This is a genomic window from Schaalia radingae, from assembly GCF_900106055.1.
In the GTDB taxonomy this organism is placed as follows: Bacteria; Actinomycetota; Actinomycetes; order Actinomycetales; family Actinomycetaceae; genus Pauljensenia; species Pauljensenia radingae_A.
The window spans coordinates 1,845,489-1,903,159 of record NZ_LT629792.1; the positions used below are offsets into that span (position 1 = coordinate 1,845,489).

A 57,671-nucleotide genomic window follows, 5' to 3' on the forward strand; every position below is an offset into this window, starting at 1 on the left:
ATACCCCACACGGGTGCGAAACCGACCAGGATCAGTCCGGGACATGCGGCGATCAGCATGCCACGCAATAAAACATCAGGTGGCCAGTGCCGACGCAGCCACGCCGCGCTGAGCCTGACGATCACCACCGTGGCGAGGAAACCGGACAGTACCGCAGAGCCTTGCGCCGCCGTCATGTCGTATCCATCAACCATCGCCAGTGCAAGCCAATTATTTGCTGACCCCTCCAGCAATCCCGAGGACAACACCATCAGGCCGATCAACAGCGTGCGTTTTTCGCCCCACGCCTTTCGCGTACGGGCCGTTGATCCGCCGCTTCCAAATATCCGGCGACGCTTGGGAGCGCCGTCGCTCACAGATTGGGCGAGCACATCGTCCTCGGTGAGCAGGAACGCGGTTGCGACTGCGACGCAGGTCAGGCCAAAGACGATCACTCCCAGCAGATGATGGGTGACATGGACGGCCGCCCTCGCCATTGCGGCGCCTGAAAGGGCGCCGGTGACCGTGCCGATCGAGAACATCGCGTGGAATCGGTCCAGGACTGGGTGGCCGAGGGCGACTTCGATTAGTCCGCCTGCAGTGTTAATTGTTGACCCTGTCAACGACATCCCCATCGACACGAAGATGAGGCTCAGTGACAACAAATCGAGCGACCCCACGTGGATAGATGCCACCACGCAGCCCATACCCACAGCCCACAGCACACCCGCGAGGCGGCCGCTCATACGCGGCCCAATCGCCCCGACTACCGGGCCTGAGGAGGGAAGCGCCACCAGTGACCCGATAGAGCCGATGAGGAGCATTGCGCCGATCTGAGTCGGGCTGAGGTTCAGAGAATCACGCACTGCCGGCAAGCGAGACACCCACGAGGAACTGGCAAAGCCCATGAAAAAGAACATAGCGGCGTCAGCAATGACGGCACGACGTATCCGCGATTGGGGCAGATCTCTGCGTGACAGGCTCATGACAGCCTTCCCTGTGGCCATATTGTGCCGATCGAATAAGTGCCGTGCGTGGCTATCTAGTGCGCCGGGGCGGCGGAAACGCAGCGTGCATAAACCCCCGGGCTGTTGAACAGCTCCGGGGGCATGACAGTTGCGAGGCGTCGCTGGAACGTCACCGAGTTTCGCGGTGCGTCGTCGACTTGCGGCAACGCGGGCAATACTTGGCCAGCTCGAGGCGGTCAGGCGTATTGCGACGATTCTTCCTGGTGATGTAGTTACGTTCCTTGCACTCCGAGCACGCCAGAGTGATCTTGGGGCGAACGTCCTGAGACTTGCTTGCCACGATCTTTCCTTCACTTGAGGTTCTGAGATTATCGCCGGAGACCGGGAGGTCACGGTAGCGGGGGCGGGACTCGAACCCGCGACCTCACGATTATGAGTCGTGCGCTCTAACCAGCTGAGCTACCCCGCCGTGGTAGGTCGCGACTGCGAGGCCGCAAACCAGAGCCCCGAAAGGGAATCGAACCCTTGACCTTCTCCTTACCATGGAGACGCTCTGCCGACTGAGCTATCGGGGCAACGAGAGAAACTCTAGCCTGACACTCATGCTCGAAGCAATCTCCAGGCTTGAGAGCATCCTCACGTCGCAGAACTGAGCACCTCGAGAGCGAAGCACTTGTGGCATTCAGTCCAGTGGCGGGGGAGGGATTCGAACCCCCGAAGCATTCCGCGGCTGATTTACAGTCAGCTCCCTTTGGCCGCTCGGGCACCCCGCCATTGACACCAATCATCGGTGCCGTGAAAGAATAACAAAAATACAAGCGTGAGCGCCAATCGGATCACCGGTTTTGACCCGCTCAAATGCGAGATATCGAGCACACTCATAGCCAGACGCTGATAGGAAGGGATTCCCATGTCTGATTCATCATTCGACATTGTCTCCAAACTCGACCGCCAGGAAGTGGATAACGCTGTCAATCAGGCGGCGAGGGAGGTGTCCCAACGCTACGACTTCCGTAACGTGGACGCATCGATCGAGCTGTCGGGCGATACCGTGGTGATGGAAGCGAACTCCCCCGAACGCGTGATAGCCATTGTGGACGTGCTGCGCTCCAAGCTCACCAAACGCAAGGTTTCACTTAAGGCACTGGATCTGAAGGATCGTGAGCCTCAGCCGTCCGGGAAAATCTATCGAATGGTCGTTCCCCTGCGCGAAGGTATCAGCCAGGACAATGCCAGGAAGATTACGAAGCTGATTCGCGACGAAGGCCCGAAGGGCGTGAAGGCACAGATCCAGGGAGATGAGGTTCGCGTTTCGTCAAAGTCGCGCGATTCCCTGCAGGAAGTCATCGCACTGCTCAGAGGTGAAGCGGGCCAGAAGATCGACTGCGCGTTGCAGTTCGTGAACTATCGGTAGGATCACCGCCGTCAGATAGCGGCCTTCACCCCCTCTGCCTTGTCCCCAACTGTCGATCTGGAGGCAGTGCGGGCGTCCTCGCCCATATCTGAAGCACCCCACTCTCCTGTCCCCAACTGTCAACCTGGAGGCAGCTTCACCTATGCGAGCACTGATTGCTTCCCTCACTGCAAGGTAAAACTGCAGGAAAATAGGGATTTCCCACGTATCAGCCTGACAAGGCTGGCAGGGAAGGTGCAGCCTGGCGTCTTCTGATCGACAGTTGGGAAAATCAGAGAGTGCGTGCGCAGGGAGCTCGCATTCGCGTCCTAATCGACAGATGGGAAAATGAGAGAGGAGCCGATGTTCGGCCTAATAGCCGGCCAGTTCCTCCAAGCGGCGGATCCGCTCTTCCATCGGCGGGTGCGTGGACATGAGCGAGCGCACCGATTCCCCACTGAACGGATTCGCAATCATCATCTGGGCTGCTCCCTGGTGCTCCGGTGTACGCTCAAGTGGCACGCGGCTGGTGCCCACCTCAAGCTTCTTCAACGCCGACGCTAAAGCAAGGGGATCGTGCGACAAAATCGCGCCGTCGTGATCCGCCTCGTACTCACGCGTGCGTGAAATCGCCAGCTGGATGAGCATGCCGATCAGCGGCGCAACAATCGCGGCGACCAGTGACAGTATCAGTCCGGCCGCTCCCCCACCGTCACGGTTACGACGGCTGTAGCCTCCCATCCACAGCAGAGAGCGCCCAGCGATTGCCATGATGCCCGCCAGGGACGAGGCGATCGCAGTAATCAGAATGTCACGGTTGTACACATGAGACAGTTCATGCCCGATTACACCGCGCAGCTCACGCTCATTGAGCAGATCGAGGATACCGGCGGTCACGCACACCGCAGCATTTTTCGGATTACGTCCCGTTGCAAACGCGTTAGGCGCCATCGTCGGCGCAATCCACAGTGTCGGCATTGGCTGATCGGCCTGCCGGCTCAGATCCTCGACAATGCGGTAAACCTCCGGATACAGACTTTGATCCATAGGCTCGGCATTCATCTGGCGCAGCGCCAAGGACGCCGAGTTCCAGTAGGTGAAGAACGTACCGATCAGCGATACGCCGCCCATCACCCACAGCCACACCATCGACCCGGTTGTATGCGCCAAAATCGCACCAATACCGAGGAGCACCGCCCACAGGACGGCAAACAGAAGGATTGTGCGCACTGTGTTGGACGCGACACGCGAACGCGATTTCATATCTCTAGTGTCTCATTTGCCGCGCGGACCGGTGTAGTGATCACCAAATCGCTCAATAGCCGTGGGCACGCCCATCTCACCGGGCTGACCAATCAGGTCCTCATCGTCGTGCGAATGCTCTTCACCGCGAGAAATCGCCGTCATCGCATTGCGGGAGACAACCTTGATGCGCTCACGGATGCCGCGACCACCAGAAAGCTCACCATACCGTGAGCCCAGTTCGCGTTCGTACGCATCCAGCAGCTCCCAGCCTTCCCATGTCGTGTAGGCGACGCCACGCTCGTCAAGCAGTTTGATCATCGCATCGTGCCCCACCGCTTCACTGGTGGCATGCAGAGCGCCAGCCTCGGCATCTTCAACCAGGTGCGCAATGGTTTGCTGTGCGTCCGACTTGGTGGAGCCAATCAGGCCCACGGGGCCACGCTTCACCCATCCGGTCGCGTACACGCCTGAAACAATTTCCGTTGACCCCGGCTCGGTGACAACGCGTCCCTCGTTATTCGGGATCACGCCACGAACCTCGTCAAACGGCACGCCGGGGATGGGCGACGAAAAGTATCCGACGGCCCGGTACACGGCCTGCACCGGCCAGTCAGTCATCACTCCGGTGCCGCGCACGCTGCCGTCACCGACCAGTTCAGTGCGTTCGGTGCGCAGTGCGCGCACGTTACCTTTGCTGTCCGCCAGAATCTCCGAAGGTGACTGGAACAGGTGGATATGGATACGGCGAGAAGCGTGGCGCTCGTCTGGATCCACCGAGGCGTAGTTCGTCAGTGTCTTGACGACCTGGCGCTGCTGGTTGGATGAGCGCATCGTCTGTTCGGAGCCTTCATCAAAATCAAAGTCTTCCTCATCGACAATCACGTCAACGTCGGGCACTTTGCCCAGTTCACGCAGCTCGAGTGGCGTGAACTTGACCTGCGCGGGACCTCGGCGGCCAAAAACATGTACATCGGTGATGGGATTGTCTTCGAGAATTTTCGCCACGTTGTCCGGCACTTCAGTCACCATCAGGTCATGCACATGCTTAGAGAGGATGCGGGACACATCCAGCGCCACATTGCCCACACCGATGACGGCAACCTCGCGCGCGTCAAGCGGCCAGGTGCGCGGGTAGTCCGGATGCCCGTCGTACCACGAGACAAAGTCGGCTGCACCATATGACTGCGGCAGGTCGACACCTGGGATGTTTAGCGGAGCATCACGGTCAGCTCCGGTTGCCAAGATGACGGCGTCGTAGTGTTCGCGCAGATCGTCGATCGTCACGTCGCGACCGATCTCCACGTTGCCGAGCAGGCGGATGTCGCCTCGCTGCAGGATCTTGTAGAGGGCAACGATGATTTGTTTGATGCGCGGATGATCAGGAGCCACGCCGTAGCGAACGAGTCCGTAGGGAGCAGGCAGGCGTTCGAACAGGTCGATATTCACATCGAGATCTGATTTCGACAAGATGTCCGAAGCATAAATACCAGCCGGGCCGGCCCCGACAACGGCAACGTTCGTTGCTGTCACAGTCATTCGTCCCTTCTCAGGCTCACCACGCACGAATGAGCGTGGCTCGAGCCGCGTTTTCGATACAACACACCATCCTAGCGCGCTTCACAGGAACGGCACTATGGCGCCGCCCACGCACGATCAGGACAAGCGGTTGACCATAAGATGAGCGAAAGCAGTCAGCGCCTGTTTGGGTTCAGAATCGTCGAGGGCGTCCAGCACTGCCACTGCATCGTCGCACCACTTTTCAGCTAGGTCGCGAGTCTCCTGCAGCACTTGGTGATGGCGCAGCTTGTCAACAACGTCAGCCAGGACGCCATCGGAACTCAGATCCCCGTCGATTGCGTCCAGGATTTCCTGACCTGCCGCATCGTCACCGTTGTGTGCCACGTGGCGGCGCAACAGCAAGACGGGCAGTGTATCCACGCCTTCACGCAGGTCAGTTCCCGGGGTCTTCCCTGAGGTCTCACCTGTGGAGGCAAGATCCAGAACATCATCAGCGATCTGGAAAGCGACGCCGACCTTCTCACCGTAGGTGGCAACAAGGTCAGCGACCTCTCTGCCGGCTCCGCCGTGGAAGGCTCCAAAGAAAGCTGATGCTGAAAGGAGCGATCCTGTCTTGTCTGCCAAAACCTGCAGATAGAACTCGACCGGGTCGGCGTCTTCGGGTGGTCCGAAGGTTTCGTTGAGCTGCCCCATGCACAGACGCTCAAAGGTGTCTGAGTGATGCGCCACCGATTCAGGTCCCAGGGAAGCTATCAGGCGTGATGCCCTGGCAAAGAGCACATCGCCAGCGAGGATGGCGCGGTTGTTACCCCACATGTGCTGTGCGGAGGTAACCCCGCGCCGAGTGGGTGCGCTGTCCATGACGTCGTCGTGATAGAGCGATGCCAGGTGCGTCAGCTCCATTGCGGTTGCTGCGCTGATGACACGCTCGCTCGTTGCGCGCTCGGGGTCACCGAGCTGCGCACACACAAGCGTCAAAGCCGGGCGGATCCGTTTGCCTCCCGCCACGCTCAGATGACGTGTGAGTTCTTCGACCAGGTCACGCCCGCCTCGAACTGCGTCGTTCAGCAGCTCCTCCACGCTTTCCAGCGCAGGAGTGATACGCGCTTCGAGAGCAGGGACGTCAAGGTCAAGTACGGAATAAGAATTCACAGCTGTCACGGCAAGAAGATAGCGACATTTGAGAGCATTGACAAGACGGGCCCAGGAACGATGCCCAGCAGGATCGTCCCAAGCGCGCACACAGCAATAGCGATCGCAGTGAGGCCTTCGCTCTTAATGACCACGGTGTTCTCACTTGGTTCCGTGAAGAACATCAGGCGAACAACACGGAAGTAGTAGAACGCTGTTGCCACGGAGCACAGCAGGCCGATCGCAACCAACCATCCGAGTTGGCCAGCGAAGGCATCTGAAAATACAACGAACTTTCCAATGAAGCCGCTGGTCAATGGAATGCCGGCGAATGACATCAGGAACACCAGGACGCTGCCTGCCAGCAGCGGGCTGCGTTTGCCCAGTCCGGCCCAGCGATCCAAAGCCGTTGCCTCTCCGCCTACCTCCAGCGAATCACCAGAGCGGGTGCCGGAGCGAACCAGCGTAACTGCAGCGAAGGAGCCGATGGTGGCCAGTGCGTATGCCAGGACGTAGAACAGGACGTGGCCTGCCGATCCCTTGACCAGGGACATGACCGCCAGCAGGATGAAGCCCGCATGCGCGATTGACGAGTACGCCAGCATGCGTTTGATGTCTGTTTGGACCAGACCTGCGACGGTGCCAACCACCATCGTCAGGACAGCGATAATACTCATCGGGATCAGCAGATCCCATGTGAAGTGTCCGGCGAGGACCTGGTAGAAACGCAGGATCGCGGCAAAGGCAGCCATTTTCACTGCAGCTGCCATGAAACCGGTGATCGGGCTGGGTGCGCCGGTGTAAACGTCAGGCGTCCATGCGTGGAACGGGGCAGCACCAACCTTGAAGAGCAGGCCCACCAGCACCATGACGATGCCGGCCAGCAGCAGCCAGTCCATCTCGCCCGTGCTCTGGGTCATGACCTTGTACACTCCGGAGAACTTCAGTCCACCTGAGTACCCGTACAGCAGTGCCATGCCCATCAGGAAGAAGGCCGAGGCGAATGCGCCGAGGATGAAGTACTTCAGCGCGGCTTCCTGTGACAGTTGGCGGCGACGGCGCGCTGTTGCACACAGGATGTACAGCGGTAGCGACATCACCTCGAGTGCCACGAACAGCATGATCATTGAGTCCGCTGCAGGGAACACCATCATGCCACCCAGCGAGAACAGGACGAGGGCAAACATTTCCGAACGTTGGTAGCGCTTCTTTTCTGTCAGCTCCTCATCGACGGAACCGGGACGGTCCGAGGGCTGTCCAGCGAAGGCTCCATCACGAATCTGCGTACGATCCGCGATGACGAGCAACGCCAGGAAGGTGATGACGGCAAGAATCAGTTGCGCACCCACTGTCAGCGGGTCCTCAATGTATTCATCGAAACCCTGCGGCGTGTCAGCTACGACAACCCAGCGCCATGAGAGCACGACGATAGCTGCAGCGGTCACGACGAGGGAGACCCCAATTCCCAGCGGGCGACGAAGGCGTGCGGGGGCAAATGATTCAACCAGGACTGCCAGTACTGCTCCACCGAGCACAATCAGCACTGGTGTCAGGCTCGCCCACGGAACACTGGTCGTAGTTGTAGCGACGTTCATGGGAATCACTTGGAGCTCCCTTCAGTTGACGTATCGGCAGGTGCGTCAGAGGTTTGCCCATCTGTCTGCGCTGGCGCACTCGCCGCGCTTCCTGCGTTCAAGACCTGGTCTGATACCGGGGTCAGTGCTCCGACAATCGGAGCAGACCACAAGCCGATGACTGCCATCGCGATGATCAGCGGCGTCACGACGGCCTTTTCGCGACCGTTCATGTCAGTGAGGTGGCGCATTGGTTCGTTTGGCGGGCCGGTGAAGACCTTCTGATACGGCAGCAGCACGTACAGGGCGGCGATGATGACACCCAGCACAGCGAACAGCGCGATCGGAACTGACACGGAGAAGGACCCCATCAGCACCATGTATTCAGGGACGAACCCTGACAAGCCAGGCAGGGCGATTGAAGCCAAACCGGACACCAACCACGTGCCGGCGATCACCGGAGTCACACGCTGCATTCCGCGGTATGCAGGAATCTCGCGTGTCCCGCCTCGGCGGGTCAGGAAGCCGGAGATCAGGAACATGGCGGCGATCGAGACACCGTGAGCGACCATGTAGATCATCGCGCCGGTCAACGCCAGCTGCGAGCCGATGAAGATGCCCAGCACCATGAAGCCGAAGTGTGACACCGAGGTGTAGGACACCAGTCGCATAATGTCGTTTTGTCCGATGGCGGCCAGACCGCCCCACAGGATTGAGACGATGGCGGCAACGCACATGGCGACGGCGCACTTGGCCGCTGCCTGCGGGAAAAGGCTCACGCACAGCGTGATCATTCCGAATGTGCCGATCTTGTCGAGCACGCCGACCAGCAGGACGGATGTACCTGGGCGGGCAACTGCCGCCGTGTCAGGCAGCCATGTGTGGACCGGAACCATCGGCGCCTTGATGATGAAGGCGACCATGAAGGCCCAGAAGATCCCCATTGCCCACGAGGACGGCAGCATCGGGGTGAATTGAGAGAGAGTGTCCAGGCGGAAGAACGTCTCGGACTTTTGCGGGACAACTGCCCACAGTGCCACCAGACCGCCCAACATGGCCAGGCCACCGGCAAGCGAGTACAGCAGGAACTTGATGGCAGCCTTGCGGCGTGCCACGGCCTCGCCCACTCCGTAGGTGCCGATCATAAAGAACAGCGGCACCAGCATCGCTTCAAATGCGATGTAGAAGACGATTACGTCGAAGGCTGCGAAGATCACGACCATGAACATTTCAAGGACGAGGATCAGCGCGCTATAGGCGCCCTCACGCGACTCACGTTCGTCAGCGTCAGCGTCGCGCGCGTCGCCCTCGTGCGTGGAACCGGCGAGGCGAGCAGGCGCAGCAAGCAGAACGAGCGGCACCAGTGCGACGGCCAGCAAGATCATCACAAGGCCGAGGGCATTTACGCCGAGCGCCCATGACACGCCCATCTGCGGGATCCACGAATATGATTCACCGAGCTGGTGTGTGGCAGGTGTGGTCCAGTCGAATTGCGTGGCAACGATGATACCGAGCACCAATTCGATGAGCGAGGCGCCCAACGCCACAAGGCGTCCGCGCGCACGCAACCCCGGGATGAGGCCGACCAGTGCGCCGGCCACGAGCGGCCAGGCAACCATGATCGTCAGCCACGGGATTGAACTGGACTGGATGAGATCAGTAGTAGTCATTGATTCTCCTCCTCACCCTCACAGCCTGAAGCCGAGGACGATTGCCAAGACGACAAGAACGCCGCCAAGGATGTAAGACGCATAGGTTCGCACCAAACCGTTCTGTGTGATGGCGACGAGGCGACCCGCACCAACGGTGAGCCAGCTCAAGCCGCCCACTGCACCGTCGACCACCTTTCGATCGCCCTCTGTTGCCACGGTGACCAACGCCTGTCCGGGCATCATGAAGAGTTTCTCGTTGATGTGGTCCTGGTACAGATCCTGGCGTGCAGCCTGCGTGAGCGCGTTGCCTGCCGGGACGCCAATCGGGACCGGCTTCTTCACGTACATGAACCACGCAACGGCGACGCCGATCACGACAAGCAGCAGGGTGGCGACCTGGATCAGCCACACCGGCAGGACCGGCTCAACGTGAGGGGTCTCCCCCACTGCGGGAACCAGCCATGAGGTGAATGCTCCGCCGATGCTGAGCAGTCCACCGATGAGTACCGAGCAAACCGCCAGAATGATCATCGGGATGGTCATCAGAGGGGACGACTCGTGCGGGTGGACTTCCTGCTCGGGTGTCGAATCTGTCCAGCGTGCTTCTCCGTGGAAGATCATGAAGAACAGGCGCGACATGTAGAACGCGGTGATTCCGGCACCGAACATGGTGACCAGGCCGAATACCCACGGAGCCCAGGGTGTTGACATTCCGGAGAACGAGGACGCTGCAAATGCCGCCTCGATGAGCTTGTCCTTTGAGAAGAATCCGGAGAATGGCGGCACGCCGAGGATGGCGAGCCAGCCGCATGCGAACGTAATCCAGGTGACTTTCATCGCGGTGCGCAGGGCACCGAAGCGACGCATGTTGACCTGATCGTTCATGCCGTGCATGACGGAGCCTGCTCCCAAGAACATCAATGCCTTGAAGAAACCGTGCGTGAACAGGTGGAAGATGGCGAACGCCCAGCCGATGGGGCCAAGGCCCGCACCCAGAAGCATGTAGCCGATCTGCGACATCGTTGATGCTGCCAGCACCTTCTTCATGTCGTCCTTGGCCGAACCGACGATCGCGCCGAACAGCAACGTGATCGCACCGATGATCGCCACTGTCAGTGATGCGGCAGGGGCTGCCAGGAAGATCGCGCCGGAGCGGACAATCAGGTACACACCTGCGGTCACCATCGTGGCCGCGTGGATCAGCGCGGACACCGGCGTCGGGCCGGCCATTGCGTCACCGAGCCATGCCTGCAGTGGGAACTGCGCGGACTTACCACAGGCAGCGACCAGCAGGAAGATACCGATGAGTGTCGCCTGTGCAGTGGACAGTCCCGCAGCTGCAGTGCTGACGTCATTCATGGAGACGGAGCCGACATAGGCAACCATCCCCATCATGGCGATCAGCATGCCCATGTCACCGACACGGTTCATGACAAACGCCTTCTTCGCGGCGGTCGCATTGTCGGGCACCTGGTTCCAGAAGCCGATCAGCAGGTATGAGGCAAGGCCTACGCCTTCCCATCCCATGAAGAGCACTGCGTAAGAATTCGCGATGACCAGTGTCAGCATGGAGGCGATGAAGAAGTTCAAGTAGGCAAAGAAGCGGCGGCGATCCCGGTCGTGTTCCATGTAGGCGATGGCGTATACGTGGATGAGCGAGCCCACGAAGGTCACGAGCATCACGAAGGTCATCGACAGCGGGTCGATCAGGGTTCCAAAGTTGATGGACAGGTCGCCGGCCGGAATCCACGAGAACAGATCGATGGACAGTCGTCGCTCACCTGCTGGAAGTCCAAGCATCTGCACCAGGATAACGACGCCGACAACGAATGACGCCCACGCGGCGATCACACCGAGGATGTGGCCCCATTTGTCTGCGCGCCGCCCAAGGACGAGCAACAGGATTGCGGACGCCAGTGGGATCGCGACCATAAGCCACGCAAGTGCTGCCGGCCCTGTTGCGGCCGTCAAAGCGGGGAGGGTAGTGGTCATTGAAATGGTCCTCCCTTAGTTCTTTAGCAGGTTGTTGTCGTCCACGCCGGTTGTCGCGCGTGCACGGAAGATGGATACGATGATGGCCAGTCCGACGACCACTTCAGCTGCGGCGACAACCATGACAAAGAACGCCATGATCTGTCCGGCAACATCTGCGTGGATACGTGCGAAGGTCACGAGGGCGAGGTTCGCGGAGTTCAGCATGAGCTCCACACCCATCAGTGAGATCACCGCGGAACGCCTCACGAGGACTACGACCGCTCCGATGGAGAAGATCACGCCCGCGAGGATCAGGTACCATGCCATACTCATTTGGCAGCTCCTTCACCAGGTGTGTGCGGCTGAGCATTGTTATTGCTTCCGCCCTGCGTAGGGCCGGCGTTCGCGCCCGGTCCCTGTACATGATCAGTATTGGCTTGTCCGGCATCCGGTGCGGTCTGCACCTCGCCCATGCCCTTCGGATCAGCTTCGTTGGCCGAGGTCTCGGCCTGCGCGTTGCGGTCAGCCGCGGACGCTTCAGGCTGGTTGAGGCCGGTGGGCGCGGAAGGCCCCGGCATGCCCCAGGCTCCGGATCGAGGAACCGACACGTTTTTTCCTGCCTTGAATGGTGAATCGTCCAGCAACCCGGCGCGCGTCAGCTGCAAAGACTCTGCAATGTCAGGGGCAACCTGGTTCAGTGAACGGCCCAATCCTCGCACGCGGAAGACACGCGGCACGGAATCTTCCACCGGGGCGAGTGTGTCGCCGCCGATTGCCGGAACGTCCGTTGCGTTCGAATGAGCGAACACGCCAGGCGCCGGAAGCTGTCCAATGTGACGGCCGCTTTCCTTGAAGGCCTTCATCTTGGCTTCAGCCGTAGTGCGCTGGTTGAACGAGGGTCCCAGGCGGTCCGTGTGAGTCAGCAGCATCGCGCCGATCGCGGCAGTGATGAGCAGAGTGCCCGCTAGTTCCATTGACATCCAGTGGTCTGCGAACAGTGAGGATGCCAGCGAGGTGACCGGCTCATTGGAGTACGGGTCAACGCTCGAGGCTTTGCTCGCGGACAACACTGTTTTCGCGCCGATACCGGCAAAAATGGCGATCATGCCGAGCCCGCCGATGCATGCGGCAGTGATTGCACCGCGTGACTGGAATTGGTATCCGTCGGTGGCTCCCAGGCCGATCATCATGATGACGAACAAGAACAGCATCATGATGGCGCCGGTGTAGACGACGACTTGGACAGCACCCAAGAACGGTGCTCCCAGAGCGATGAACAATACTGCCAGTCCAATCATCACCGCGACCATACAGATCGCGGAGTACGCAGCTTTCTTGAAGAAGAGCACACCGAGGGCGCCCAGCACCATGACGACGGCGACGCAACTGAAAAGGATCGCCTCGCCTGTGCTGCCCATCAGTGGCCATGCTGTTTCTGTCACCGCGCAGCCTCCTGTTCAACTGGTTGTGCAACCGCCTGCTGAGCGGACTGCAGTGAAGAATCTTCGGGTCGACGCTCGCGTACCCAGTCGATCTGGCGTTGCGTCGGTCCAGTCACCTCACCCTTGTAGTAGTCGTCGTCGGACATGCCTTCGACCATCGGGTGCGGTGGTGCCAGCATGCCGTCGGCAAGGGGAACAAGGAGCTGGTGCTTTTCGTAGATTTCCGCTTCGCGGCGGTACTCCGACAGTTCGAAGTTGTGTCCCATGGTGAGCGCACGCGTGGGGCAAGCTTCGATGCAGAATCCGCAGAAGATGCAACGCAGGTAGTTGATCTGGTAGACCGCGCCGTAACGTTCCCCTGGCGAGTACTGTGCGTCAGGCGTGTTTGAGTGGGCTTCGACGAGGATGGCGTCGGCCGGGCAGGCCCACGCGCACAGCTCGCAGCCGATGCACTTTTCCAGGCCGTCAGCGTAACGGTTGAGCTGGTGACGCCCGTGGAAACGCGGCTGCACGAACGGCCCCTCGAAGGGGTACTGTTCGGTGACAGTAGGGCGGAAGAATGACGTGATCGTCACGCCATACCCTGCCACGGGGGCAAAGAACTCACTGACCGGGCCGCGATGATCGTGCTCGTAGAGCAGCTCCTCATCGGGTCCCAATGGCGGAAGATGCTTGTCTGACTTACTCATCGGTTTCCTCCTGAGCATCAGTCGCGACAGTCGTGTTGGCTGCAACCCCAACTGGCTGGGCTCTGCCGGCTCGCGGTGACGGCGGCAGCTGCTGGCCGGGCTTGGGCGGGACAGGGAATCCGTCGGCTAACGGATCGAACGTTTCGGTCACGTCGTCTCCCTCGCCGGTGGTTTCGCCCTCACCGGAATCCAGGAACCACATGACTGCAAGGGCGATGACGAAGATCGCGAGGATCACGCCAAGGATCACCGGCATTGAGGTGTCAACCCAGGCGGTCACTCCACGCAGCACTGCTACGGCAACGACCCATGCCAGGGCAACCGGGATGAGACGCTTCCAGCCAAACTGCATGAACTGGTCGTATCGGATACGCAGCAGCGTGCCTCGCGTCCAGATCATCAGGAACATGAAGAACCACATCTTCAGGAAGAACCACACGATTCCGAACCATCCGTCGTTGATGACGGGCACGTGCGACAACGGCCACGGTGCGTGCCATCCACCAAAGAACATGGTGGTTGCCACGGCTGACACGTTCAGCATGTTGACGTATTCGGACAGGTAGTACCAGCCGAATTTCATGGAGGAGTACTCCGTCATGTGTCCGGCGACAAGTTCGCCTTCAGCTTCGGGCAGATCAAAAGGCAGGCGGTTGACCTCGCCGACTGCCGAGATGCAGTAGATAACAAAGGCGGGTGCCAGCGTCACTGCCCACCAGAACGGAGTCTGTGCGGCAACGATCTGGGAGGTGGACATTGATCCCGACATGATGAACACGGAGACCAGGGCCAGGCCCATCGACAGTTCATAGGAGATCACCTGCGCGGATGAACGCACGGCGCCGTACAGCGGCAGCGTTGAACGCGTCGACCAGCCACCGAGGACGATGCCGTACAGGCCCAGCGAGGTGATCGCCAGGATATACAGCGCAGCAACCGGCATGTCGGCCAGCTGCAGTGGCGTTGAGTGGCCGAACATGTTGACGTTCGGGCCAAGCGGGATCACTGCGAACACGCTGAATGCGCAGAACGCTGCGATGGCCGGGGCCATGAAGTAGAGGAACTTATCGGAGCGCCTGGTCCACATGTCCTCTTTGAACAGCAGTTTCAACGCGTCAGCGAAAGCCTGGAACAGGCCGAACGGGCCGGCAACGTTCGGGCCGGGCCTGGTCTGCATGCGTCCCAGTCCGCGTCGTTCCACCCACAGGGCGAGCAACACGTTGAAAATCAGGAACAAGATGATGAAGACCGCTTTGATGAGGGTCAGCCACCACGTTTCCTGGGAGAAGTCCGCCACTGTGTAGTCGGGAATCGCCAGCGGAAGCGTTGTCATCATCGGGTCACCTCCACTGCGTGTGAGAGCGTCACAACGGAACCGGCTGTTCCCAGTGACTCATGTACAAGTGATCCTTGGGAGCACTCAGGCAGCCAGACCACACGATCGGGCAGATCGGTGACCTCCACCGGCAGCGTGAGCGATCCGCGTTCGGAGCTAACAGTCAGGGCGTCGCCTTGCGACATTCCCAAAGCCGACAGCGTTGCCTGCGAGATGAAGGCAACGGGGCGGCGCGCTGTTCCAGCCAGCTGCGGTGCGCCGTCCTGAAGGCGTCCGGCGTCGAGCATCGGTTTGTGAGTGGCCAGAACAGCCTGTCCCTCGCTCACCGATTCGACGGGCGGGGCGGTTGTGGTAGCCACATCCATGACGCAGCGTTCACCGGACCAGTCCATCACGGGGTTGACCTCGTCATACAGATCCTTCAGCGTGGCTCCACCCAGATCGACATCAAATTCGCGCGCCAGTCGCACGAGCACATCGCGATCAGTCAGCGAGCGTGACGAGATCGCCTGGCCGAAGGGGCGCAGTCGGCCTTCCCAGTTGATGAAGGTACCGTTCTTTTCCAGTGGCGGGGCAACGGGCAGCACCACGTCAGCAAGCTCAGTGACATCGGACGCGCGCACTTCCATCGACACGAGGAAGTCCACTGCGTCGAGCGCATTGCGTGCCGCTTTCGGATCGGGCAGGTCACGCAGGTCAACACCTCCCACGATCAGGGCGCTGACAGAGCCGGTGCGCACACCGTCCAGAATGTCCTGAATGTCCATGCCGGTTGTGGTCGGCATGCCTGCCGTATCCCAGCCCATGCTTTCGCGGGCACCGGCATCGGCAAGTGAGCGACCAAATGGCAGCAGGCCGGGAAGAAGTCCGGCTTCAACCGCTGCGCGGTCACCGCTTCGGCGTGGAACCCACTGGAGTCGAGCTCCAGTTGCCTGAGCGAGCTTGGCGGTTGCAGTCAGCAGCCCGGGGGTGCGCGCTGCGCGTTCTCCGACCAGGATGATCCCGCCGTCGGACAGAGACTCGACGAGGGCGGTGCCTTCGGCCGCTGCTCCGCTGGTGAGCGACGCGAGAACTTCGGTTTCAGTTCCGGGTGCGGCGTGCACCACCTGTGCGTTGAGCTTGAGTGATCCACTTGTCGTCATCGGCGCAATGGTCGTGACGTGAGTGGTTCCCTTCAGGACGCCTTTACGCAAGCGCAGGAAAATGGATCCGCATTCGTCTTCGGGCTCGAGTGCGACCAGCAGGACGCTCCCGGCCTTTTCCAGATCCGCATACGTCACACCCAGGCCTGTTCCTGCTACGTGTGCTGCGAGGAATTGGCGTTCTTCCTCGCTGGTTTCGCGAACGCGTGCATCGATGGAATCGGTCCCCACAACAGTGCGAGCAAACTTGGACCATGCCCAGGCATCCTCGAAGGTCAGACGGCCGCCAGGAAGCATGCCAACTGTTCCCTTGTCACGCGCCACCTTCAGTCCTTCAGCCACGCGGTGCAGCGCGTCGGCCCAGGAGGTCGGCACCATCTGACCGTTTTCTCGAACCAGCGGTGTGGTCAGGCGGGATTCACGATCCCATTCAAAGGCGAAGCGATCCTTATCGGTGATCCACTCTTCGTTCACGTCCGGATCGTTGCCGGCCATGCGGCGCACGACCTGGCCGCGACGCACGTCGATACGGATCGCTGATCCGGATGCGTCGTGTTCTGACACCGACGGTGTGGAAACCAGGTCGAAGGGGCGTGCACGGAAGCGGTAGGACGACGCGGTGAGCGCGCCGACCGGGCAGATCTGAATAACGTTGCCGGAGAAGTACGAGGCGAATGCGCGTCCCGACTGGTCGTATCCTGATGGTGGAAGCTCTCCCCCGTTGATGGATCCAATGACGCCAGCCTCGCCGTATGGACCAGACAGCGGCACAGTTCTCGCGTCGTGGGCACCTTCGTCGTGGAACCCGATGACCTGGGTGTCGAAGGAGCCGATCTGTTCGCCCATGAAGTAATGGTCGTCTGTCGGTGAGGTACCGCCGCCGCGACCTTGCAGGTCGATGAACGCGTCGCCTGCAATCTCCTTACCGAAACGCACGCAGCGCTGGCACAGGATGCAGCGGTCACGGTCCAGCATGATGTGGCTGGTCAGCTTCAGAGGCTTGGGGAAAGTGCGCTTGGCGTCAGCGAATCGTGACTTTGCGCGTCCTTCTGTCATGGCCTGGTTCTGCAGGGGACATTCGCCGCCCTTGTCGCAGATAGGGCAGTCCAGCGGGTGGTTGATCAGCAGGAACTCCATAACGCCGCGCTGTGCTTTGTCGGCAATCTCGGAGGTGAACTGGGTCTTGACGACCATTCCCGGGCTGACTGTCTGTGCGCATGAGGGCTGCGGCTTGGGCATGAAGCGCAGCTCGCCGGTCTTGCGGTCAGGCATTCCGACTTCGACAAGGCACTGGCGGCATGCAGCTGCAGGTGCGAGCAGTGGGTGATCGCAGAATCGTGGAATACGAATTCCAGCCTGTTCCGCAGCGCGAATGACCAGCGTTCCCTTGGGAACGGACATCTGGATGTCATCGATCGTAATATCGACCATTTCTGGCGCGTCGCTCATCGGGCACCTCCTCTAGTGAAGTTAGCGGACGCTTCGTACGGGAACAGCTCCTGTGCGGGCGTCGTCAAACCGGCTTCGAATTCTTCTCGGAACTTGCTGATGCCGGACCTGATTGGTGTGGCTGCAGCGTCACCGAGTGCGCAGAAGCTGCGACCGGCGATGTTCCCGGCGATCTCTTCGAGCAGATCGACGTCTCCGGGAAGTCCCTTGCCCTGTTCCAGGCGCAGCATGATCTGCTTGAGCCAGTACGTTCCTTCGCGGCACGGCGTGCATTTGCCGCACGATTCGTGCTGGTAGAACTCGGTCCAGCGGGTAATGACGCGCACGACCGATGTGGTCTCGTCGAACACCTGCAGTGCACGCGTTGCCAGCATCGATCCGGCCTGTCCCACGGATTCGTAGTCGAGGGACACATCAAGTTCAGCTTCGGTAAACAGCGGGGTGGATGATCCGCCTGGTGTCCAGAACTTGAGGGTGTGGCCTTCGCGGATGCCTCCGGCCATTTCGATCAGTTCGCGCATCGTGATGCCGAATGGTGCTTCAAACTGGCCTGGGTTCTTGACGTGGCCTGAGACGGAGAAAATACCGTGGCCCTTGGATTTTTCCGTGCCCATCGAGGCGTACCAGTCATCTCCGTTGCGGAAAATCCCTGGCACCTGCGAAATGGATTCGGCATTGTTAATAACAGTCGGGCGCGCGTACAGGCCTTCAGCTGCCGGGAACGGGGGCTTCAGGCGCGGATGTCCGCGACGACCTTCCAGGGAGTCCAGCAGTGCGGTTTCTTCACCGCAGATGTAGGCACCGGCACCTGCGTGAGCAATGATGCGCAGGTCTTCCAGCAGGCCAGCCTCTTCAGCTTCGCGAATCGCATTCAGGAGGCGGCGGTAGACGTGGACGACCTCGCCACGCAGGTAGACGAAAGCGTGGTGGCAGTTAATGGCGCGGCATGTGATCGCCATGCCTTCAACCAGAATGTGCGGGTTCGCCATGATCAGCGGGATGTCCTTGCAGGTTCCCGGTTCTGATTCGTCGGCGTTGACCACGAGGTACCGCGGCTTGCCGTCATCGGGAGGCAGGAAGGACCACTTGAGTCCGGTCGGGAAGCCTGCGCCGCCTCGGCCTCGCAGACCGGCAGCCTTGACCTTCTCGACGATGTCAGACGGTTCAAGGGCGCGGGCGGCTTTCAATCCTTCGTATCCGCCACGGCTCAGGTAAGACTGCAGCGTCCATGACCGCTCTGCATCCCACCCGCGCGTCAGGATCGGCGTGAGGGTTGATGGTGCGCTTAAGGAGCTCACTTGTCCTCCTCCTGTTCAGAACCGGTCCGCACCGGAGCATTCCAGTTGTTCTGCTCTGCGATGCGCAGGCCCAGCAGTGAGTTCTCGCCCGCTGAAGGGCCCTCATGTTCGTGACCATCAAGAAAACCGGCAAGTACGTGCTCGACCTCTTTGAACGTGTGGACCGTGTCGGCACCACGCGTCGGGTGGATCGGCTTATCGGCCTCGATGTCGTCGATCAGCTGAATCGCTGACTGCGGTGTCTGGTTATCGAAGAACTCCCAGTTGACCATCATGACGGGCGCGTAGTCACACGCGGCGTTGCATTCGAGGCGTTCCAGCGTAATCTTGCCGGATTCACTGGTCTCATCGGTGCCAACTCCCACATGCTGTGAGACGGCCTCCCAGATTGCGTCACCGCCCAGCACGGCGCACAGCGCGTTCGTGCACACGCCCACCAGGTAGTCTCCCGTGGGATGGCGCTTGTACTGGGTATAGAACGTCGCCACAGCGGACACTTCCGCACGTGTCAGGTCGAGGATGTCAGCGCACAGCGCGATGCCGTCAGCAGTGATGTATCCGTCAACGGATTGCACGAGGTGCAGCAGCGGAATCAGTGCTGAGCGTGAATGTCCGGTGGGATACCGGTCCACAACCACCGCCGCTTCTTCACGCAGACGCTGTTCAACTTCTGGCGCGTAGCTCATCGGTCAACACCTCCCAAAACAGGGTCAATTGTTGCCAGGCAGACAACCACGTCAGCCAGCTGGCCCCCCTCGGTCATGATGGACAATGACTGCAGGTTGGCGAATGAAGGGTCACGGAAGTGCGCGCGGTAGGGGCGCGTGCCACCGCCGGAGACTACGTGGATCCCGAGCAGGCCCTTCGGATGTTCGATGGTCTGGTATACCTGACCGGCGGGAACAGAGAATCCCTCGGTCACCAGCTTGAAGTGGTGAATCAGCGACTCCATCGACTCGCCCATGATTTCGCGGATATGTTCGAGCGAGTTGCCCTGTCCGTCGGTTGCAACCGACAGCCGTGCCGGCCACGCGATCGAGGGGTCATCAACCATGGTCGGACCGCCCTCGCACTTCTCGAGGCGTCGGAGCACCTGCACGACGATGCGCAGTGACTGGTAGATCTCGTCGAAGCGAACGAGTGTGCGGTTGTAGGCGTCGGATGAATCATAGGTGGGAACGTCGAATTCGAAATCTTCGTACCCGCAGTACGGTTGCATCTTTCGCAGATCAAACGGAATGCCGGCCGCTTTCAGGCCCGGTCCGGTCATACCGAGCGCCATAACAGCTGACAGCGGCATGTAGCCGGTACCAACGAAACGCTTTTTGAAGATCGGGTTCTGTAAGGTGAGGTCCTGCAGTTCGCCCACGTCTCTGCGGATGCGCGGCAGCTTTTCACGGATGAAGTCCACCGTTCCTGCCGGCAGGTCCTGTGCGACGCCGCCAGGTCGGATGTACGCGTGGTTCATGCGCAGGCCGGTGATGCGTTCGAAAATTCGCAGGATTTCTTCACGTGCGCGGAAGCCGATGGTCATCATCGTGGTGGCACCCAGCTCGTTGCCGCCGGTTCCGATTGCCACGATGTGCGAGGCTGCACGGTTGAGCTCCATCATGAGTACGCGGATCAGCGTGGCGCGCTCTGGAATCTGGTCGGTGATGCCCAGCAGTTTTTCCACCGCCAGGCAGTAGCCGACTTCCTGGAAGAACGGTGCGACGTAGTCCATGCGGGTGCAGAATGTGACGCCCTGTGTCCACGTGCGGTATTCCATGTTCTTTTCGATGCCGGTGTGCAGGTAGCCGGTGTCAACGCGTGTTTCGCGCACGAGTTCGCCGTCCAGTTCAAGGACCAGGCGGAGCACGCCGTGCGTCGAGGGGTGCACTGGACCCATGTTGAGCACGATGCGTTCGTTCGTGATCTTTTCGATTTCGGCGAGGACGTCTTCCCAGTCACCGCCCTGCGCCATGACTTCGGGAATGTCGTCGACATCGATGTTGGCTGTTCCGGGGGTTGCCCGGAAATTGACACGTTGTGCGTTCATCAGTTGTACGACCTCCGTGTGTCGGCCGGTGGAACGGTGGCTCCCTTGTATTCCACGGGAATGCCGCCCAGTGGGTAATCTTTGCGCTGCGGGTGTCCTACCCAGTCATCCGGCATCGCAGTACGCGTCAAAGAGGGGTGGCCATCAAAGATAATGCCCATCAGGTCCCACGTCTCGCGTTCCTGCCAGTCGTTCGCGGGGTAGATGTCGACGATGCTGGGGATGTGCGGATCTGCGTCCGGGCACGTGACTTCCAGTCGCAGCATCCTGTTATGGGTGATCGACATGAACGGGTAAATGGCGTGGAGTTCACGGCCCCTGTCGGCCGGGTAGTGCACGCCGTTGGTGCCGATGCACAGTTCAAAGCGCAGGTCCTGGTCGTCACGCAGGTGACGTGCCACGCGCTGAATGTGCTCGCGCGCAATGAAGATCGTCAGTTGATCGTGTTCGACAACGACCTTTTCGATGACGTCGTTGACATCAAGGCCATCCTCGGTAATCAGTTCTTCGAGGATGTCCACGACCGAGTCAAACCACGATCCGTACGGCCGCTGGCTGGGGGCAGCGAACGTCGCGGCCTGCTGCAGCCCGCCGAAACCGGTGGTGTCTCCGGCGTCGTGAACGCCGAACATGCCGGTGCGTTGGGCCACCACGTCGGGGGCCTGGAAGGATCCCAGCGCCTGCATCTGCCCCTGCGGCTGCACCTCATCAGGGGTAGGCGTCACTGATTCAGTTTCGCTCACGACAGGAGTCCCTTCATCTGGTGGGTCGGTGTAGCAGCAAGTGCTGCCTGCTCGGCCTTGCGTGCGATTTCCTGACGGTGGACGCCAAGCGGCTCTTTGCCGATCTGCTCACGCAGGGTGAGGACGGCGTGGATCAGCGCTTCGGGGCGAGGTGGGCATCCGGGCAGGTAGACATCCACAGGCAGGAAGTGATCGCAGCCCTGGATGACGGCGTAGTTGTTGAACATGCCGCCGGACGAGGCGCAGGCGCCCATCGAAATGACCCACTTGGGGTCGGCCATCGAGTCGTAGACGCGACGGATGATCGGTGCCATCTTGTGGGAGACACGACCCGAGACGATCATGAGGTCGGAGTGACGCGGCGAGGCGCGGAACACTTCCAGTCCGAATCGTGACATGTCAAAGCGAGGGGTGCCGGCTGCCATCATTTCAATCGCGCAGCACGCCAAGCCCATGGTGACAGGCCACTGGCTGTGTTTACGACCCAGCCCCAGCAGTTTTTCCATGCTGGTCAGAGCAATGCCTGCAGGTAACGCTTCTTCAATACCCATGAGTCCTCCTTCGCTCCTAGTAGTCCAGCCCGCCGCGGCGCCACTCGTAAATGTAGGGCACCGTGATCAGGGCGATAAAGGTCAACATGACAACAAGCCCGAACAAGCCCAGCTGGTTAAAGCTGACGGCCCACGGGTACATAAAGACGACCTCGATGTCGAAGATGATGAAGGTCATCGCGACGAGGTAGTAGCGCACCGGGAAACGGCCTTCCTCAATGTGCTGAGGGCCTGGATCAATGCCACATTCGTAGTTGTCAGCTTTGGTGCTGTTCTTGCGTGTGGGTCCCAGGATCGCTGATGCACCCAGGCCGCCCAGCGCCAGCACGATGGCTGCTGCGGCCATAATCAGCAATGGCACGTAGGGATTGGTCATTGTTCCTCCCGGTTATTGACGAGGGCGGTCAGCCCGATGGCACAACTGCAACACGGAGATTGCTGAGTCGATCTCATACCTTGGGCACCACCTTCGTGAGGGTAGTAATCAGACGGTCGTCCCATTGACCGCCGCTACGTTCAAAACCATCTGATAACAGTTTATGGACAAGTGTCATCAAGCGTGGGATTCCAAGCCCCGTATGTGTACACAAGTGCATCACTTTCGGGTTCTCGATCAGCCGCACGAAGATTCGTCCCATGGAATAGTACCCGCCATATTCCTGTTTCATCGCATGAGGGTACTCTTCCATCGCCTTATCCATGCCGGCAAGCGTCGTGCGGGCAAGACCCTGAGCCATCGCCATTGCAGCAAGACGACCCGCTTTCAGGGCCGGCGCGATTCCCTCGCCGTTGAAGGGTGAGACCATTCCGCCAGCATCACCCACCAGCACCAGTGAGTTCGCGTAGTGGGGTGTGCGGTTAAAGCTCATCGGCAACGCTGCGCTGCGCAGGGAGCCAACCTGATTGTCAGGCGTGAAACCCCACTCGTCGGGAAGGGAATCGACCCATTGCTTCAGCACTTTGTGGTACGGCAGTTTGGTTGCCTTCGCATCTGAAGAGACTGATCCCAAGCCGACGTTGACGGTGCCGTCACCCATCGGGAAGATCCAGCCGTAACCGGGCAGCGGTTCGGATTTGCCGGGCTGTCCTGCATACAGTTCGAGGTGGGATTCCATCCATTCTTCATTTGAGCGAGGTGAGCGGAAGTACGTGCGTGCCGCCACTCCGAGGGGACGGCGCGGATTCTTTTCACGTCCCATTGCGGTGGCCAGTCGCGCCGACACGCCGCCTGCATCCACCACAAGTTTGGCGTGGAACTCGACATCTTCAGCGTCTTTACCCTGCCCGATGCGCGCGCGCACGCCAGTGATGCGCCCAGTTGAGTCAGTCAACGGTCCTGTCACCGTACAGTTTTCGACCAGGCGCGCACCACGATTGCATGCGTGCTGAATGAGGTCTTGGTCGAGTTCCGTGCGGCGACGTGTCATGCCGTATCCGGGCAGTGATTTTTGGTCAGGCCATTCCAGTTGCAGGCGATGCCCGCCACCAATGACCGTCAATCCGCGGTTACGCGTCCACGTGCTTGTATCGACGCCCATCACAATGAGTTCGTACACGGCTGCAGGGGTCAGCCCGTCGCCGCATATCTTGTCCCGCGGGAATGATGCTTTTTCAAGTACGAGGGCATCAATGCCGGCACTTGCCAGGTGGTAGGCAGTTGATGCACCTGCCGGCCCGCCACCGACGATTACGACGTCAGCATCATCATGCTTCGCCACACCGTCAGACACAGTGTCTCCTCTACTTGTTGTCAAGCCTCATTCGACTAGCACCCTACTCCGATTGCCCCAAAGGGCACATTTCGTCATTTTGGCGCGAAAAAAGACTGGTTCTTTGATGTATTTGAGAAAGGGGGCCTTTACCTATTTCAGGTATCGTGAAGCGCGTCTCATTGGGCACGTCGGGCACGATGCAGCGCAACGATGCCGCCTGTCAGATTCCTGTACTCCACGCTCTCCCATCCGCTCCGCGCGATCATCTGCCCCACAGTGATCTGGTCGGGCCAGCTCTGGATCGTCTCAACCAGGTAGTCGTACGCCACGTCGTCAGATGAAACCAGGCGTGCCAGCGTCGGCATGACCACCATCTGGTGGATGCGGTACAGGCGCGAGAAAATCGGGTCAGTCGGGTGGGAGAATTCACAGATCACCAGTCGCCCGCCCGGTTTCGTCACGCGTGCCATTTCACGCAAGGCGCGTTCCGGGTCGCTGATATTGCGCAGCCCGTACGACATGGTCACGGCGTCGAATGTCGCGTCTTCGAATTGGAGGTTGGTGGCATCGCCCTGAACAAATGAGATCTCCGGGTGGCGCGCACGGCCTATCGCAATCATTCCTTCTGACAGGTCGCACGCCGTCACGCGTGCGCCACCGGCAGCGATCGCCGCAGCTGATGCACCGGTTCCGGCAGCAAGGTCGAGGATTTCCTCCCCAGGCTTGCCATCGATTGCAGTGCGCAATGCGCGCAGCCACACATGATCCATCCCACCGCTGGCAAGTGCATTCATCATGTCGTATCGACGTGCCACGGAATTAAACATTGCCGCAACTTCGCCGGGATCCTTATCTAGTTGCGCGCGCACGCCCGCCGGTGAGCTGTCGTCATTGAGGTCAGCGTCCTGGTCATAGACGTCGTAGTTCAGACCTGCCGTTTCATTCATGTCTCTATCTTTTCATGGTCTGGATACGATGGCCTCATGTCTGGCACTTTCGGTTCCGTATCTCTCAATGGCAAACTCCACGTCTCTATTGCATCACTACCGCCTTCACACCTCTGTGCGACGCGTCCGCTGGCCTCACTGCTGCCCAGCCCTGCAGACGCGTTGACGTGGTTGGGAGATCGCTGTTCGATCGTTGCCGATGGGCGCACTGCCACGATCACTGTGACAGGTACACAGGCCATCAGGCAGGCGTCGTCAGAGTGGACGAACGTGTGCCAGGACGCCCTCGTCGATACTGATTCGACAATTGACGAGGGGAGCTCACGCCTTTGTGGACCGGTTGCATTGGCCTCGTTCGGTTTTGCATGGAATACGCGCGGTGTCCTGATCATTCCGCACACCGCAATCGTCGAGCGCGATGGCGCGCGCTTCGTGATCACGACGGCGCTCGACCAGGATCCTGCTGATCCGATTCAGGCAGCCTCCGCTCTTGCCGAGGCAGCGCTCAGTACGCAGCTGACTACGCCGAAAGGACTGATGACACAGGCCGGGCGTATGACGCAGAACCAGTGGCTCAGCGCGGTGCGCCGCGTGATCCGGCGCCTGAACTCGGGAGCAGCATCGAAAGTGGTGATGAGTCGCGACATGGTCGTGGACAGTCCGACCGCTATGGATGAGCGATACCTGGTCACCCAGTTGCACGAGCAGTTTCCTTCGACCTGGACATATGCCGTTGCCGGTTTAGTGGGCGCCACACCGGAGATATTGGCGTCTAAAGAAGCTGATCATGTGTACTCGCGCGTCCTGGCTGGCACTGCAGCTCCCGGAAATGCTGACGAGTTGATGTCGTCAGATAAGAATCGTCGTGAACACGCGCTGGCCGTTGAATCTGTCACCCGCCGCCTCGAACCGATGGCCACGTCCGTCGAGTGCCCGCCCGAGCCTAGCGTGATCGAACTTCCAAACGTCATTCACCTGGCAACCGAAGTCAACGCTGTTGTGCCGGATCACTCCCTCCTCGACGTGGTGGCTGCTTTACATCCCACGGCAGCGGTGTGCGGCACACCGACAACACTGGCGTACGATCTGCTGGAATCCTTCGAGCAGACGCGTCGCGGCCGCTATTCAGGCCCGGTGGGCTGGGTCGATGCGAATGGCGACGGTGAGTTCGGCATTGCGTTGCGATGCGGACAGTTCACGCGTGAGCGCACACAGATCCGTGTCTTCGCTGGTGGGGGCATCATGCCTGACTCCGTGCCGGAGATGGAACTGGCCGAAACGCGCGCGAAGATGTCCCCTGTTCTGGACGCGCTGGGCGTGTAGATTGCGCGATTGGGTACTGGTGGTATCCGCCTAACGGAAGTATCGGCGGCCGTGCGGCGCGGCGTGGTGTGGTTGCCTCGGTGACGACGCTTCGGCGGCGCGGCGTGGTCACGTCGGTGCGGGCGTGCACCGACCCCTCAAACTGGCGGGCGCACGTGCACATACCCCTAAAAAGTCTCGCCAGAATGCACATACCCCTAGAAAAGGCGGTTCGCCATTTCATCGCTTTCCCATATGCGCAGGTCACGGGGTGTTGCGCGGAGAGCGCCAGCGGACGGTCGCGGTTCTTCTAGGGGTATGTGCACAAAATGCCGAAGATTTAGGGGTATGTGCACAAAAAGATCGAAAATCTAGGGGAATGTGCACGATTCAGCCTTAAATCTAGGGGGTCGTGCGCCGGCAGTCGGGCGATGCGTGAAAAGAGCCTCTACCTAGATGACGATGCTGGCGGACATGCGGGAACTACATGCGGCTGGGAGGTTCGGGTCAGGATCTCATCGAGAGCGCTGCGCACGCTGTCAGGAACCACAAGGTATTCGGGTTTGTGCGGCCACTGTATCGTCGGGGTTGGCTCACCCAAAGAGGCGAGGCCACCCAAAGCGCGTTCACCTTCCTCACGAATCATCTCGATCGCGCGTTCCTTGGCCGGATAGCCGATCTGCGCCTTGAACAGCAGGTCGAATGCGTCATCAAACCACGGATCGTCCGCCACTGTCAGTGCTTCCGCAGACATCTCAACCGTAACCTGCTGATCTGCCGGAACGTCAGCAATCGTGACTTCATAGGACAAGGTCTTGTTGCAGTAGGTCAGCGCCACGCGTTCAGAGGCAACCTTGTCGTTGTTGACGGTGATCGTCACGTCACCCTCGTCAATGGGCGCAACGCCGCGGAAGACGAGGGTCCACGTGCGCGTGGCCGGGAGAACGTCGACATGGTCGGCAGGCGGGTAAATGGTGAAGGTGCGCGTGTCGGAATCATCGGCAGGCGACCAGTTCAGTGAAAGAGTGGTTGCGGCCCATGCGACATTTTCCTGTGCGGCTCCGTCATCTTCCCACAGGACGAACTCACCATTATCACCGGGCATGACGATGACGCGCAGATGCTCGGGGTTGTCAACATTGTTGAGCTGGTCGGGCGCGTTATCCTGCAGCGGGATGATTGCGCCTGCGGGAGCGAAAACCGGGTAAGAATCCAGATCGCGCCATACGCGCAGGCGACGGCCGGCTTCACCGCGAGATTCGACGCGTCGACCTGTAAAGAAATCGAACCACGTGCCGCGCGGGAACCAGACGTCGGCCTGGGCTTTCATCGTGTCGTGCTCGCGTGGATCAGTGATGGCAGCGACCAGCAGCTGCGAACCGAAGCGGAATTCGTGCGGGTGATCGCAGGCATCGGCAGTCTCGGGTGCCTGCCAGTACATCGGCTCCACGAGCGGCCGCCCCTCGTAAGCTGTGTGCCTGTTCATCGTGTACAGGTAGGGAATCAGTTGGTGGCGCAGACGAAGTGCCTGGTTCATCACGCTGCGCGTCTCGTCGTGGAAGTTCCACGGCTCCTTTGAGTTGAAAGCTGATTCAGTGGAGTGCAGGCGGTTGATCGGGCTGAAGGTACCCAACTGGTACCAGCGTGCCTCCAGTTCTTCATCGCGCACACCGAACATATGTCCGCCGATGTCGTGGCTCCACCAGGAGTATCCGATGTTGGAGGCCGTGGATGTGAAGAAGGGTTGGAACTTGAGCGAGTCCCACGACACGACCGTGTCGCCGGAGAATCCAACCGGGTAGCGGTGTGAGCCTGGCCCTGCGTAGCGCGAGAAGGTCAGCGGGCGCTCCCCTGCCTGCGCGGAATCGAGGAAATGCAGGTGGTTGATCATCCATAGCGGGTCCAGGCCGGGCTGACGGGTTGTTCCGCCTTGCTGCCAGTCAAGCCACCAGAAGTCGACCCCTTCCTTTTCCATGGGGTGAATGACTTCTTCGAAGTAGATCTGCATGAAGCGCGGATCTGTCAGGTCAAATTCGGCCGGGTCCTCACTGGCCGGATCGATTCCCATGCGTGTGGCGACCCGCTGGTATGCCTCTTCAAAGGCACGGATCCCGTCGGCCGGATGCAGATTCAGCGTCGTGCGCAGCCCCCGTTGATGGAGCCAATCGAGGAACTGTTCAGGTTGCGGGAACAGGTCACGATTCCATGTGAATCCAGTCCATCCGGTGCCGTACTTCGGGTCAATGTCGTGGACAAGGTGCCAGTCCATGTCGATTACGGCAACGGACAGTGGCACGCGCTCGTCCTCAAAGCGTGTGATGAGCTCGCGGTATTCCTCGTCCGAATAGGCGTGGTAGCGGCTCCACCAGTTGCCCAGTGTGAAGCGCGGCAGCAGCGGGGTCGGGCCTGTCAGCTGATAGAAGTCGCGCACCGCGTCCGCAAAATCATGCCCGTAGGCAAACAGATAGAAGTCGTGGGACGAGGGTGTCGCTCCGGACGGCTCATCCGGATTACGGGGCTGGACCCACGTACCGAATGCGTTGTCATGCCCGTCAACTTCGCTGACTTCGCGGATCAGGTTGGACTGGGAATCATCGATCACAGCCCACCCGTCGAATGCTGCGAGGCCTTCGTCCAGTTCAACAGGACCGTCGATCTGGTCGAGTGTACGGGCGGTGCCGCCCAGGTTGGCCCGAGCCGGTTCCGAGAAACGCCAGGTGGATCCCACGCCCTTGATAAACGCAGACAACCCGAAACGGGAAAACGGTTTTTCGTCGTAGGTGATACGCACAGCGTCCGTATCGATCAGGACGCGCCCGTCGCGCCGAGTGACGCGGAATTTTGGAGTATCCCCAAAACTGCGGTTCAGAACGATCTGAGTGGCGTCGTCAACGAATTCGTCGGTGTCGGACCATTCGAATCGGATCAGCCGGTCGGTGATGATGCCGATGCGCCAGTGGGGCCCGCTCACTGTTCGCTGCGGATCCATCGAGGGGCGTGCCCCTATTTTGTCCATACTGAACAGTGAGTCGGCCACCATGGCGCTGTATCCTTCCAAGTTCAGGAGATATTGACCCGTTTAACAAGATGTTGACACGAGCATAGATCCTGGCATTTCTATTTCTGGATCTGCGATTGGAGTGTCACATCTGCACTGGCCAGTTTGCCGTCACGCACATATTCGATGCTGACGTGGTCGCCTCCAGTGTAACGGCGAATGTAGCCGGTCAGAGACTTTCCGGATTCAACCGCATTACCGTCGACGGCGGTAATGACGTCACCAGCTTTCAGCCCTGCCTCGGCCGCGGCTGAGCCATTGTTGACCTCGCTGATGGCGGCACCCATGCGCGTGGTGCCATCGACTGTGGCTGTGCCGGTTGTAATGAGCACGCCCAACACAGCGTGGTCGACTTGTCCGTTCGCGATGATCTGTTCAGCGACAGACTTCACGAGGTCCGATGGAATTGCGAAACCAAGTCCGATCGAGCCTGCAGATGAGGAATCTGAGCCCATAGATGCGATCGATGAGTTAATACCGATGACTTTGCCCTGGGCGTCAAAGAGCGGTCCGCCGGAGTTTCCCGGGTTGATCGAGGCGTCCACCTGAATCGCATTGGTGATGACCGATGGGCTGGTTTCCTTGTTCTGATTTTGAGGAAGCTGTCCGAAGGGGTCACGTGGGTCGATCTGCTGCTGGTTGTCCTGTTGTTCGGTTGCCACCTCGACTGGGCGGTTGAGTGCTGAAACGACGCCGGTGGTGACGGTTGACGACAGACCCAGTGGCGATCCGATCGCCATCACGTCCTGTCCCACCTGGACATCCGCAGATGACCCGAATGCGGCGACAGACAGGTCTGCGGGAGGATCCACAATCTGCAGCACGGCCAGGTCGGTACTCGAATCGACGCCGACAATTTCGGCGGCATAGATTCGCCCGTCAGACAAGGTGACGCTGATTCGACCATTTGAGGCATTTTCAGCCGCTGATACAACGTGGTAGTTCGTCACGATGTGACCGGCTGAGTCGTACACGACGCCCGATCCGATGTCGGCGGTTTGCCCGCCTTGGACGTTGATGGACACCGTTGCGGGAGAGACCGCTGCGGCAACTTCTGCCCACGTCGCATCGCTGCTGATGACAGGTGCAGGCTGTTGCGAGGCGTGCGAGCTCTGCGAACTGGTAGCAGTTGCCGTCGAATTATCTGAACCGACAAATTCATTAATCCCCCACGCGCCGCCAAGCGAGAGGGCAACGGCCACAAGCATCGCAGCAGCAACTGCGCCCCAGCCCGGCCCATTTTTCCGCGTCTTTCGTGCACGTTTCGTGGAGGATGCCGGCGCGGCAGTGGCGACTCGACCATAGGAAGCGGATCCAGACTCTGGGTTCGGTGATGCATAGGGATTGCGGGAATCGTGCGAGTACTGGTCACCTCGTGACGCACCTGCATACTGGCCGGATTGCGTGTACTGGCCGTTCGCCCCCTGAGCATACTGGCCGCCCTGCAGGTATTGCGTGCGCTCAGATGACTCACCTTGGTCATACGACTGCCTGTGCCCGTACGACTGGCTCTGGCCACTCGCCGCACTTTCTCCATACGACTGGGAGCTCGGGGCTACGAAGCCATCGCTGCCGCCTGCGTAGGCCGAAGAACCGCGCCCTGCATAGCTGGGCCCGTCCGGGCGGATATATTCCGTCGAGTTCGAGGGCGACCCGTAGGCATATCGGGATCCCTGCTGAACCTGCCGGCTCTGTCCGCTTTGCTCACTCGACTGGCCCTGATTTCTCTGATCGCCCTGATCGCCCTGATTTCTCTGATCGCTCTGATAACCTCGCTCCTTGAGATCACTCTGTTCACCCAGATCACTCCGTTCGGCGCCATCGCGATCGGAACGCGGCAGGTCACTCGGCGGCATATATGCCGACGAGTGGTCAGAGGTTTCCTGTGGCGCGTAAGCGTCGCGCCCATCTGGTGTCTCGTTCTGATCATTGAATTCAGATCGAGGAAATTGCTCGTTTGTCATACGTCCTTCTTTTTCTGGTCTGTGTGATGCCCAGTATGACAAGGGATCTTCCAGATGACCTGAAGGTTATCTGGAAGTTTTCTGAGAACGTGAAGGTGTGAGAATTCTCCGCATACCGTCAGCATCCCTCGTCAATTCGACATGAATCACAGACGGTTCATCGATGGGGAGCGCCAGGGCCTCTGCCACATCATCCAGGCTCACGGCCGCGCAGTAAGACCACCCGTAGGCTCGGCATAGTGATTCGATATCAACGCTCTGCGCGCAGCCAAACCATCGCTCGTACATCGATTGAGGTGCCTGTCCATGTTCAAGCGAGGCGAAAATGGATCCGCCCTGATCGTCCAGGACAATGATCGACAGCGCTCCACCACCGCGAAGCGCCAGTGCCGACGCATCATGGAAAAAAGTCAGATCCCCCATTACCGCGCGCACGCGCGCACCGTTGGCACTGCAGCCCCACGCCGTGGCAATCGTGCCGTCAATCCCGGCCAGACCGCGGTTCGACACGACGCTCGCCTGGGCAGGCGTACGGATCGCCAGGTCGAAAGCACGCACAGTGTTCGATGCTCCCAGAACCAGTACGTCGGTTCCAGTGTCGCGCCAGATCAGGTCCGCCACAGTGAGCATAGAGAACTGCTCGGGATCGAGCGCATCATCGGCATACCCTGAACGCTCACGCAGACAGTCACACCACTCGCCCCCCTCGCCCAGAGGCACATCACACAGCGAGGGCACAACGCTGCTCGCCCTGCCTGCAACATCTGGCCATTCCGTATGCTCGCTGACCACTACGATGCGAATATCATCGCGCGCAAGAAGCCTGGAAACAGGGCGCGACAACGTCGGTCGCCCCGTCACGATGACCTGCTCGATCTGGCTGAGCACGTCACTGTCACTGAGAATGCTTTGCTGATGCGGAATCCACGCGGAGCTTCCTGTCAGCTCACTGGTCGGCTCAGCGAGCAGCGGGATCCCGGCGCGCTCAGCCCATGCGGCGCTGTCGCGATGCGCACCGTCGCCGGCAATCATCACAGTGCGCAGATTCGGATCCACCACCTGCCGCCACGCGACCGGCTCACGCTCACATAAGAAGAAGCGGGTCGCAGAAACGGCGGGGTCACCCTCGTCCATCAGGATTTTCTCAAGGTCACCGGCACTGGCAGGTGCAAGAGGATCACGAAGTGCGACATTGAGGTGGACCGGGCCGCGATCGGTGGCTGACCATCCGCGAGCGGCAGCGACGAGGCGTCCAACGCGGGCCGTCAAAGCCCGGTCAGCAGTGGTATCAGCGGGAATGTCACACGTCATCGACACGTGCGAGGCAAAGATCCCCGCCTGCGTCGTCGTTTGCGAAGCTCCCACGGATCGCATTTCGAAGGGACGGTCAGCGCTGACCACGATCAACGGCAGATGGGAATGGTGAGCTTCGGCGATGCCGGCGTGCATCTCGGCAACGGCTCCACCTGACGTCATGATCAGCGCAACGGGCCGAGGCTCATGTGCCGCAGGAGTGAAGTCAGGTGTGGCCAACTCGTCGGCGCGAGACAGGCCGCCTGCAAAGAAGGCGGCATCACGCTCATCGAGCACAATCCACGTTCGGATATCGAGGTGGCGCTCACACGCGTCAAGCGCATAGGCGAACGGGGCTGATCGCGACCCGGGACTGTAGACGAAGTCACGCACACCGTGAGCTGCGAGCGCACGAACGATTCCAAGAGCAAGGCGAAGTGACTGAGTCATTGGCGTTCCTCATTCAGCACGGCGCACATGGCGTCTAATCGGTCGATCCACCTGTTCCGGCATCCGGCCGGCAGGGGGCATGCGTCAATCAATTCCTCATCCACTCTCATGTCATGCACCTGAATTCGGCCTGACTCCACTTTGAGCGGTTCGCGCACGGTGTCAGCAGCGAACAGTTGCGCAGTTGCCAGTCCGCACGCCGTTTCGACAGGCAGGCAAGCCGCCAGTTGGAGGCCGCGCGCCAGCCCAATGGATGATTCGAGGGCGGAGGAGACCACTACTTTGATGCCAGCTCGTTCAGCAATCTCACGTGCTGCGCGCGCCCCTCCCAGCGGGGCAAGCTTGATGATCGCCACGTCGGCAGCGTGAGCACGAATAACGGCATAGGGATCTTCGGCACGTCGGATCGACTCGTCAGCGGCTATTGGCACGTCAACGCGGGCCCGCACGCGCGCCAGCTCTTCGACTGTGCGGCACGGTTGTTCCGCGTATTCCAGGCCACCGGCGCTGGCCGCTGCTTCGTGCAGCGCAGTAATCGCCGCGATAGCAGTGGGCACGTCCCACGCCATGTTGGCATCGATGCGCACATGCGGATCATCGCTGATGCGGGCAAGCTCGCGGGCAACAGCGGCAACGCGTTCACAGTCCTGGTCCACAGTCATCCCCGGGTCTGCCACCTTCACTTTGGCGGTCGTACATCCTCCGCTGGCTTGCACACGCTCGGCTGCCTGAGCTGGCGTTCCGACAGGGATCGTGACATTGACGGGGACGCTGGTGCGCCGGGCCGTGGGCGGCGTCTGCGTTGCAGCTTCGAGGGCGGCCATCAGCCACCGTGAGGATTCAGGCGGGCCATAATCCCAAAACGGCGCCGCTTCTGACCAGCCTTCAGGGCCGTGCAGCAGGAGGCCTTCTCGCTCCGTGACTCCACGAAAGCGCGTGATGAGCGGCGTGTGGTAGATCAGGACGGTGTCGATAGCGTCCAGCATGCGGCGCGTGGCCGGTGCCAGCTCAGCGATGCGGACCTGTTCGATCGCGCATGAAGCGCCCGATCTTTCGCGAAGCGGATCGCCTGAGATTTGAGAGTGGTCATTATGTAACATCGCAGCCCTCCACGTAGGGTGGGATCATGATTCTGATTGCCTTGCTCTTCGGATTGATGGTGCTGGCAGCGGCACTGTGGCTGCGTACCGATTCTCCGCGTTCACGATGGTGGCAGAACGCGAACGGACTGGTGGATGAGAAAATGGCGTTCGCCACGATCCCGGGCCTGGCTGGCGTGCTGCTCGGCATCAGTATCCTCGCATTGGGGTCGATGATTCCCAACCCCGCTGGCCGCTGGATTACAGGCGCGGCAGGTGCTCTGCTCCTCATAGCCAGTATTGTCGTCTCCATGATGGCCTTTGGACGAAAGCCGTTGCCGTCGTGGCTCACGCCTTCGTGGTATCACTCCGACCCAAAGCGGCGACCATAACAGCTTTAATCGTGTGCATGCGGTTCTCGGCCTGATCGAAGACGATGGAGCGCGGCCCCTCAAACACCTCGTCGGAAACTTCGATTCCATCCAGGCCAAACTCGTCAAAGATCTGCTGTCCGACGGTGGTCTTCAGATCGTGGAATGACGGCAGGCAGTGCATGAATTTCGCATCGGGACCGGCTTGTGCCATGAGCGCTTCGTCAACGCGGTAGCTGCGCAGCAGGTCGATGCGGTGCGACCACACATCCTTAGGCTCCCCCATCGACACCCAGATGTCCGTGTGGACAAAGTCGACGCCAGCGACTGCGTCGACATCCTCGGTAATGGTCAGACGCGCACCCGACTCGTCGGACCGTGCCTGAGCCGCCTCGATGACGTCCTGCGGTGGCCATAGTTCCTTCGGTGCAATGATGCGGGTGTCCATGCCGAGGATCGCGCCGTTCACCAACAGGGACCGCCCCATGTTGAAACGCGCGTCCCCGACGTAGGCGTAGGCAATGTCATGGTCGTCCACGCCCTCGCTGTGTTCTCTCATCGTGAGTGTGTCAGCCAGCATCTGCGTCGGGTGCCATTGGTCGGTCAGGCCGTTGAATACCGGAACGCCTGAGTACTGTGCCAGCGTGTCCACAACTGATTGGTCGTCACCGCGGTACTCGATCGCGTCGAACATACGTCCCAGCACACGAGCGGTGTCCTCGATGGATTCTTTGTGTCCCATCTGTGAGCCTTGCGGATCGAGGTAAACGGTGTGGGCTCCCTGGTCTGCCGCCCCGACCTCGAATGCGCAGCGCGTGCGTGTCGATGTTTTCGCAAAGACGAGGGCGACGTTGCGTCCACTCATGAGTTGTTGTTCAGTGCCATTCTTCTTGGCTGCTTTCAGCGCTGCTGACAGGCATAGCAGGTTGTCCCATTCTTCGCGCGTGAAGTCAAGTTCACGAAGCAGGGATTGTCCGGGGCGCAGCATGGATGACAGATCTGTACTCATGGCTTCCAGATTAGCCGCTAGTGTGGAGGTCATGAGTGCTCTTCCATTTGTGTCCGACACCTTCGATCCTGATCGCTGGCGTGTTGTCGAGGGGTTCGAGGACCTGACCGACATGACGTATCATCGCGGAATTTCGCGCGGATCTTGCGACGGAGCGGCAGCCGGACAAGATCTGCCCTGGGTTCGTATTGCCTTTGATCGCCCAGACATTCGCAATGCTTTTCGACCGCTGACTGTCGATGAGTTGTACCGCTGTCTGGATCATGCGCGGATGAGCAGTGATGTTGCCGCGATCATCCTGACTGGCAACGGGCCGTCTGCCCGTGACGGTGGCTACGCGTTTTGTTCGGGTGGTGATCAGCGTGTTCGAGGCAACGACGGGTACCGCTACGAGGTGGATGGTGCTGACGCGGACGCCGATGTGTCGAGCCGGCGTGAGCAGATCGATCCGGCTCGGGCGGGACGTCTGCATATTTTGGAGGTTCAGCGCCTGATCCGCACCTGTCCGAAAGTCGTGATCGCTGCAATTACCGGGTGGGCTGCCGGTGGCGGTCACTCATTGGGAGTCGTGTGTGATCTGGCGGTCGCTTCCCGCGAACATGCTCAGTTCATGCAAACGGATGCCAACGTGGGGTCCTTTGATGCGGGGTACGGTTCGGCGCTGCTGGCCCGTCAGGTCGGTGATCGGCGCGCACGCGAGATTTTCTTCCTGGCTCGCCGCTATGACGCGGCAGAGGCGGAAGCGTGGGGAGCCATCAATCGTGCGGTGCCGCATGAGGATGTGGAAAATGTGGCGCTGGAGTGGGCGCACACGGTTGCCGGCAAGTCTCCGCAGGCGATCCGCATGTTGAAGTTTGCGTTCAATCTGGCTGACGATGGTCTTGCCGGGCAGCAGGTGTTCGCCGGGGAGGCAACCCGGATGGCGTATATGACGGCGGAGGCTCAGGAGGGGCGTGACGCGTTCCTCGAGCACCGCTCCCCCGACTGGTCGATCTTCCCGTACTACTACTAAAGCCGGCCGGCTGACAGCTGGCCATTCATACTGCTGACGCGTGGCCCGTTGTCGGGTGACCGCACTGCGCCGGCCGACAACTGTCGGTGGCCTCGCGCATTACAGTGGCCACTGCTGACCTGTCCACGCAGCGTCGAAGAACATCCACTCATAGCGTGAGGCAACTTCGAAGGCTTTCGCCATACGTTCCCTCCCCGCATCATCGCTGGCCTGCGCATACTGGTCCGCGTAGTCCTTTGCGCGCCGTGTTGCTTCCTCGAATTCTGGCCCGGTGTAGGTTCTGATCCAGTCCCCGTAGGGGTGTGCGTCCAGCTCACCCTCGGAGTGGACACCCTCGCGGAGCCGGTGCCCGACGAAATCATAGAGCCAAAAGCATGGCAGTACTGCTGCGATGCCAACACCCTGCGTTTCGGCATGCGTGCTGGCCAGCAGAAATGACATGTAGGCGCGACATGTGGGGTTCATGATTGCCCCCTCGAGGACGTCCACATGTGAGGCGTGCAGCGAACGTTCATCCACCATTGTCTGATGCGCACACCCCGACCAGAATGTCACTTCGTCAGCGTCCCTGGCGCCGGCTGCCAGTGCGGACAAGGCGCGCGAATAGTCAATCAGGTACAACGCATCTTGGCGTAGGTACTCGTGGAATGTCTCCAGCTCAAGCGACCCGTCGGCAAGGGCGCAGACAAAGGGATGCCTGCTGATCGCGTTGCGCACCGGTTCGATGCGCTGCCATACCTGGTCGGTAAAACTCATGATTCCTCATTCCACAGGTCGACAAAGTGATGAACGGGACCGTGCCCCCTGCCCACATCGAGCGAGTCGGCAGCCAGGATCGCGCGCGTCAAGTAATCTTTCGCCTGAGCAATCGCATCAACCCAGGTGTCTGTGCGTGGGCGTCTGGCCGCTATGGCACTGGACAGCGTGCATCCGGTGCCGTGAGTGTTCTGTGTGTCAACACGCGTCCCCTTCAGGAATGAGACCCCGTCACCATCAATCAGCACGTCTGTGGACGTGTCGGTCAAGTGTCCGCCTTTGATGAGGACGCGGGTCATGCCGCGCGCGAGAAGTTCCTTGCCCTGGTCGGTTGCTTCGTCCAGCGTTGTCGCCACATCGCAATCCAGCAGCACGGCTGCTTCCTGCAGATTCGGGGTAATAATGTCAGCTTTCATGCACAGGTCGCGCACAGCGTCAACTGCGTCCTCGTCAACCAGTCGGTCACCCGAGGTCGCCACCATGACGGGGTCAAAAATCGTGTTCGCCAGGCGCGGCAGATATTCACCGATTGCGGCCGCAAGTTCCGTGCTTGCCACCATTCCCACTTTCGTGGCGTCCGGAGTGATGTCGTCCAGCAGCGTGTCCATCTGCTGGCGCACGAAGTCCACCGGGACGGGGAACACGCCTCGCACTCCTTGCGTCGATTGGGCGGTCAGCGCCGTAATGACACTCATTCCGTAAGCTCCTGAGGCGCTGAACGATTTGAGATCTGCCTGAATGCCTGCCCCACCGCTGGGGTCCGATCCGGCGATTGTTAGGGCTTTGACTGTTTTCATAAAATGTTCTCCTTCATCGCATGGATGATGCATGCGCTGTCATTCGGGGCTTGGATCATGAGCTGGCGGACGCACTGGATACATAGCCGGCACGTGCTGAGTCCCTTCCTCGGGGTCTGAATTGGGTGGTTAGTGACCCGCGCTGCGCAGGCCTTCTGCCCATTGATCTGCCAGTTCGCGTGCAGCTTCGCGCGCGTCGGGTGCTAGGCAAATTGCGGACACGACGGCCGCTCCGTCCAATCCTTCACGTGCCAGCGGTGCCATATCCGGTGCTTTGATGCCGCCGATTGCCACCGACGGCAGGTGTGTGCTGCGTGCGATCTGTCCTGTTCCATCGATGCCATGTTCCTCAGGAGCATCGGTTTTCGTGGATGTATCACGCACGACACCAATGCCGATGTAGTCGACGCGCCCCGGGTTCTCTTCGGCTTCCTTCAGTTCCTCAGGGGTGGAGGCCGACAGGCCGATGATGGCCTCGGGACCGATCAGCTTGCGGACAAGGGCAACCGGCAAGTCGGTTTGTCCAACGTGGACGCCTGCAACGGTCGCGCCCGCCTGGCGTGCCGCCAGGAATACGTCCACACGATCATTGATCAGGAGTGTGACCGAGTCAGCGACAGCGTCGGCCACTTCCATCACTTCGTTGAAGAAATCCAGTGACTCGGCATCTTTACACCGAAGCTGCACGCATGTCACTCCTCCGGCGACAGCTTCTGCCACCGTTTGCGCAACGGTGCGTCCCGCAGCGTGGCACATGTCTGCGTCCGTGACAAGATAGATGCTCAGGTCGAGGGATGAGACAGCCTTGTTCATCACTGGCCTGGCCTCACTGCGCGATGATGGTGACGCGTTCAAAGTCCTCATCGCGGAAGTTGTCCAGCGCGTCGAGGAACTCTATTTGGAACGTGCCGGTTCCGCGTGCACGCTCCGCCGCGATTTCCGAGGCCACCGCATACAGTGCGTGAACAGCAACCAAACCGTCAAGCTGGGTCCGAGCCACAGAGGCGAACGCGCCGGCCAGCGCGCCAAGTGAGCATCCCGCCCCAGTGATGCGGGTCAGCATATCTGAGCCACCCTCGACACGCACGATTGCGTCGGCTGAGACGATCGCATCGGACTTGCCGGACACAGCCACCAACGATCCATATTCGCTGTTGATGCGGCGGGCGGCATCGATGGCGGCGTCCACCGCATCAGCGGAGTCAACACCGCGGCCGCCTTCTCCCAGCCCTGCCAGAGCAATGATTTCCGACGGGTTGCCTCGCACAATTGACGGGCCGAGGGCGACCAGCTGATGCGCGAGCTGCGTGCGCACCGGCAGCGGCCCGATGGCAACCGGGTCAAGAACCCAGCACGTGCCCGCTTCGTTGGCGCTGGTGGCGGACTCCAGCGCGGCTTCGCACTGAGTCGGCGTCGGGGTTCCCAGGTTGATCAGCACAGCATTGGCAATTGCGGCAAAGGGACCGGATTCGCCGGGGATATCGACCATTGCCGGTGCTGCCCCAATGGCAAGCAGAGCGTTGGCCGTAAAGTTCGTGACTACCGAGTTGGTGATGGCTCCAACGAGCGGGTGGTGTGTTCTGACAGCGTGTAAAGCGTCGACGCATTGGGTATGGAAATTCTCCATCGGACATTCCTTCGTCAGCATTATCTGGACAGGTTCAACGGGTTTGATCTCAGCGTGAAGCACCCCGTGTCACTGATCACAATGCTATCAGGTTTATACGAAAAGGTCGAACTGCAATGATGAGCCTGCTGCTCAGTAGTGTGACACCACCACTGTGCCGACAGGGGCCCAGTTATAGATCCACTGCGCACCATCAACCGGCATATTGACACAACCGTGCGAGCCACCTTCACCTGACCAGCCAAAAGAGCTGCGTGAGGGCGCGCCGTGCAACGCGTAGTCACCGTGGAAGTATGACACCCACGGTGTGTATGTGCAGTAGTCGTAGCCGGGGCTGCAGCCCATCATCTGGTCCTGATGCTTGAGGTAGATGCGGAACGTTCCGGTAACGGTTTCCCACCCGGGCTTGCCGGGAACCATCGGGATCGGGCCCTGGACAACAGTTGCACCTTCGTAAGCGGTCACTGATGCGTTCGACAGGTCCACGTCGATCCACTTTTCACCAGGAGCTGCCTGATACACCTTGTCGCCAGCACCATCCGCAATCTCGCGGGTGGTGAATTCGGGTTCGGTCTGGTCGTAGTCAAAATCGCCTTCGTAGGCGGTGCCGTCTTTCAGGGCTGCGAGCAGCTCATCGGCCACCTCGCCAGCGTTGTTGACGGTCCATCCGCTCTTACCTGGATCCGCGACCGCGACAACGTCCCCACGCGAATTGACGTTCTTGACACCCTTCGTGGGCTCTTCGTTGGTGGACAGCGCGGTCGATTCAACCCACGCGCGAACCGGTTTCTCATTCCACGTGACATCAAGTGCGCCTGTGTTGGCGGCAGCGCCCTTGCCACCAGCTCCGCCCGCGGCGTTCAGATCCGGCAGCGCGATCCACGTCGAGCGTTCACGCGCATCGGGTGAGTAGGTGTGAATACCGTCAGTAATCGATACAGGAATTTCCAGCATCGTGTTCGCCTTGTCTGCAAGTTGCTGAGCAATTTGCGTGGTCACCGTCGGGCTGACGGCGATCATCGGCAAGTCAATGTCCTGGGTAGTCAGCGTGCGCGCAGCTTCATCGCATGCACTGGCAAGCTGCTCGAGGTCGACACTGCGCCCTTCCTGTGCTTCAATCACGCTGAATGTGCCACCGTCTTCGTTGAACTGGATGGAACCTTCGCGTACGGGCTGGTCAACAGAGGCGGAAACTTTCTGGGTCAATGCCTGCGCAGCCGCATCATCTCGCGAGGTCACCACCTGGACATCCCGCGAGGTAAACAGTGAGGAGATGCGTGACAGGATCGAACCGTTGGGAGCGAACACATCATCCAGCGTGGCGTCGGTGTCGATGGTGATTCCCGCTTCTTCCAGCGTCGCGCTGGTCAGCGTACCGTCAACCGTCACATTGATGCTGGCGTGTGAGGCTCGCTCCTGCAGACCTTGGGCAATTTCGTCGCGGTTTTGTCCGGACACGGACTGTCCGGCGACAGTGGTTCGCGGCAAGGCGCGGTCAGCGAAGTAGGCCGCGTACGCACCCACACCGATCACTGCAACGAGCAGTGCTCCTAGTAATGCGATCAGCGCCCATGAGGCTTTCGCTGAGAGCTTCCCAATAGTCATACCTCGATAGTAACGAGGCTATCGGTGCAATTCCATGTCGACTTGCCCACGATCTCATCTCCGCACACGTTAATTGACCGATTGGGCATTACGATGGTTCAGAAAAGCCGTTTGTAAAGGAGGACAAGTGCAGACCCCTCGTGTCTTAGTCGTTCCGGGAGGCACTTCCGTTGGAGCAGCGGCTTTGGCTTACGCCTCGCTCAGCAAACTGGCTGAACAGGCACGCACAGCATCAGACGGCGCCATGGACGAGGCACCCTCGTCGCACAAGCGAACAGTCGTGGTCATGCGTCCTCCCAGCGAGATCCCCCATACGTCCTTGCGCCATCTTCAAACCGATGTGTCACACGCTTTTCCTGAACTACCCGAAGACGTCCGCAATGACCCGGCTCTTCTGGACGGCGTCGACGTAGTGATTCCGACGTCGGGGTCATCAACGGGAACGCCTCACCTCGTTGGCCTGTCCACCGAGGCATTAATCGCATCCGTGCACTCCACTCACGCGGCGCTGGAGGGGCCGGGGCGTTGGATTCTTGCGCTTCCTGCCCATCACATCGCCGGTGCTCAGGTCCTCATGCGCAGTGCAGTCGCCGGTTTCAGCCCGATGGTGGTGGACACGGATTCAGGTTTCCGCCCCGCTGACCTGCTCTCTTCCATCGCGGGTGCCACTCAGGATTCACAGGTGCCAGGGTATCTCTCGCTGGTACCCGTGCAGCTGCGAGCGTGTTTGGATGCCGGTGAGGAAGTTATTCGCGCACTGGCCTCGCTTGCCGGTGTCCTCGTCGGCGGTTCTTCCATAACCAAGGAACTCCTGCAGGCTGCGCGCAACCACGGCATCCGGGTGGTCACGACCTATGGCATGACTGAAACGGGTGGCGGCTGCGTGTACAACTCGCGTCCCTTGCCGGGGGTAACGGTCCGCGCTGTCGACGTTGACGGGCAATCACGCCTGGCAATTGCCGGGCCCATGCTCATGACAAAGTACCTGGACGGCCCCTCCCCCTTCATTGACGAGGGTGGCGCACGGTGGCTGCTGACAGGTGATATCGGTCGAATTGCCTCCAATGGCGACGTTCAGGTGCTGGGGCGCAGCGATGATGTCATCGTGACGGGCGGCCTGTCAGTGGCACCTGGTCCGGTTCGTGATGCCGTGTTGTCAGCTCCGGGTGTGCGTGACAGTTGGATCCTCGATCTTGAAGACGAACGCTGGGGGCACGTGGTCACCGCCGCGGTGGTGCGCGATAGCTCGCACAGTGCGGATCTGGATTCATGGGCGCGCTCCATTCGCGATCACGTGGGAGCGCGTCTGGGCCGAGCGCAGGCTCCACGCGTTGTCGTACCGCTTCACACACTGCCCATGCTGGAATCCGGGAAAGTTGACCGGAGCCGTGTGCGGGCACTGGTGATGGAACAGATCGAACACGGGGAGCACTGGCGACGCTAAATGGCAACTGTTCAAGACTGGATTGAGGGCGCCCGCCTTCGCACACTTCCGGCCGCTCTTGCGCCCGTGATTGTGGGAACTGCGGCTGCAGCTGAGCTGGATCAGTTGCACTGGGGGCGCGCATTGCTCGCACTGTGTGTGGCGCTGGCTTTGCAAATCGGTGTGAACTTTTCGAATGACTATTCTGACGGCGTGCGTGGAACGGATGACTTTCGCACCGGCCCGCCACGTTTGACGAGCGGCGGCTCGGTCTCTCCGCGCGTCGTCCTGGCAGTGGCGCTGGCTTGTTTCGCTGTGGCAGGCGTGGCCGGTCTGGTTCTGATCGCATTGTCTGGCCAGTGGTGGTTGCTGGTGGTGGGCGTCGCGGCAGTTGCCGCCGCATGGTTTTACACTGGTGGACGCAATCCGTACGGGTATATGGGTGTGGGGCTGTCCGAGCTGATGGTGTTCATTTTCTTCGGGTTGGTCGCAACTGTGGGCACCACATGGACGCAGACTCTGGGTGCTCCCTGGTGGGTGTGGTGTGCCGGAGCAGGCATGGGGTTCGAATCGATCGCCTTGCTCATGGTGAATAACTTGCGTGACATTCCCACGGACAGGGCCTCTGGGAAGATGACGCTGGCTGTACGTTTGGGTGATCCCGCTTCGCGAGCGGCGTATTGCGCGCTCCTCGTGGCCGCAGTTGTGGTGCTGGCGATCAGTGTGCATTCCCCGTGGTGGGCGGTGTGTGTGGCCGCTGTTCTGATGGCCGGCACCGTCATTCCCGGTATTCGAATCGTTCTTAGCGGTGCGGTTGGCCGCGATCTGATACGCGCCTTGAAGTACACGGGGATCGCGACGCTGGCGTGCGCCGTCATCGTTTCAGTGGCCATCGTCATCTAAGTCGTGTCGAGGCATGGTCGTTCCTGACCTAAAATGGTGGGATGGTTCGTATTCTTGCCGTTGTCCTGTGGATTGCCGTCACTATTTACGCAATCGCTGACTGGGCACGCACTCCTGATGATGAAGTGCCTGGTCGTATCGGCCGTATGTGGTGGCTGACGATCATCGTCATCACGATGCCGTTTATTTCCATCGGGTCAATCGTGTGGATCCTGCTGCGAACCATCACGCGCGCCGAATCCGGGGAAACCACGGGGTTGTCGGACTTGACATCAGAATCGAATCCGCTGCGTTCTGGATGGTCCCGGCGACCTGACCGTTCGCAGTCCTCGCAGCGTCGCGAACCACTGGCACCCGACGATGATCCGGATTTCCTGTTCCGCCTGGAACGTGACATTCAGCGCCGCCGACGCGAGCAGGCTCGCAATGAGGAAGCGCACGGAGACCACGCGAAGCCCGTTGACAGCGACTCGAGTTCTCCCGACGAGCCTGGATATCGCGTGCCGCCAGCCGGTTCCACATCAGTTTCTGATTCCGACCAGTCAGATCCGGCTGATTCATTTTCCGAAGAAGCAGACGCGACAGGGCCCGATTCCGACACCGATGCGGATCCAACAAGCCCTGATTCCTCAACCAATGCAGACGCGCCAGGGCCTGATTCCACTAGCAATGCGGGCCCAGCAGGTCGCGATTCCTTCACCGACGAAGATACGTCCGAGACTGGCGACCCGTTGGATGAGGACCCCGAGCTCTAACACTCACTGTCACTCATCACAGACATCTCCGAGCGCTCTCGTCTGCTCCGTCTCGCACCATCTGCTCCGTCTCGCCCCTCTGTCCGTTCTCTCCCCATCTGTCGATCTCGAGCTCGCTCGCGAGTTCCACACCGATGTGTCTTCACCGTTTGCGCAGTTCAGGCGGGTGCTAGTGAAAATCCCGCCTCGCAGACTGCCTTCAGATCGACAGTTGGGTGCAGAAAGAGACAGGCAGGTTCGGGAGGGGACAGTTGGAGGCAGAGGTACGCGCTAGACCGTTTATTGCGGTGCTGCCGCCCGCGCCTGACCGACTAGACATAGCCACGCACCGCCCGCACTCGAACAGGCCTACATCAAAGGGCCGGTACCGATAGGCTGTCCCAACCAGCCGGATACGCAGATGTCAGTTACTACCGTTTGAGCTGAGCTTCCGACGCACCTGGAGTCATGTCGGCCGCATGAGCCAACATGTCCTTGCATGGTTCGGAATAGTCGAGACCCACCAGCGTCGAGCCGCTGAAATGGAAGCTCGTCACCGATGCCAGGGAACACACACGAGACAGTGGCGAGTGTGCCAACATGCGACCCTGCACGAAACGAGTCAGCGCTGTGATCGGCATTTGGTGAGAAACCACCAACGCTTCATGCCCACGGGCCTTGTCCAGGGCTGAGGAAACTGCCGCACTCATTCGCGACGCAGCATCAGCATAGGATTCTCCCCACGAGGGACGTAACGGATTGAGATAGAGGTGCCAGTAACGCGGATGCAGTAAGAGTGCGCGGTTGGCGTTAATGGGCAGACCCTCGAAAGCTGAATCTGCTTCGATCAGGCGCACGTCCGCCTGGACAGGTACGTCAAAGGCCCGCGCGGTCGGAGCAGCGCTCTGCTGAGCACGTTTGAGTGGCGATGCAATAATGGCCGTGACATCGGCGCCCTCGTCAATGAGGTACTGAGCGACCCGTTCCGCCATCGCGTGCCCGAGCTCAGTCAGGCCGAATCCAGGGAGCCTTCCGTACAGAACACCGTCGGGATTATCGACTTCCCCGTGGCGCATCACGTGGATCGTTGTCAGTTCCATGGTTGTCACCCTTCGATGGGTTTGTGCCGCTGGTCGGCTACTCAGGTTGATCAGATATAAAACGAGACCCGACCACGATGGCCGGGCCCCGGTCGCGTCACTTCTTGTTACGACGCTGGTGCCGTGTCTTGCGCAGCAACTTGCGGTGCTTCTTCTTTGCCATGCGCTTACGGCGCTTCTTGATAACGGAACCCATAGGGCCCTCCCTCGTCATTCACAAATTGAATGCAGTCATGATGGTGCATGACAGCTACGGTCTGGGGTACCTCGAAAGATACAACCCTACTATCCTACCCGCTTATTCCACTTTGACGTTCATCGGACCATTGCGCAAGGCCGGCATCGATGATGTGACTCACTGCAGCCTCGGGCACTCTGAAGCTGCGGCCGACGCGAAGAGCAGGCAATTCACCCTTGTTAATCAAGCGGTAGACAGTCATTTTGGACACACGCATGAGATCTGCCACTTCCGCAACCGTCATAAAACGGGGCGCAGGTGAAGAGTCCATTGCGTCTCCCAAAAACAAAGAGGCGGGCAGGTCTGATCACTGCTCCGAGAAGCCTCGAGCCCTATCTTAATGCCATTCAGGACTTTTTCAGCAACTATCGACGAAAAACCTCCTCATCCACTTTCACTCTTTTATATACACAGAGGTTTATTCTGATCCACATGGAAAGCCGCATTACGATCGCTGATATCGCGCAGCATGTCGGGCTGTCCACCGCGACGGTCAGCATGGCGCTCAATAGCGTTCACAAGTCACGCATCCCTGAGGCCACCATTGAACGCGTCCAGCAGGCTGCTCGCCACCTTGGCTATGTACCCAATCTCACAGCGCGTAATTTACGTACCGGCACGACATCGACGGTTGGATTCGTTTCCAGTGGAGTGACCGTTACTCGATTCGCATCGCAGATGATCCGTGGAATCCTCGACACCGCAGACGAGCATTCCTTCTCAGTCCTCATGATGGAAGTCGACCGAAGCCCCGACGGCATGGCGCGCGCACTGAGCGCCCTCAGGTCCCGCGCAGTCGAAGGATTTGCAGTCGGCCTGATGTCCCCACGCCTGGTCTCCTTGCCGCATTTGACGTCAGGATTGCCCGGGGTAATCATTAACGGCCAGGCCGACGGGTGGCATTCGATCATGCCTGACGAGGAAGACGCGGGTCGCCGTGCCATTGCCTACCTGCGAGCGCATGGGCACCGTCGCGTGGCTCTGATCGGGCGCTATCCGACTGACCCCGCACCCGAAGTATCCATCTGCATAGGAGCCCGCTTGCGCGGTATTGACGCAGGATGCGCTGCGTCAGGCGTACAGATCGTTGATGAGGTTCCTGGGGAAGCATGGGAGTCTCCGCTGGGCTTCGAAGGTGCGAATGCGATCCTCGATCGACTAGATCGCAGCGGCGCAGCGGCCATCGTTGCAGCCAACGACCGAATCGCAATGGGCGTGTACCAGGCGCTCTGTGATCGGAACCTGCGGGTGCCTGACGACATGTCGGTGCTCTCGTTTGACGATGAGCCACTTGCCAACATGATGCGCCCGCCGATGACGACGCTGCATCTGCCGTACCTGGAGATGGGCGCCCTTGGGATGGAGTACCTGGTTGACTGTGCCCGCTCACATGGGCGGGCACAGAAGAATGCAGATAATCAGTCATCGCAGTCGGAGCCCCACTCGGAACCAACCCTTGTTCATGTGCCGATCGTGGAGCGGGACTCCGTTCGCACAATTGGGTAGCGCCCTCTGCTGGGCACGGCTTGGCGCCCTCTGCTGGACAATGACTCGCGCCACCAGCGGGGCGGCGCTACCTAGCGCCTTATGTGAGAGCTGCCTCGCAGCGTCAGGTGAACGCTGGCAGGCATCGCCTTGAAGCGCGCCACCGATGCTGTTTACAGTGATGGGGACAGCTTGGATACCTTTTCGCGCCCATTACTGGCGCATCACAGGAGGCTGACACCTGATGAGTACGCCGACGGATTCGCACAATATCGAGCCGACCAATGAAGGCGCACAGATCCCCGAACAGGAAGATCACCTGAACGCTGGGAATACGCATGCCTTGGCACACGAGCAGCATCCCCTGCCCCACGCACCGCTCACCCTCGCACACGAGCAGGCGCTGGAACGCGCTGAAAAAGCCTCTGGCCAGCTTGAGCGCGCACGCAACGACCGCTGGTACCCCACCTTCCACATTGCTGCTCGAGCAGGGTGGATCAACGACCCGAACGGACTGTGCTACTTCGACGGTCGCTATCACGCGTTCTATCAGCATCACCCCTACGGCTCCGCATGGGGTCCGATGCACTGGGGCCATGTCTCATCTGCTGACCTGGTGACCTGGCAGCGCGAGCGAATCGCCCTCGCCCCCAGCATTCCGGCAGATCAGGATGGCGTTTTTTCCGGCTCCGCCGTCGAGGGGCCAGACGGCCTGCTGTATGTGTTCTATACCGGAAATCGCTGGCTTGACGGCCACGCGGACGGTCGCAACGAGCAGACGCAGTGCCTGGCGGTATCCGAGGACGGCCTGACTTTCCACAAGGAAGGCGTCATTATTGACGCCCCTGGCCTCCCGAACTTCCGTGACCCGAAAGTGTGGCGTCAAGGCGTTACGTGGTGCATGGTGCTGGGCGCGACCTCTGAAGCTGATCGCGGCCAGGTTCACCTGTATACCTCACCGGACCTGCGCACCTGGAGCTTTGACCGCGTCCTGTTCGAAGATCCTGACCCGCACGTCTACATGCTCGAATGCCCTGACCTGTTCCCCTTGGGTGACCACTGGGTACTGTGCTACGGGCCGATGACCAACGCACGCGCATCCGGCTATGCCATGCGTAACGGGCATAACGCCGGTTATGTCGTAGGCGATTGGACGCTGGGCAGCGATTTCCATCCATTGACCGATTACGCCCTGTCTGATTGGGGCTCAAACTACTACGCACAGCAGACCTTCGAGGCTCCTGATGGCCGACGCATCGCACTGGCATGGATGGGAGCATTCACGCTGCCTCTCGCACCCCAGTACAGCGACAACTGGTCCGGCCAGTTCACCGTGCCGCGCGAGTTGACGCTCACCGAGGACCTCAAGCTGGCCGCCACTGCCCTGCCTGAACTCAACGGGCTGGAATGTGGTCGGGACACCCTCGGCACTTTTGTTCTTGACGCGAACCGCGACAGGCTCCTGGTTGACGACGGGGACGCATTCGCCATTGACATGGTTGTTGACCTGTCTGCCACCACCTCTGAGCAGGTTGGATTGCGTGTCAACGAAACATCGGACGGATCCTACACGTGGGTGGCGTACGACGATCTGGCGCGCCGCATCGTTGTCGACAGGCGTACGAAGGCAGGAACTGATCGCGGCTACCGCAGCGCCCCCATCGACATGGACGAGGGTGACTCCCACCTGCGGATGACTGTCCTGGTTGATCGCGGATCGGTGGAAGTGTTCGCGGGGCGCAACACGGCGACTCTTTCTGCTTGTGCTTTCCCTTCTGAGGGCAAACGCCGTACCTCGTTGTCCAGCATCTCCGGGATCATCAGCGTTGAGGAGCTGACCGTGCGCCACCTCGACTCCATCTATTCTGATAACGGGTCCAACCCGCGTACGATGGGCTAGCATCACAGTGCTGACCCGCCTCGGGTGATCTGCTTAAAGGAGTTGTCATGGTCCGTTCCTCGCGCCCGCACCGGCGCTCACTGAAACGGATCAACCGGCCGATCACCACTACATCACTCAGACGGCGACGCTCCCCTATCCAACCGGGTGAACCGCCGAGCCTTGAGTCATCATCAGCGGCACCCCTGGTTCGGCGTGTGGACGGCCCTCAGCTCACGCTCTTGCGCAAATCAGGCTGGGACCACCTGCGCGAATGGGTTGAGCAGCGAGCGCGCACGTCACCGGCGCGCCTGGCGATCGCCGTGTTCGCCACGATCGCGATAATCATCACACTGCTGTTGCTTTTGCCATTTTCTTCTGCGACAGGGCGGCCCGCATCATTTGTGGACGTGTTGTTTACCGCAGTGTCGGCGGTGTGTGTCACAGGTCTGACAACGGTCGATACTGCAACGCAGTGGTCCTCTTTCGGGCAGGCCGTCATCGCCATCGGTATCGCGATCGGTGGCCTCGGCGTCATGACCCTGGCCTCCATCCTCGGCTTCGCCGTGTCGCGTCACCTGGGGCTCACGCAGCGCATGCTCGCCGCCATGGAAACAAAGTCGTCCGGTATGGGGCAGGTCGGTTCCCTGCTGCGCGCAGTTGTGGGCACGTCGCTGATTGCCGAGGCAATCCTATTCGTCATATTTCTGCCACGTTTCCTGCAGCTGACGGACTCCGTGACAGGTGCAATCGGACACGCATTGTTTCTGTCGATCTCCGTATTCAATAACGCCGGATTCGTCAACATTCCAGGTGGTCTAGCACCCTTCGTGTCCGACTGGTGGATGCTGTTCCCCATCGCACTGGGCACGGCTGTAGGAGCGGTAGGTTTCCCCGTTGTCACCGATGTGGTCGCGCGGTGGCGCACGCCTCGCCGCTGGACGCTCCACACTAAATTGACCATCACGATGTACCTGCTGCTGCTGGTAGTCGGCTCAGTGCTGATGGCTCTGACGGAGTGGGGCAACCCGCAAACCCTGGGGCCGCTTGATACGAGTTCAAAGGTTCTCAATGTGTTCCTGGCGGGAGTCAATAGTCGCTCTTCAGGTCTGTCTGCCCTGAATGTGGGCGGTATGCAGCCTCAGACACACTTCGTCCAGGACATCCTCATGATGATCGGCGGCGGTTCGGCTTCAACTGCAGGCGGTATCAAGGTCTCCACATTTGCCGTCCTCATGCTGGCTGTCGTGGCAGAAGCTAGAGGCGATCACGATATTGAAGCGTACGGCCGCCGCATCCCGCACTCAGTGGTACGTCTCGCCGTTGCCGTGGCGCTCATCGGCTCAGCAATGGTGGCGACCGCAGTAATCATTTTGCTGTCCGTGACGAACTACTCCCTGGACGTCGTCCTCTTTGAGACGGTGTCCGCATTCGCCACGGTTGGTCTGTCCACTGGTATCACTCCGACCCTGCCGACTTTCGCCAAGTATGTGCTCACTATCCTCATGCTCGCCGGACGTATGGGCACGATGACGGTTGCTGCAGCTCTGGCACTGCGTGAACGACGCCGCGTGATCAGAATGCCGGCTGAGCGGCCCATCGTCGGATAGGTCTGCCTCGTTCATCCCGACGCTGTGGGACAATACCACTATGGCAGAAGAAAAACCGCTCGCGTCCGGCACGTTGGTGATCGGGCTGGGACGCTTCGGATCAGCCGTTGCCGCCACGTTGGATCGGCTCGGGCACGAAATTCTCGGTGTGGAAAAGGATCCACGACGCGTCCAGCAATTTGCGGGTCGTATCCCGCTGGTTGAAGCTGATGCGTCCAATGCGGAGGCGCTCGAACAGCTCGGCGCACGCGAGTTTGCGTCGGCAGTTGTCGGGATCGGCTCTTCGCTGGAAGCGTCCGTGCTCATCACTGCCAACCTGGTTGATATTGAGATCCCCTCGATTTGGGCGAAAGCCATCTCACGTGAACACGGACGCATCCTCAAACGCATCGGCGCACACCACGTGGTCTACCCCGAATTTGATGCCGGTCAGCGCACTGCGCACCTGGTGGGTGGCCGCATGCTTGACTACATCGAAATGGATAAGCAGGGCTTCGCCATCATGAAGCTGCGGCCGCCTCAGGAAATTCAGGGATTCACCCTGGCAGAGCTGGATCTTCGCGCACAGTACGGCGTCAACATGCTCGGTGTGATGCGCCCCGGTAAGCCCTTCGAATACGCCGACTCGTCCACACGCATCAACCCGGAGGACATCATTATCGTGTCCGGCGATGCGATGCTGCTTGAGCACTTCGCCCACAGGCCCTGAGCGGTAGGTCTCCAGATGCACATGACGACCTTTATCGTGTGACCATGGCGAAAGACAAAACCACCTTCGAATGCACTGAGTGCGGATGGACGTCCCCGAAGTGGGTCGGTCAGTGTCGTCAGTGCCATGAGTGGGGCACACTGGAAGAAGCTGGCCGTCCCTCCGCGCTGCTGCCGGCTACCGCCACGCCTTCGCGTCAAGCTCAGCCCATTGTGCAGGTGGACGCTCACGCCGCTGACTGCCGATCGACAGGCGTCAGTGAGCTTGACCGTGTCCTTGGCGGTGGAATTGTCCCCGGTGCGGTGGTGTTGCTGGCCGGTGAACCTGGGGTGGGTAAATCGACGCTTTTGCTCGATGTTGCCTCACGCGCCGCCGCGCTGGCGCGGCGCAATGGTGACGGGCCGGTTCTGTACATCACGGGTGAGGAGTCCGCTTCCCAGGTGCGCAACCGCGCAGCCCGTATCGGCGCACTGGATGATGCCCTGCTGCTTGCTGACGAGGCTGACGTGGCCGTGATCGCCGGTCACGTTCAAGCGCAATCTCCTTCACTGCTGATTGTGGATTCCGTTCAGACGGCTTACTCACGCGATGAGCAGGGTGCGGCAGGCGGTGTCACGCAGGTTCGTGCGGTCACTGCGGCGCTGATCAGGCTGGCCAAGGAACGCAACATGCCTGTGCTGTTGGTCGGGCACGTCACCAAGGATGGCGGCATTGCCGGCCCACGCATTCTGGAGCACCTCGTTGATGTGGTCTGTCAGTTCGAGGGTGACCGGCACAATCGCCTGCGTCTGCTGCGCGCTGTGAAGAACCGCTACGGGCCGACCGATGAGGTCGGATGTTTTGAGCTGACCGATACGGGCATCCGCGGGCTTGCTGACCCGTCCGGCCTGTTCTTGTCATCGAACGGGCTGCATGTGCCTGGCTCGTGCACCACGATCACGCTGGAGGGGCGCCGACCGATGCCATTGGAAGTGCAGGCGCTGGTCGCTGCGAGCGCGGGCGGATCGCCACGCAGGACAACCGCCGGAGTGGATCATTCCCGTGTCGCCATGATTCTGGCGGTTTTGCAGGCGCGCCTGGGGTTGGACACGTCGTCGGAAGATGTCTACGTGTCGACGGTAGGTGGCGCGAAAGCCAGCGAGCCTGCGGTCGATTTGGCGTGTGCACTGTCAATCGTGTCGGCCTACCGTGGCGAGCCGCTGAGGGATAACCTCGTCGTTTTCGGTGAGGTGGGTCTGACCGGTGAGGTACGCGCGTGCGTGGGAGTACAACGCAGATTGCAAGAGGCAGCGCGTCTGGGTTTGACGCACGCTGTTATCCCTGCGCGCGGAGCTGACGACGTTCGGCCCGTCGACGGTATCGAAATCTTTCCGGTCAGTGATCTAGCCACTGGCGTTCGTGTCGGACTGCCGTAGACTGCAGGTAGGGTGACTTGAAAGAAGGAAGGTGCGCGATGACATCCGATGAGGCGACGTTGCGTGGCGCGCTTCAGGCGATCGCTCCTGGCACCGCTTTGCGTGAGGGGCTGGATCGTATCCAGCGTTCACACACCGGTGCTCTCATTGTCATGGGGATGACTCCTGAGATTGAAGCGATGTGTTCGGGTGGTTTCGAACTCGATGTCGAGTTTTCCGCCTCGGCACTGCGCGAACTGTGCAAGATGGATGGCGCAGTGATTCTCGAGGCCGATTCATGGCGCATCAAGCGAGCCAACGTTCAGTTGCTTCCTGATCCGTCCATCCCCACCAATGAATCAGGTATGCGTCATCGCACTGCGCAACGCACCGCACGCCAGACTGGCGTGCCCGTGCTGTCACTGTCGGCATCCATGCGTCTGATCTCCATCTATGTCGGCGCACTGCACCACTCGGTCGACGAGCCGGAAACACTGTTGTCGCGAGCAAATCTGGCTGTGGATACTCTGGACCGCTATTCGCAGCGCCTCGACGAGGTCCTGCAGACCCTGACGATTTTGGAGATGCGCGATTCTGCAACGGTGCGTGATGTTGCCACGGTGATGCAACGCATGGAGATGATCAGGCGCATCACCTCTGAAATCAACGGGTATCTTGAAGAGCTGGGCTCCAATGGGCGTCTCCTCGCCCTGCAGGTGGATGACCTGGTGCGCGGCTCTGCCTCTGAACGTGCATTGGTTTTGCGCGACTACATCCGGCACACGTCAGAAATTGCGCGCGCCGAATCACACCTGTCCACCCTGGAGGGTGACAAGCTGGTCGATCTGACTGCCATTGCAAACGTTCTGGGACTGCACGTTGCCGACATGTCTGACCTGGATAACGCCATTCAGCCGCGCGGCATACGCGCACTGTCGATGGTTCCCCATCTGCCGTGGAGCATCATTAAGGTGATCGCTTCAGAGTTCACATCGTTGTCAGAACTGCGCGAAGCAAGTACGGAAGATCTTCAACGCATTGAAGGCATTGGCCCGTATCGCGCTGGTCTGATCGTGGAGAATCTGGAACGTCAGCAGGCTATGGCACTGTCAGGAATCGTCGGCTGGTAGCACCAGGAACATCGGCACTTACTCATAGCGCACCTCGAACGTCAAGGGTGTCTTTGTCAGGACGCGACCTGCGAATGAGAGTCGCGCCGTGTACCCGCCGGCATCCGCGATATCTGCTTTCCCATCGGAGTCAGTGTCCACGGCCTGGCAGGATGCGTCGTAGATTCGCCCATCCCAGGCTATGTGCCCCGTCCATGACTGATGAGGTCCGAACAGCAATGGGACCTGCCCTGACTGGGATTCACATGAGGTCGTGTCGTATACCGTGTACCCACCTGTGTCGACCAGCAGACCTGCCTGATCGAAAGTCGTGAAGCACTGACGGTTGCTCTTGTTGGTGAACGTGACGTCGAACGAGGTGCCCTGCCCGATCAGGACTGGCGATGCGCCAAGGGCGATGGTGGCCTGAAATGACTGCGGGTCGCACACAGGCACACCGCCGACGGTGGCACCTGACTGTGAACCCTGGCCCGACTGTGCATATGTGTCGCCCGATTGCGCGTGTGCGGTCTGACCGGACTGCACCGCTGTTTGCACCTGCCCTGCCCGCCGGCTTTCCGGTCCGATCGCTCGAGAGATGAGCGTCACAAGGCCCGCGACAAGCGCCACAACGATCAGGAGCAACACCGTGGTCGAAATGATGCGGCGCGGCCACGGATTACGACGGCGACGCACAGATGACTTCATAAATACGACGCTACCGTTCCAGGCTCGATGGGAAGCCGGTGCCACGCCGGTTCGTCACTCATGAGCGTGCCTGCGCGGCGCTTGCAGTGCTCGGTGTGTGTCTACGCGGGGCTTGCTGACCGTGAGGCCTGCGACGCATTTGAATCGTCGTCATCTGACATGTCCACAACACACCAGCGTTCAACAATCAATGCGATCACAGTCAATACCAAGGCCGCCACTGCGGCGACCAGTGATCGCGTCACACACATCTGCATTGCGGGTGCGTCGATGCGCGCCAGGCACGGCAGAAGGATGCCAACAAAAATACCCACAGAACCTGACCCCACATATGCGCAGGAGCGGGCTGTGACGGCCACGCGAGCAGCGGTCAGTGCGTCGATCCTGTCACTCTTGCGTGCGCGCCACCGACGCACCAACACACCGTAGTAGCCCAGTAGTGCGGAGATCAGCAGATACAGGATCGCCAGGAAGTAGGACACCAGAAGGGGTGAGAGCCCACGTTGGATGAGCAGGGAGTTGACCACCGCACCACATACAGCCGAAACCACAGCGATAACGATGAGGTGAGCGACTGACACAGGTTTCATTGAGCCTGTCCCTCATCGCGCCTGATGACAGGGATATGCCCCGTCACCGTCGGTCGCACTGTTCGTCCACGCACCACCGAAGTGGTCGTTGTCTCATCGTCTGGCAGTGGCCCATGTGGGAACTGGTCAGCGATATGTGGATCGAGGATTGAACGGCGCCGCACGGGCGCCTCGTCCGCATCGTCGATAATGCGCGCCGGGGAGGAAGACTGGAAATTCCAGTCCGGCAGCGCAGGAACATGCGCCTTCCCGCGTCGGCTCGTACTCCGAGAGGCTGCGCCTCGTCTACCACGAGTATCGCCCTCAGGCACAGGATCATCGGCGCCGGCATCAGGATCAGATTCAGCGTCGGTGTAGGCGCGCTTCCCCTCGCCTGAGTTGTGCTCCGAACGCACAGGCACCCACCGTACAGAGCGGCGCCGAAGCAGGGATGAAGGGATCATGATCTCCGATGTGTCCGACATATCCTCACGCGTGGAGGCAACGGGTGGCTCCGGCAATTCGTATCCGCCCTGCTGCGACCCGGCCACTGGTTCGTCGGCGGCAAGCGGCTCATCGGCTGACTCGTTGATTGGCTGGTCGGCCGGCAGGTCGGCTGGCTCGTCGACTGGCGCTTCAGCGGGCACGTCTTCCTGCTCGCGCCTTGCTGCGTCACTGGGCGCAGGCGGCGTTGGTAAAGCGTCGGCTGACACGTCGGTGGGCACGTCGCTTGACGCTTGGGCAGGCGCTTCGGCCTGTTCATGGCGTTCAGAATTGTCGAGGGGCGAGCTTTGCCACTGTTTCCACAGATTGCGCCACAGGACATCCGTACCAGATTCGCTGGGACGCAGCCCGATCTTGGATTCCGGTGGCAACAGATCAAGTTTCGACAGCGGTTCATCCACCTGTGAGGCAAGGACACGATCCGATTCGTCCATGACGCTGGCTGGATCGTCCAACCAGTCTGTCACCGCATCGCGTATTCCGTTGCGATCCGGTGCAGCTAATGCGAGTTGAGCAACGGATGTGGCATTGCCGTGCGCATCCACCAGTTCCGCGAGCGGATCGGCCATATTCCAGGGAACAAGGACAAACGCGCGCTGATGTACGTATGGATGAGGCAGGGTCAGCGTGGGTGTATGGCACGTCGTGCCTTCCACGGTGACGATGTCGATGTCCACTGTGCGCGGCCCCCAGTGTTCGTGGCGCACTCTGCCCAACTCGGCTTCGAAGCCCTGGCACCGTAAGAGCAGCTCTTCAGCGTCGAGCGTCGTGCGTCCAAGCACAACGGCATTCCAGTAATCGCGCTGCGGGGCTGTCCCCTCGTCAATGACTGCCTGAGTACGCAGCAGCGGCGACACGTTATCAACTTCAAAACCGTCCAAGTCAATGAGCTTGCCGACGGCGGCGGCCAGCGTGACGGGCGCATTGCCTTCGTTGCCGCCCAAAGCAAGGACAACGTGACGAGTTTGCGCGGCATCATCCAGTCCGTGAGGCTGGTAGGTGGAGGTGCGACGCGGTGGCAGCACTATCGCGTAGTCCACTCTCCTGTTAGAGCTGCCGGCTGTCTTAGCCTCGCCCGGATGCTCACGTACAGCGGAGGTGTTGTCAGCTACCGGACGCTGCACCAACGATGCGGGCACCGGTGGCAGGGGCGGCAATGTCGGACTGGATTTTTCGAGGGGGCCGCGAGCATCCTCAACTTCATCGGCTCGCTGCAACGTTTCGACATGCAGCGGTGCCTCATCGCACGTGCCGCGGCGAATCGTGACAAGGACATCCGAGAATTGCTGGGCCAGCGGTGCCATCGGCTTATGGACGGTCACTTCCACGCCTTCGACGCGCGGATGCGCCAGAGCGGCATCGGCTACGCGCTGCGCCAGTGTTTCGAGCAGGGACACGGAAGGCCCGGACAAAACGGCGACTGCTTCTTCAGCTATGTCCGCGTAGGACACTGTCTGGTCGATGTCGTCGGAGTGGGCTGCTTCAGTGGTGTCTACCCACAGGGAGATGTCAACGTGGAAAGGCTGTTCTGATTCGCGTTCGGAGTCGAATACTCCGTGCCGTCCGGCTGCGCTCAAGCCTCGTAAGGTGATGATGTCCAGCTTCCGTGCCATCTCTCCTCCTAGCGGCAAGTGCTTCGAACCATCGTGGCATGATCGTCCACGTGATGCACGCGCACCGCCCACATATTCGCCTCAATCGCCTGACGCGTCACCTCAAGGGTAGCTGCGTCCGGCCCGTCTGGATGTGAGTGGGCGAGGAAACGCTTGCGCGACGCTCCGATGAGCACAGGATAGCCGGATTCGTTCAAGCGCTCCATATGGTCGACGATGAGCCATGATTGCTCGTTCGTCAATGAGAATCCTAAACCTGGATCGAAGATGATTCGCTCGGGTGCCACCCCTGCAGCCACAGCCTTGTCGATCTGTGCGCACGTTTCAGCGATAACGTCCTCGACCACATTGGTGTAGTCGAATGATTCACCAGTGGTACCCGGCAGGCCTCTCCAGTGCTGGACGATATACGCGCAGCCGGTGCTGGCCACAACGTCATTCATATCCGGGTCGAAACAGCCTCCCGACACGTCGTTGATAATGGCTGCCCCCGCCTCGCCGGCACGCCTGGCAGTTGCGGCGTGGAGTGTATCCACGGAGACAACGACCCCCTCGGCGGCCAAAGCAGTAATGACCGAGCCGATGCGGT

The 57,671-nt window shown here is 60.2% G+C and carries 50 protein-coding genes, 3 tRNA genes, 1 pseudogene and 1 riboswitch (2 of these 55 cut by a window edge); of the genes and pseudogenes, 13 read left to right on the plus strand and 41 right to left on the minus strand.

What is annotated here, in order from left to right; all coding sequences use genetic code 11:
• The 5 genes from BLT69_RS08115 to BLT69_RS08135 all read right to left on the minus strand — a co-directional run.
• Positions 1-965 carry the 5' portion of an MFS transporter gene (locus tag BLT69_RS08115; RefSeq protein ID WP_157886386.1) on the minus strand. The gene continues 268 nt to the left of window position 1, outside the view, so the window shows 965 of its 1,233 coding nt (coding positions 1-965); it begins with the start codon at positions 963-965; its stop codon lies beyond the left edge, outside the window.
• 151 nt (positions 966-1,116) lie between these two features.
• On the minus strand, positions 1,117-1,287 hold the full coding sequence (gene rpmG, locus BLT69_RS08120; protein ID WP_074026201.1) for a 50S ribosomal protein L33: 171 nt from the start codon (positions 1,285-1,287) through the stop codon (positions 1,117-1,119).
• Positions 1,288-1,342: 55 nt separating this feature from the next.
• Positions 1,343-1,416 (minus strand) — tRNA-Met (locus BLT69_RS08125).
• A gap of 33 nt (positions 1,417-1,449) precedes the next feature.
• Positions 1,450-1,522: transfer RNA gene (locus BLT69_RS08130), tRNA-Thr, on the minus strand.
• A gap of 116 nt (positions 1,523-1,638) precedes the next feature.
• A tRNA-Tyr gene (locus BLT69_RS08135) sits at positions 1,639-1,720 on the minus strand.
• A gap of 137 nt (positions 1,721-1,857) precedes the next feature.
• Here BLT69_RS08135 and BLT69_RS08140 point away from each other — a divergent pair.
• A complete protein-coding gene (locus BLT69_RS08140) occupies positions 1,858-2,361 on the plus strand; it encodes a YajQ family cyclic di-GMP-binding protein (RefSeq protein WP_092648793.1) in 504 nt (167 codons plus the stop codon).
• Positions 2,362-2,712: 351 nt separating this feature from the next.
• On the opposite strand, the gene BLT69_RS08145 is transcribed toward BLT69_RS08140, so the two are convergent.
• The 19 genes and pseudogenes from BLT69_RS08145 to BLT69_RS08235 form a co-directional block, all read right to left on the minus strand.
• Positions 2,713-3,603, minus strand: a complete 891-nt coding sequence (locus tag BLT69_RS08145; RefSeq protein ID WP_070725378.1) for a M48 family metalloprotease — start codon at positions 3,601-3,603, stop codon at positions 2,713-2,715.
• Positions 3,604-3,615: 12 nt separating this feature from the next.
• Positions 3,616-5,115 carry an FAD-dependent oxidoreductase gene (locus tag BLT69_RS08150; protein ID WP_092649137.1) on the minus strand — a complete coding sequence of 500 codons (1,500 nt, stop codon included), beginning with the start codon at positions 5,113-5,115 and terminating at the stop codon, positions 3,616-3,618.
• A gap of 123 nt (positions 5,116-5,238) precedes the next feature.
• The gene (locus BLT69_RS08155; RefSeq protein WP_257590299.1) at positions 5,239-6,264 is read right to left on the minus strand and encodes a polyprenyl synthetase family protein; all 1,026 of its coding nucleotides are present in this window, start codon (positions 6,262-6,264) and stop codon (positions 5,239-5,241) included.
• On the minus strand, positions 6,261-7,829 hold the full coding sequence (gene nuoN, locus BLT69_RS08160; protein WP_092649139.1) for an NADH-quinone oxidoreductase subunit NuoN: 1,569 nt from the start codon (positions 7,827-7,829) through the stop codon (positions 6,261-6,263). Before nuoN ends, BLT69_RS08155 begins: the two co-directional genes overlap by 4 nt.
• Positions 7,830-7,834: 5 nt before the next feature.
• Positions 7,835-9,478 (minus strand): complex I subunit 4 family protein, encoded by a 1,644-nt coding sequence (locus BLT69_RS08165; RefSeq protein ID WP_070725374.1) that lies wholly within the window; start codon positions 9,476-9,478, stop codon positions 7,835-7,837.
• An 18-nt stretch (positions 9,479-9,496) separates the two neighbouring features.
• Positions 9,497-11,452 carry an NADH-quinone oxidoreductase subunit L gene (gene nuoL, locus BLT69_RS08170; protein WP_092648794.1) on the minus strand — a complete coding sequence of 652 codons (1,956 nt, stop codon included), beginning with the start codon at positions 11,450-11,452 and terminating at the stop codon, positions 9,497-9,499.
• 15 nt (positions 11,453-11,467) lie between these two features.
• A complete protein-coding gene (gene nuoK, locus BLT69_RS08175) occupies positions 11,468-11,767 on the minus strand; it encodes an NADH-quinone oxidoreductase subunit NuoK (protein WP_058237190.1) in 300 nt (99 codons plus the stop codon).
• A 191-nt stretch (positions 11,768-11,958) separates the two neighbouring features.
• Positions 11,959-12,852 (minus strand): annotated as a pseudogene (locus BLT69_RS08180) (NADH-quinone oxidoreductase subunit J); the annotation flags it as partial.
• A gap of 20 nt (positions 12,853-12,872) precedes the next feature.
• Positions 12,873-13,565 (minus strand): NADH-quinone oxidoreductase subunit NuoI, encoded by a 693-nt coding sequence (gene nuoI / locus BLT69_RS08185; RefSeq protein ID WP_058237191.1) that lies wholly within the window; start codon positions 13,563-13,565, stop codon positions 12,873-12,875.
• The gene (nuoH, locus tag BLT69_RS08190; protein WP_058237868.1) at positions 13,558-14,898 is read right to left on the minus strand and encodes an NADH-quinone oxidoreductase subunit NuoH; all 1,341 of its coding nucleotides are present in this window, start codon (positions 14,896-14,898) and stop codon (positions 13,558-13,560) included. Before nuoH ends, nuoI begins: the two co-directional genes overlap by 8 nt.
• Positions 14,898-17,492, minus strand: coding sequence for an NADH-quinone oxidoreductase subunit G (locus tag BLT69_RS08195; protein ID WP_070725369.1), 2,595 nt, complete (start codon positions 17,490-17,492; stop codon positions 14,898-14,900). The genes nuoH and BLT69_RS08195 overlap by 1 nt, the downstream gene beginning before the upstream one ends.
• Complete coding sequence (gene nuoF / locus BLT69_RS08200; RefSeq protein WP_092648795.1) at positions 17,489-18,790, minus strand: NADH-quinone oxidoreductase subunit NuoF; 1,302 nt, start codon at positions 18,788-18,790, stop codon at positions 17,489-17,491. Before nuoF ends, BLT69_RS08195 begins: the two co-directional genes overlap by 4 nt.
• The gene (nuoE, locus tag BLT69_RS08205) at positions 18,787-19,476 is read right to left on the minus strand and encodes an NADH-quinone oxidoreductase subunit NuoE (RefSeq protein ID WP_092648796.1); all 690 of its coding nucleotides are present in this window, start codon (positions 19,474-19,476) and stop codon (positions 18,787-18,789) included. Before nuoE ends, nuoF begins: the two co-directional genes overlap by 4 nt.
• Entirely contained in the window at positions 19,473-20,828 is a 1,356-nt protein-coding gene (locus BLT69_RS08210) for an NADH-quinone oxidoreductase subunit D (protein ID WP_092648797.1), read from the minus strand. Before BLT69_RS08210 ends, nuoE begins: the two co-directional genes overlap by 4 nt.
• The gene (locus BLT69_RS08215; protein WP_070725414.1) at positions 20,828-21,514 is read right to left on the minus strand and encodes an NADH-quinone oxidoreductase subunit C; all 687 of its coding nucleotides are present in this window, start codon (positions 21,512-21,514) and stop codon (positions 20,828-20,830) included. The genes BLT69_RS08210 and BLT69_RS08215 overlap by 1 nt, the downstream gene beginning before the upstream one ends.
• A 53-nt stretch (positions 21,515-21,567) precedes the next feature.
• Positions 21,568-22,122, minus strand: coding sequence for an NADH-quinone oxidoreductase subunit B (locus BLT69_RS08220; protein WP_058237196.1), 555 nt, complete (start codon positions 22,120-22,122; stop codon positions 21,568-21,570).
• Between the two features lie 16 nt (positions 22,123-22,138).
• Positions 22,139-22,498: an NADH-quinone oxidoreductase subunit A gene (locus tag BLT69_RS08225; protein ID WP_058237197.1), complete on the minus strand. Its 360-nt coding sequence runs from the start codon at positions 22,496-22,498 to the stop codon at positions 22,139-22,141.
• A gap of 73 nt (positions 22,499-22,571) precedes the next feature.
• Positions 22,572-23,852 (minus strand): geranylgeranyl reductase family protein, encoded by a 1,281-nt coding sequence (locus BLT69_RS08230; RefSeq protein ID WP_058237198.1) that lies wholly within the window; start codon positions 23,850-23,852, stop codon positions 22,572-22,574.
• 158 nt (positions 23,853-24,010) lie between these two features.
• Complete coding sequence (locus tag BLT69_RS08235; protein WP_257590439.1) at positions 24,011-24,661, minus strand: ubiquinone/menaquinone biosynthesis methyltransferase; 651 nt, start codon at positions 24,659-24,661, stop codon at positions 24,011-24,013.
• 156 nt (positions 24,662-24,817) lie between these two features.
• On the opposite strand from BLT69_RS08235, the gene BLT69_RS08240 reads away from it, so the two are divergent.
• Positions 24,818-26,104, plus strand: coding sequence for an isochorismate synthase (locus BLT69_RS08240; RefSeq protein ID WP_070725364.1), 1,287 nt, complete (start codon positions 24,818-24,820; stop codon positions 26,102-26,104).
• 427 nt (positions 26,105-26,531) lie between these two features.
• On the opposite strand, the gene BLT69_RS08245 is transcribed toward BLT69_RS08240, so the two are convergent.
• The 4 genes from BLT69_RS08245 to BLT69_RS08260 form a co-directional block, all read right to left on the minus strand.
• Positions 26,532-29,123 carry a glycoside hydrolase family 31 protein gene (locus tag BLT69_RS08245; protein ID WP_257590301.1) on the minus strand — a complete coding sequence of 864 codons (2,592 nt, stop codon included), beginning with the start codon at positions 29,121-29,123 and terminating at the stop codon, positions 26,532-26,534.
• Positions 29,124-29,200: 77 nt separating this feature from the next.
• Positions 29,201-31,105, minus strand: coding sequence for a S1C family serine protease (locus BLT69_RS11095; protein ID WP_257590302.1), 1,905 nt, complete (start codon positions 31,103-31,105; stop codon positions 29,201-29,203).
• Between the two features lie 66 nt (positions 31,106-31,171).
• On the minus strand, positions 31,172-32,848 hold the full coding sequence (gene menD, locus BLT69_RS08255) for a 2-succinyl-5-enolpyruvyl-6-hydroxy-3-cyclohexene-1-carboxylic-acid synthase (RefSeq protein ID WP_092648799.1): 1,677 nt from the start codon (positions 32,846-32,848) through the stop codon (positions 31,172-31,174).
• Positions 32,845-33,948, minus strand: coding sequence for an o-succinylbenzoate synthase (locus BLT69_RS08260; RefSeq protein ID WP_092648800.1), 1,104 nt, complete (start codon positions 33,946-33,948; stop codon positions 32,845-32,847). The genes menD and BLT69_RS08260 overlap by 4 nt, the downstream gene beginning before the upstream one ends.
• A 26-nt stretch (positions 33,949-33,974) precedes the next feature.
• Between BLT69_RS08260 and BLT69_RS08265 the strand changes: the two genes are divergently transcribed.
• Positions 33,975-34,319: a hypothetical protein gene (locus BLT69_RS08265; RefSeq protein WP_058237203.1), complete on the plus strand. Its 345-nt coding sequence runs from the start codon at positions 33,975-33,977 to the stop codon at positions 34,317-34,319.
• Here the strand turns inward: BLT69_RS08265 and argF are convergent.
• Positions 34,276-35,307, minus strand: coding sequence for an ornithine carbamoyltransferase (gene argF, locus BLT69_RS08270; protein WP_092649141.1), 1,032 nt, complete (start codon positions 35,305-35,307; stop codon positions 34,276-34,278). The two genes, BLT69_RS08265 and argF, sit on opposite strands and share 44 nt — an antisense overlap.
• A gap of 31 nt (positions 35,308-35,338) precedes the next feature.
• On the opposite strand from argF, the gene BLT69_RS08275 reads away from it, so the two are divergent.
• The gene (locus BLT69_RS08275; protein ID WP_092648801.1) at positions 35,339-36,319 is read left to right on the plus strand and encodes a 1,4-dihydroxy-2-naphthoyl-CoA synthase; all 981 of its coding nucleotides are present in this window, start codon (positions 35,339-35,341) and stop codon (positions 36,317-36,319) included.
• A gap of 99 nt (positions 36,320-36,418) precedes the next feature.
• On the opposite strand, the gene BLT69_RS08280 is transcribed toward BLT69_RS08275, so the two are convergent.
• The 5 genes from BLT69_RS08280 to BLT69_RS08300 form a co-directional block, all read right to left on the minus strand.
• Positions 36,419-37,075: a TenA family protein gene (locus BLT69_RS08280; protein WP_092648802.1), complete on the minus strand. Its 657-nt coding sequence runs from the start codon at positions 37,073-37,075 to the stop codon at positions 36,419-36,421.
• Positions 37,072-37,872 (minus strand): bifunctional hydroxymethylpyrimidine kinase/phosphomethylpyrimidine kinase, encoded by an 801-nt coding sequence (gene thiD / locus BLT69_RS08285; RefSeq protein ID WP_092648803.1) that lies wholly within the window; start codon positions 37,870-37,872, stop codon positions 37,072-37,074. The genes BLT69_RS08280 and thiD overlap by 4 nt, the downstream gene beginning before the upstream one ends.
• 129 nt (positions 37,873-38,001) lie before the next feature.
• Complete coding sequence (thiE, locus tag BLT69_RS08290) at positions 38,002-38,736, minus strand: thiamine phosphate synthase (RefSeq protein WP_257590303.1); 735 nt, start codon at positions 38,734-38,736, stop codon at positions 38,002-38,004.
• Positions 38,699-39,499: a hydroxyethylthiazole kinase gene (gene thiM, locus BLT69_RS08295; RefSeq protein WP_092648804.1), complete on the minus strand. Its 801-nt coding sequence runs from the start codon at positions 39,497-39,499 to the stop codon at positions 38,699-38,701. Before thiM ends, thiE begins: the two co-directional genes overlap by 38 nt.
• A riboswitch (TPP riboswitch) is annotated at positions 39,489-39,576 on the minus strand. (Overlaps the previous gene by 11 nt.)
• Before the next feature lie 55 nt (positions 39,577-39,631).
• The gene (locus tag BLT69_RS08300) at positions 39,632-41,104 is read right to left on the minus strand and encodes a L,D-transpeptidase family protein (protein WP_092648805.1); all 1,473 of its coding nucleotides are present in this window, start codon (positions 41,102-41,104) and stop codon (positions 39,632-39,634) included.
• Positions 41,105-41,231: 127 nt separating this feature from the next.
• Here BLT69_RS08300 and BLT69_RS08305 point away from each other — a divergent pair, with 127 nt between their 5' ends.
• From BLT69_RS08305 to BLT69_RS11100, 3 genes are read left to right on the plus strand one after another with little or no spacing between them, the layout of a single operon-like run.
• A complete protein-coding gene (locus tag BLT69_RS08305; RefSeq protein ID WP_092648806.1) occupies positions 41,232-42,548 on the plus strand; it encodes an AMP-binding protein in 1,317 nt (438 codons plus the stop codon).
• Positions 42,549-43,430 (plus strand): 1,4-dihydroxy-2-naphthoate polyprenyltransferase, encoded by an 882-nt coding sequence (locus tag BLT69_RS08310; RefSeq protein ID WP_070725346.1) that lies wholly within the window; start codon positions 42,549-42,551, stop codon positions 43,428-43,430.
• Between the two features lie 41 nt (positions 43,431-43,471).
• A complete protein-coding gene (locus tag BLT69_RS11100; RefSeq protein WP_257590304.1) occupies positions 43,472-44,185 on the plus strand; it encodes an MSCRAMM family adhesin SdrC in 714 nt (237 codons plus the stop codon).
• A 410-nt stretch (positions 44,186-44,595) separates the two neighbouring features.
• On the opposite strand, the gene BLT69_RS08320 is transcribed toward BLT69_RS11100, so the two are convergent.
• The 3 genes from BLT69_RS08320 to BLT69_RS08330 form a co-directional block, all read right to left on the minus strand.
• Positions 44,596-45,264 (minus strand): histidine phosphatase family protein, encoded by a 669-nt coding sequence (locus tag BLT69_RS08320; RefSeq protein WP_058237213.1) that lies wholly within the window; start codon positions 45,262-45,264, stop codon positions 44,596-44,598.
• A 97-nt stretch (positions 45,265-45,361) separates the two neighbouring features.
• Positions 45,362-45,460, minus strand: a complete 99-nt coding sequence (locus BLT69_RS08325; RefSeq protein WP_003792170.1) for a 30S ribosomal protein bS22 — start codon at positions 45,458-45,460, stop codon at positions 45,362-45,364.
• A gap of 94 nt (positions 45,461-45,554) precedes the next feature.
• On the minus strand, positions 45,555-45,773 hold the full coding sequence (locus BLT69_RS08330; RefSeq protein ID WP_070725342.1) for a helix-turn-helix domain-containing protein: 219 nt from the start codon (positions 45,771-45,773) through the stop codon (positions 45,555-45,557).
• 161 nt (positions 45,774-45,934) lie between these two features.
• Between BLT69_RS08330 and BLT69_RS08335 the strand changes: the two genes are divergently transcribed.
• From BLT69_RS08335 to disA, 6 genes are all read left to right on the plus strand, one after another.
• The gene (locus tag BLT69_RS08335; RefSeq protein WP_092648807.1) at positions 45,935-47,008 is read left to right on the plus strand and encodes a LacI family DNA-binding transcriptional regulator; all 1,074 of its coding nucleotides are present in this window, start codon (positions 45,935-45,937) and stop codon (positions 47,006-47,008) included.
• A 223-nt stretch (positions 47,009-47,231) separates the two neighbouring features.
• Positions 47,232-48,887: a glycoside hydrolase family 32 protein gene (locus tag BLT69_RS08340; protein ID WP_092648808.1), complete on the plus strand. Its 1,656-nt coding sequence runs from the start codon at positions 47,232-47,234 to the stop codon at positions 48,885-48,887.
• A gap of 47 nt (positions 48,888-48,934) precedes the next feature.
• A complete protein-coding gene (locus BLT69_RS08345; RefSeq protein ID WP_082628574.1) occupies positions 48,935-50,476 on the plus strand; it encodes a TrkH family potassium uptake protein in 1,542 nt (513 codons plus the stop codon).
• 40 nt (positions 50,477-50,516) lie between these two features.
• The gene (locus tag BLT69_RS08350) at positions 50,517-51,185 is read left to right on the plus strand and encodes a potassium channel family protein (protein ID WP_058237217.1); all 669 of its coding nucleotides are present in this window, start codon (positions 50,517-50,519) and stop codon (positions 51,183-51,185) included.
• Positions 51,186-51,229: 44 nt separating this feature from the next.
• A complete protein-coding gene (gene radA / locus BLT69_RS08355; RefSeq protein ID WP_092649142.1) occupies positions 51,230-52,600 on the plus strand; it encodes a DNA repair protein RadA in 1,371 nt (456 codons plus the stop codon).
• Between the two features lie 38 nt (positions 52,601-52,638).
• The gene (gene disA / locus BLT69_RS08360) at positions 52,639-53,709 is read left to right on the plus strand and encodes a DNA integrity scanning diadenylate cyclase DisA (protein WP_092648809.1); all 1,071 of its coding nucleotides are present in this window, start codon (positions 52,639-52,641) and stop codon (positions 53,707-53,709) included.
• A gap of 18 nt (positions 53,710-53,727) precedes the next feature.
• Here disA and BLT69_RS08365 read toward each other — a convergent pair whose 3' ends face one another.
• From BLT69_RS08365 to folP, 4 genes are all read right to left on the minus strand, one after another.
• Entirely contained in the window at positions 53,728-54,396 is a 669-nt protein-coding gene (locus tag BLT69_RS08365; protein ID WP_070725335.1) for a hypothetical protein, read from the minus strand.
• Between the two features lie 101 nt (positions 54,397-54,497).
• A complete protein-coding gene (locus BLT69_RS08370) occupies positions 54,498-54,986 on the minus strand; it encodes a DUF3180 domain-containing protein (protein ID WP_070725333.1) in 489 nt (162 codons plus the stop codon).
• Positions 54,983-57,082, minus strand: coding sequence for a dihydroneopterin aldolase (gene folB / locus BLT69_RS08375; RefSeq protein WP_092648810.1), 2,100 nt, complete (start codon positions 57,080-57,082; stop codon positions 54,983-54,985). The genes BLT69_RS08370 and folB overlap by 4 nt, the downstream gene beginning before the upstream one ends.
• Positions 57,083-57,090: 8 nt before the next feature.
• On the minus strand, positions 57,091-57,671 hold the 3' portion of the coding sequence (gene folP / locus BLT69_RS08380) for a dihydropteroate synthase (protein WP_058237223.1). The gene runs 244 nt beyond the window's last position; 581 of the gene's 825 nt are visible here — the last part of the coding sequence; the start codon falls outside the window, past its right edge — the gene reads right to left on this strand; the stop codon is at positions 57,091-57,093.

Excerpts from the sequence above, each read along its gene's own strand:
- nuoN (WP_092649139.1), bottom strand. The coding sequence starts at position 7,829 with ATGAACGTCGCTACAACTACGACCAGTGTTCCGTGGGCGAGCCTGACA.
- BLT69_RS08220 (WP_058237196.1), bottom strand. The coding sequence starts at position 22,122 with ATGGGTATTGAAGAAGCGTTACCTGCAGGCATTGCTCTGACCAGCATG.
- BLT69_RS11100 (WP_257590304.1), top strand. The coding sequence starts at position 43,472 with ATGGTTCGTATTCTTGCCGTTGTCCTGTGGATTGCCGTCACTATTTAC.
- BLT69_RS08320 (WP_058237213.1), bottom strand. The coding sequence starts at position 45,264 with ATGGAACTGACAACGATCCACGTGATGCGCCACGGGGAAGTCGATAAT.
- BLT69_RS08240 (WP_070725364.1), top strand. The coding sequence starts at position 24,818 with ATGTCTGGCACTTTCGGTTCCGTATCTCTCAATGGCAAACTCCACGTC.
- BLT69_RS08195 (WP_070725369.1), bottom strand. The coding sequence starts at position 17,492 with ATGAGCGACGCGCCAGAAATGGTCGATATTACGATCGATGACATCCAG.
- disA (WP_092648809.1), top strand. The coding sequence starts at position 52,639 with ATGACATCCGATGAGGCGACGTTGCGTGGCGCGCTTCAGGCGATCGCT.
- nuoK (WP_058237190.1), bottom strand. The coding sequence starts at position 11,767 with ATGAGTATGGCATGGTACCTGATCCTCGCGGGCGTGATCTTCTCCATC.
- nuoE (WP_092648796.1), bottom strand. The coding sequence starts at position 19,476 with ATGAGCTACGCGCCAGAAGTTGAACAGCGTCTGCGTGAAGAAGCGGCG.
- thiE (WP_257590303.1), bottom strand. The coding sequence starts at position 38,736 with ATGAGGACTTTGAACGCGTCACCATCATCGCGCAGTGAGGCCAGGCCA.
- BLT69_RS08265 (WP_058237203.1), top strand. The coding sequence starts at position 33,975 with ATGATTCTGATTGCCTTGCTCTTCGGATTGATGGTGCTGGCAGCGGCA.
- BLT69_RS08210 (WP_092648797.1), bottom strand. The coding sequence starts at position 20,828 with ATGAACGCACAACGTGTCAATTTCCGGGCAACCCCCGGAACAGCCAAC.
- BLT69_RS08145 (WP_070725378.1), bottom strand. The coding sequence starts at position 3,603 with ATGAAATCGCGTTCGCGTGTCGCGTCCAACACAGTGCGCACAATCCTT.
- nuoI (WP_058237191.1), bottom strand. The coding sequence starts at position 13,565 with ATGAGTAAGTCAGACAAGCATCTTCCGCCATTGGGACCCGATGAGGAG.
- BLT69_RS08260 (WP_092648800.1), bottom strand. The coding sequence starts at position 33,948 with ATGTTACATAATGACCACTCTCAAATCTCAGGCGATCCGCTTCGCGAA.
- menD (WP_092648799.1), bottom strand. The coding sequence starts at position 32,848 with ATGACTCAGTCACTTCGCCTTGCTCTTGGAATCGTTCGTGCGCTCGCA.
- BLT69_RS08365 (WP_070725335.1), bottom strand. The coding sequence starts at position 54,396 with ATGAAGTCATCTGTGCGTCGCCGTCGTAATCCGTGGCCGCGCCGCATC.
- BLT69_RS08165 (WP_070725374.1), bottom strand. The coding sequence starts at position 9,478 with ATGACTACTACTGATCTCATCCAGTCCAGTTCAATCCCGTGGCTGACG.
- BLT69_RS08235 (WP_257590439.1), bottom strand. The coding sequence starts at position 24,661 with ATGTTTAATTCCGTGGCACGTCGATACGACATGATGAATGCACTTGCC.
- BLT69_RS08225 (WP_058237197.1), bottom strand. The coding sequence starts at position 22,498 with ATGACCAATCCCTACGTGCCATTGCTGATTATGGCCGCAGCAGCCATC.
- BLT69_RS08340 (WP_092648808.1), top strand. The coding sequence starts at position 47,232 with ATGAGTACGCCGACGGATTCGCACAATATCGAGCCGACCAATGAAGGC.
- BLT69_RS08370 (WP_070725333.1), bottom strand. The coding sequence starts at position 54,986 with ATGAAACCTGTGTCAGTCGCTCACCTCATCGTTATCGCTGTGGTTTCG.
- BLT69_RS08330 (WP_070725342.1), bottom strand. The coding sequence starts at position 45,773 with ATGGACTCTTCACCTGCGCCCCGTTTTATGACGGTTGCGGAAGTGGCA.
- argF (WP_092649141.1), bottom strand. The coding sequence starts at position 35,307 with ATGAGTACAGATCTGTCATCCATGCTGCGCCCCGGACAATCCCTGCTT.
- BLT69_RS08215 (WP_070725414.1), bottom strand. The coding sequence starts at position 21,514 with ATGCAGGCGCTGGGATCCTTCCAGGCCCCCGACGTGGTGGCCCAACGC.
- BLT69_RS08310 (WP_070725346.1), top strand. The coding sequence starts at position 42,549 with ATGGCAACTGTTCAAGACTGGATTGAGGGCGCCCGCCTTCGCACACTT.
- BLT69_RS08140 (WP_092648793.1), top strand. The coding sequence starts at position 1,858 with ATGTCTGATTCATCATTCGACATTGTCTCCAAACTCGACCGCCAGGAA.
- BLT69_RS08245 (WP_257590301.1), bottom strand. The coding sequence starts at position 29,123 with ATGGTGGCCGACTCACTGTTCAGTATGGACAAAATAGGGGCACGCCCC.
- BLT69_RS08325 (WP_003792170.1), bottom strand. The coding sequence starts at position 45,460 with ATGGGTTCCGTTATCAAGAAGCGCCGTAAGCGCATGGCAAAGAAGAAG.
- BLT69_RS08280 (WP_092648802.1), bottom strand. The coding sequence starts at position 37,075 with ATGAGTTTTACCGACCAGGTATGGCAGCGCATCGAACCGGTGCGCAAC.
- BLT69_RS11095 (WP_257590302.1), bottom strand. The coding sequence starts at position 31,105 with ATGACAAACGAGCAATTTCCTCGATCTGAATTCAATGATCAGAACGAG.
- BLT69_RS08345 (WP_082628574.1), top strand. The coding sequence starts at position 48,935 with ATGGTCCGTTCCTCGCGCCCGCACCGGCGCTCACTGAAACGGATCAAC.
- nuoH (WP_058237868.1), bottom strand. The coding sequence starts at position 14,898 with ATGACAACGCTTCCGCTGGCGATTCCCGACTACACAGTGGCGGACTTC.
- BLT69_RS08335 (WP_092648807.1), top strand. The coding sequence starts at position 45,935 with ATGGAAAGCCGCATTACGATCGCTGATATCGCGCAGCATGTCGGGCTG.
- folB (WP_092648810.1), bottom strand. The coding sequence starts at position 57,082 with ATGGCACGGAAGCTGGACATCATCACCTTACGAGGCTTGAGCGCAGCC.
- nuoL (WP_092648794.1), bottom strand. The coding sequence starts at position 11,452 with ATGACCACTACCCTCCCCGCTTTGACGGCCGCAACAGGGCCGGCAGCA.
- BLT69_RS08275 (WP_092648801.1), top strand. The coding sequence starts at position 35,339 with ATGAGTGCTCTTCCATTTGTGTCCGACACCTTCGATCCTGATCGCTGG.
- thiM (WP_092648804.1), bottom strand. The coding sequence starts at position 39,499 with ATGGAGAATTTCCATACCCAATGCGTCGACGCTTTACACGCTGTCAGA.
- radA (WP_092649142.1), top strand. The coding sequence starts at position 51,230 with ATGGCGAAAGACAAAACCACCTTCGAATGCACTGAGTGCGGATGGACG.
- BLT69_RS08350 (WP_058237217.1), top strand. The coding sequence starts at position 50,517 with ATGGCAGAAGAAAAACCGCTCGCGTCCGGCACGTTGGTGATCGGGCTG.
- thiD (WP_092648803.1), bottom strand. The coding sequence starts at position 37,872 with ATGAAAACAGTCAAAGCCCTAACAATCGCCGGATCGGACCCCAGCGGT.
- BLT69_RS08300 (WP_092648805.1), bottom strand. The coding sequence starts at position 41,104 with ATGACTATTGGGAAGCTCTCAGCGAAAGCCTCATGGGCGCTGATCGCA.